General features: G+C 37.4%; 58 protein-coding genes (1 of these 58 running past the window's edge). 14 read left to right on the plus strand and 44 right to left on the minus strand.

What is annotated here, in order from left to right; genetic code table 11:
* Nucleotides 1–109: helix-turn-helix transcriptional regulator (locus tag IGI49_RS18655; RefSeq protein WP_429966094.1), on the minus strand; the 109-nt coding region annotated here is incomplete at its 3' end.
* A 369-nt stretch (nucleotides 110–478) separates the two neighbouring features.
* On the opposite strand from IGI49_RS18655, the gene IGI49_RS18660 reads away from it, so the two are divergent.
* The 5 genes from IGI49_RS18660 (at nucleotide 479) to IGI49_RS18680 (ending at nucleotide 5,015) form a co-directional block, all read left to right on the plus strand.
* Entirely contained in the window at nucleotides 479–1,120 is a 642-nt protein-coding gene (locus tag IGI49_RS18660; RefSeq protein WP_429966066.1) for a TetR/AcrR family transcriptional regulator, read from the plus strand.
* A gap of 116 nt (nucleotides 1,121–1,236) precedes the next feature.
* A complete protein-coding gene (locus IGI49_RS18665) occupies nucleotides 1,237–2,082 on the plus strand; it encodes an ABC transporter ATP-binding protein (protein ID WP_429966065.1) in 846 nt (281 codons plus the stop codon).
* A 1-nt stretch (nucleotide 2,083) separates the two neighbouring features.
* A complete protein-coding gene (locus IGI49_RS18670) occupies nucleotides 2,084–2,854 on the plus strand; it encodes an ABC transporter permease (protein ID WP_429966064.1) in 771 nt (256 codons plus the stop codon).
* Between the two features lie 520 nt (nucleotides 2,855–3,374).
* The gene (locus tag IGI49_RS18675) at nucleotides 3,375–3,980 is read left to right on the plus strand and encodes a rhomboid family intramembrane serine protease (protein ID WP_429966063.1); all 606 of its coding nucleotides are present in this window, start codon (nucleotides 3,375–3,377) and stop codon (nucleotides 3,978–3,980) included.
* 330 nt (nucleotides 3,981–4,310) lie between these two features.
* Nucleotides 4,311–5,015, plus strand: coding sequence for an alpha/beta fold hydrolase (locus IGI49_RS18680; RefSeq protein ID WP_429966062.1), 705 nt, complete (start codon nucleotides 4,311–4,313; stop codon nucleotides 5,013–5,015).
* An 851-nt stretch (nucleotides 5,016–5,866) separates the two neighbouring features.
* Here the strand turns inward: IGI49_RS18680 and rbsK are convergent.
* From rbsK to IGI49_RS18715, 7 genes are read right to left on the minus strand one after another with little or no spacing between them, the layout of a single operon-like run.
* Nucleotides 5,867–6,799, minus strand: a complete 933-nt coding sequence (rbsK, locus tag IGI49_RS18685) for a ribokinase (protein WP_429966061.1) — start codon at nucleotides 6,797–6,799, stop codon at nucleotides 5,867–5,869.
* Between the two features lie 55 nt (nucleotides 6,800–6,854).
* Nucleotides 6,855–7,802, minus strand: coding sequence for a nucleoside hydrolase (locus tag IGI49_RS18690; protein ID WP_429966060.1), 948 nt, complete (start codon nucleotides 7,800–7,802; stop codon nucleotides 6,855–6,857).
* Nucleotides 7,803–7,823: 21 nt separating this feature from the next.
* Nucleotides 7,824–9,272, minus strand: a complete 1,449-nt coding sequence (locus tag IGI49_RS18695; RefSeq protein ID WP_429966059.1) for an MFS transporter — start codon at nucleotides 9,270–9,272, stop codon at nucleotides 7,824–7,826.
* Between the two features lie 47 nt (nucleotides 9,273–9,319).
* Nucleotides 9,320–10,141 (minus strand): energy-coupling factor ABC transporter ATP-binding protein, encoded by an 822-nt coding sequence (locus IGI49_RS18700; RefSeq protein ID WP_429966058.1) that lies wholly within the window; start codon nucleotides 10,139–10,141, stop codon nucleotides 9,320–9,322.
* Nucleotides 10,131–10,979: an energy-coupling factor ABC transporter ATP-binding protein gene (locus IGI49_RS18705; protein ID WP_429966057.1), complete on the minus strand. Its 849-nt coding sequence runs from the start codon at nucleotides 10,977–10,979 to the stop codon at nucleotides 10,131–10,133. Before IGI49_RS18705 ends, IGI49_RS18700 begins: the two co-directional genes overlap by 11 nt.
* Nucleotides 10,980–10,983: 4 nt before the next feature.
* Nucleotides 10,984–11,751, minus strand: a complete 768-nt coding sequence (locus tag IGI49_RS18710; protein WP_429966093.1) for an energy-coupling factor transporter transmembrane component T — start codon at nucleotides 11,749–11,751, stop codon at nucleotides 10,984–10,986.
* Nucleotides 11,752–11,763: 12 nt separating this feature from the next.
* Nucleotides 11,764–12,396, minus strand: coding sequence for an ECF transporter S component (locus IGI49_RS18715; RefSeq protein ID WP_429966056.1), 633 nt, complete (start codon nucleotides 12,394–12,396; stop codon nucleotides 11,764–11,766).
* A gap of 215 nt (nucleotides 12,397–12,611) precedes the next feature.
* On the opposite strand from IGI49_RS18715, the gene IGI49_RS18720 reads away from it, so the two are divergent.
* Both IGI49_RS18720 and IGI49_RS18725 read left to right on the plus strand, forming a co-directional pair.
* A complete protein-coding gene (locus IGI49_RS18720; RefSeq protein WP_429966055.1) occupies nucleotides 12,612–14,510 on the plus strand; it encodes a PfkB family carbohydrate kinase in 1,899 nt (632 codons plus the stop codon).
* 816 nt (nucleotides 14,511–15,326) lie between these two features.
* Entirely contained in the window at nucleotides 15,327–16,133 is an 807-nt protein-coding gene (locus tag IGI49_RS18725) for a CPBP family intramembrane glutamic endopeptidase (RefSeq protein WP_429966054.1), read from the plus strand.
* 119 nt (nucleotides 16,134–16,252) lie between these two features.
* Here IGI49_RS18725 and IGI49_RS18730 read toward each other — a convergent pair whose 3' ends face one another.
* The 8 genes from IGI49_RS18730 to IGI49_RS18765 form a co-directional block, all read right to left on the minus strand.
* Nucleotides 16,253–16,999: an ABC transporter ATP-binding protein gene (locus IGI49_RS18730; protein WP_429966053.1), complete on the minus strand. Its 747-nt coding sequence runs from the start codon at nucleotides 16,997–16,999 to the stop codon at nucleotides 16,253–16,255.
* A gap of 3 nt (nucleotides 17,000–17,002) precedes the next feature.
* A complete protein-coding gene (locus IGI49_RS18735) occupies nucleotides 17,003–19,330 on the minus strand; it encodes an ABC transporter permease (RefSeq protein WP_429966052.1) in 2,328 nt (775 codons plus the stop codon).
* A gap of 7 nt (nucleotides 19,331–19,337) precedes the next feature.
* Nucleotides 19,338–20,156, minus strand: a complete 819-nt coding sequence (locus IGI49_RS18740) for a sensor histidine kinase (RefSeq protein ID WP_429966051.1) — start codon at nucleotides 20,154–20,156, stop codon at nucleotides 19,338–19,340.
* 111 nt (nucleotides 20,157–20,267) lie between these two features.
* On the minus strand, nucleotides 20,268–21,005 hold the full coding sequence (locus IGI49_RS18745) for a hypothetical protein (RefSeq protein WP_429966050.1): 738 nt from the start codon (nucleotides 21,003–21,005) through the stop codon (nucleotides 20,268–20,270).
* A 1-nt stretch (nucleotide 21,006) separates the two neighbouring features.
* The gene (locus tag IGI49_RS18750) at nucleotides 21,007–21,909 is read right to left on the minus strand and encodes an ABC transporter ATP-binding protein (protein WP_429966049.1); all 903 of its coding nucleotides are present in this window, start codon (nucleotides 21,907–21,909) and stop codon (nucleotides 21,007–21,009) included.
* A gap of 91 nt (nucleotides 21,910–22,000) precedes the next feature.
* Entirely contained in the window at nucleotides 22,001–22,666 is a 666-nt protein-coding gene (locus IGI49_RS18755) for a response regulator transcription factor (RefSeq protein WP_429966048.1), read from the minus strand.
* A 119-nt stretch (nucleotides 22,667–22,785) separates the two neighbouring features.
* Nucleotides 22,786–23,256, minus strand: coding sequence for a DNA alkylation repair protein (locus IGI49_RS18760; RefSeq protein ID WP_429966047.1), 471 nt, complete (start codon nucleotides 23,254–23,256; stop codon nucleotides 22,786–22,788).
* 9 nt (nucleotides 23,257–23,265) lie between these two features.
* Entirely contained in the window at nucleotides 23,266–23,598 is a 333-nt protein-coding gene (locus IGI49_RS18765; protein WP_429966046.1) for a hypothetical protein, read from the minus strand.
* Between the two features lie 281 nt (nucleotides 23,599–23,879).
* On the opposite strand from IGI49_RS18765, the gene IGI49_RS18770 reads away from it, so the two are divergent.
* Entirely contained in the window at nucleotides 23,880–24,470 is a 591-nt protein-coding gene (locus tag IGI49_RS18770; RefSeq protein WP_429966045.1) for a TetR/AcrR family transcriptional regulator, read from the plus strand.
* A 26-nt stretch (nucleotides 24,471–24,496) separates the two neighbouring features.
* Nucleotides 24,497–24,721 (plus strand): hypothetical protein, encoded by a 225-nt coding sequence (locus IGI49_RS18775; RefSeq protein ID WP_429966044.1) that lies wholly within the window; start codon nucleotides 24,497–24,499, stop codon nucleotides 24,719–24,721.
* Nucleotides 24,722–25,088: 367 nt separating this feature from the next.
* Here the strand turns inward: IGI49_RS18775 and IGI49_RS18780 are convergent, their stop codons facing one another.
* Genes IGI49_RS18780 through IGI49_RS18795 form a run of 4 tightly spaced genes read right to left on the minus strand, consistent with a single transcriptional unit; the run spans nucleotide 25,089 to nucleotide 28,416 of the window.
* Nucleotides 25,089–26,246 (minus strand): ABC transporter permease subunit, encoded by a 1,158-nt coding sequence (locus tag IGI49_RS18780; RefSeq protein WP_429966043.1) that lies wholly within the window; start codon nucleotides 26,244–26,246, stop codon nucleotides 25,089–25,091.
* 4 nt (nucleotides 26,247–26,250) lie between these two features.
* Nucleotides 26,251–27,117, minus strand: coding sequence for an ATP-binding cassette domain-containing protein (locus IGI49_RS18785; RefSeq protein ID WP_429966042.1), 867 nt, complete (start codon nucleotides 27,115–27,117; stop codon nucleotides 26,251–26,253).
* Nucleotides 27,114–27,869, minus strand: a complete 756-nt coding sequence (locus tag IGI49_RS18790; protein ID WP_429966041.1) for a hypothetical protein — start codon at nucleotides 27,867–27,869, stop codon at nucleotides 27,114–27,116. Before IGI49_RS18790 ends, IGI49_RS18785 begins: the two co-directional genes overlap by 4 nt.
* Nucleotides 27,862–28,416 (minus strand): RNA polymerase sigma factor, encoded by a 555-nt coding sequence (locus IGI49_RS18795; RefSeq protein WP_429966040.1) that lies wholly within the window; start codon nucleotides 28,414–28,416, stop codon nucleotides 27,862–27,864. The genes IGI49_RS18790 and IGI49_RS18795 overlap by 8 nt, the downstream gene beginning before the upstream one ends.
* Before the next feature lie 250 nt (nucleotides 28,417–28,666).
* Between IGI49_RS18795 and IGI49_RS18800 the strand changes: the two genes are divergently transcribed.
* Nucleotides 28,667–29,029, plus strand: a complete 363-nt coding sequence (locus IGI49_RS18800; RefSeq protein WP_429966039.1) for a hypothetical protein — start codon at nucleotides 28,667–28,669, stop codon at nucleotides 29,027–29,029.
* A gap of 258 nt (nucleotides 29,030–29,287) precedes the next feature.
* Nucleotides 29,288–29,557 (plus strand): hypothetical protein, encoded by a 270-nt coding sequence (locus IGI49_RS18805; RefSeq protein ID WP_429966038.1) that lies wholly within the window; start codon nucleotides 29,288–29,290, stop codon nucleotides 29,555–29,557.
* A gap of 51 nt (nucleotides 29,558–29,608) precedes the next feature.
* On the opposite strand, the gene IGI49_RS18810 is transcribed toward IGI49_RS18805, so the two are convergent.
* The 3 genes from IGI49_RS18810 to IGI49_RS18820 form a co-directional block, all read right to left on the minus strand.
* Nucleotides 29,609–29,785, minus strand: coding sequence for a hypothetical protein (locus tag IGI49_RS18810; RefSeq protein ID WP_429966037.1), 177 nt, complete (start codon nucleotides 29,783–29,785; stop codon nucleotides 29,609–29,611).
* Between the two features lie 61 nt (nucleotides 29,786–29,846).
* The gene (gene lanM / locus IGI49_RS18815) at nucleotides 29,847–32,681 is read right to left on the minus strand and encodes a type 2 lanthipeptide synthetase LanM (protein WP_429966036.1); all 2,835 of its coding nucleotides are present in this window, start codon (nucleotides 32,679–32,681) and stop codon (nucleotides 29,847–29,849) included.
* Nucleotides 32,682–32,972: 291 nt separating this feature from the next.
* Complete coding sequence (locus IGI49_RS18820) at nucleotides 32,973–33,314, minus strand: hypothetical protein (protein ID WP_429966035.1); 342 nt, start codon at nucleotides 33,312–33,314, stop codon at nucleotides 32,973–32,975.
* Nucleotides 33,315–33,567: 253 nt separating this feature from the next.
* Between IGI49_RS18820 and IGI49_RS18825 the strand changes: the two genes are divergently transcribed.
* On the plus strand, nucleotides 33,568–34,131 hold the full coding sequence (locus IGI49_RS18825) for a helix-turn-helix transcriptional regulator (protein WP_429966034.1): 564 nt from the start codon (nucleotides 33,568–33,570) through the stop codon (nucleotides 34,129–34,131).
* 46 nt (nucleotides 34,132–34,177) lie between these two features.
* On the opposite strand, the gene IGI49_RS18830 is transcribed toward IGI49_RS18825, so the two are convergent.
* The 5 genes from IGI49_RS18830 to IGI49_RS18850 form a co-directional block, all read right to left on the minus strand.
* Nucleotides 34,178–34,510, minus strand: coding sequence for a hypothetical protein (locus tag IGI49_RS18830; RefSeq protein WP_429966033.1), 333 nt, complete (start codon nucleotides 34,508–34,510; stop codon nucleotides 34,178–34,180).
* 12 nt (nucleotides 34,511–34,522) lie between these two features.
* A complete protein-coding gene (locus IGI49_RS18835; RefSeq protein WP_429966032.1) occupies nucleotides 34,523–34,921 on the minus strand; it encodes a helix-turn-helix domain-containing protein in 399 nt (132 codons plus the stop codon).
* A 134-nt stretch (nucleotides 34,922–35,055) separates the two neighbouring features.
* On the minus strand, nucleotides 35,056–35,403 hold the full coding sequence (locus IGI49_RS18840) for a hypothetical protein (protein WP_429966031.1): 348 nt from the start codon (nucleotides 35,401–35,403) through the stop codon (nucleotides 35,056–35,058).
* A gap of 849 nt (nucleotides 35,404–36,252) precedes the next feature.
* Nucleotides 36,253–36,843 (minus strand): hypothetical protein, encoded by a 591-nt coding sequence (locus tag IGI49_RS18845; RefSeq protein ID WP_429966030.1) that lies wholly within the window; start codon nucleotides 36,841–36,843, stop codon nucleotides 36,253–36,255.
* Between the two features lie 290 nt (nucleotides 36,844–37,133).
* Nucleotides 37,134–38,087 carry a hypothetical protein gene (locus IGI49_RS18850; protein WP_429966029.1) on the minus strand — a complete coding sequence of 318 codons (954 nt, stop codon included), beginning with the start codon at nucleotides 38,085–38,087 and terminating at the stop codon, nucleotides 37,134–37,136.
* A 187-nt stretch (nucleotides 38,088–38,274) separates the two neighbouring features.
* Here IGI49_RS18850 and IGI49_RS18855 point away from each other — a divergent pair, with 187 nt between their 5' ends.
* Nucleotides 38,275–40,980: a transglycosylase domain-containing protein gene (locus IGI49_RS18855; RefSeq protein WP_429966028.1), complete on the plus strand. Its 2,706-nt coding sequence runs from the start codon at nucleotides 38,275–38,277 to the stop codon at nucleotides 40,978–40,980.
* Between the two features lie 8 nt (nucleotides 40,981–40,988).
* On the opposite strand, the gene IGI49_RS18860 is transcribed toward IGI49_RS18855, so the two are convergent.
* The 9 genes from IGI49_RS18860 to IGI49_RS18900 all read right to left on the minus strand — a co-directional run bounded on the left by IGI49_RS18860 (nucleotide 40,989) and on the right by IGI49_RS18900 (nucleotide 50,140).
* On the minus strand, nucleotides 40,989–42,437 hold the full coding sequence (locus IGI49_RS18860; RefSeq protein ID WP_429966027.1) for a helix-turn-helix domain-containing protein: 1,449 nt from the start codon (nucleotides 42,435–42,437) through the stop codon (nucleotides 40,989–40,991).
* Nucleotides 42,421–43,011: a hypothetical protein gene (locus IGI49_RS18865; protein ID WP_429966026.1), complete on the minus strand. Its 591-nt coding sequence runs from the start codon at nucleotides 43,009–43,011 to the stop codon at nucleotides 42,421–42,423. The genes IGI49_RS18860 and IGI49_RS18865 overlap by 17 nt, the downstream gene beginning before the upstream one ends.
* Nucleotides 43,008–43,769: a class A sortase gene (locus tag IGI49_RS18870; RefSeq protein WP_429966025.1), complete on the minus strand. Its 762-nt coding sequence runs from the start codon at nucleotides 43,767–43,769 to the stop codon at nucleotides 43,008–43,010. The genes IGI49_RS18865 and IGI49_RS18870 overlap by 4 nt, the downstream gene beginning before the upstream one ends.
* Nucleotides 43,756–44,829, minus strand: coding sequence for a DUF916 and DUF3324 domain-containing protein (locus IGI49_RS18875; RefSeq protein ID WP_429966024.1), 1,074 nt, complete (start codon nucleotides 44,827–44,829; stop codon nucleotides 43,756–43,758). The genes IGI49_RS18870 and IGI49_RS18875 overlap by 14 nt, the downstream gene beginning before the upstream one ends.
* A 68-nt stretch (nucleotides 44,830–44,897) precedes the next feature.
* The gene (locus tag IGI49_RS18880) at nucleotides 44,898–45,632 is read right to left on the minus strand and encodes a WxL domain-containing protein (protein ID WP_429966023.1); all 735 of its coding nucleotides are present in this window, start codon (nucleotides 45,630–45,632) and stop codon (nucleotides 44,898–44,900) included.
* Nucleotides 45,633–45,644: 12 nt separating this feature from the next.
* A complete protein-coding gene (locus tag IGI49_RS18885) occupies nucleotides 45,645–46,436 on the minus strand; it encodes a WxL domain-containing protein (protein WP_429966022.1) in 792 nt (263 codons plus the stop codon).
* Nucleotides 46,437–46,446: 10 nt separating this feature from the next.
* The gene (locus tag IGI49_RS18890) at nucleotides 46,447–47,163 is read right to left on the minus strand and encodes a WxL domain-containing protein (protein ID WP_429969608.1); all 717 of its coding nucleotides are present in this window, start codon (nucleotides 47,161–47,163) and stop codon (nucleotides 46,447–46,449) included.
* Entirely contained in the window at nucleotides 47,132–47,506 is a 375-nt protein-coding gene (locus IGI49_RS18895) for an LPXTG cell wall anchor domain-containing protein (protein WP_429966020.1), read from the minus strand. The genes IGI49_RS18890 and IGI49_RS18895 overlap by 32 nt, the downstream gene beginning before the upstream one ends.
* 9 nt (nucleotides 47,507–47,515) lie before the next feature.
* Nucleotides 47,516–50,140, minus strand: coding sequence for a pectate lyase-like adhesive domain-containing protein (locus IGI49_RS18900; protein ID WP_429966019.1), 2,625 nt, complete (start codon nucleotides 50,138–50,140; stop codon nucleotides 47,516–47,518).
* Between the two features lie 388 nt (nucleotides 50,141–50,528).
* Between IGI49_RS18900 and IGI49_RS18905 the strand changes: the two genes are divergently transcribed.
* Nucleotides 50,529–51,983 (plus strand): helix-turn-helix domain-containing protein, encoded by a 1,455-nt coding sequence (locus IGI49_RS18905; RefSeq protein WP_429966018.1) that lies wholly within the window; start codon nucleotides 50,529–50,531, stop codon nucleotides 51,981–51,983.
* 36 nt (nucleotides 51,984–52,019) lie between these two features.
* On the opposite strand, the gene IGI49_RS18910 is transcribed toward IGI49_RS18905, so the two are convergent.
* From IGI49_RS18910 to IGI49_RS18940, 7 genes are all read right to left on the minus strand, one after another.
* Nucleotides 52,020–52,427: a GNAT family N-acetyltransferase gene (locus IGI49_RS18910; protein WP_429966017.1), complete on the minus strand. Its 408-nt coding sequence runs from the start codon at nucleotides 52,425–52,427 to the stop codon at nucleotides 52,020–52,022.
* A gap of 288 nt (nucleotides 52,428–52,715) precedes the next feature.
* Nucleotides 52,716–53,666 (minus strand): hypothetical protein, encoded by a 951-nt coding sequence (locus IGI49_RS18915; protein WP_429966016.1) that lies wholly within the window; start codon nucleotides 53,664–53,666, stop codon nucleotides 52,716–52,718.
* A gap of 321 nt (nucleotides 53,667–53,987) precedes the next feature.
* A complete protein-coding gene (locus tag IGI49_RS18920; RefSeq protein WP_429966091.1) occupies nucleotides 53,988–54,071 on the minus strand; it encodes a DUF6713 family protein in 84 nt (27 codons plus the stop codon).
* A gap of 296 nt (nucleotides 54,072–54,367) precedes the next feature.
* Entirely contained in the window at nucleotides 54,368–55,534 is a 1,167-nt protein-coding gene (locus IGI49_RS18925) for an aminotransferase class I/II-fold pyridoxal phosphate-dependent enzyme (protein ID WP_429966015.1), read from the minus strand.
* Nucleotides 55,531–56,025 carry an Lrp/AsnC family transcriptional regulator gene (locus IGI49_RS18930; RefSeq protein ID WP_429966014.1) on the minus strand — a complete coding sequence of 165 codons (495 nt, stop codon included), beginning with the start codon at nucleotides 56,023–56,025 and terminating at the stop codon, nucleotides 55,531–55,533. Before IGI49_RS18930 ends, IGI49_RS18925 begins: the two co-directional genes overlap by 4 nt.
* A gap of 100 nt (nucleotides 56,026–56,125) precedes the next feature.
* Nucleotides 56,126–57,340, minus strand: a complete 1,215-nt coding sequence (locus IGI49_RS18935) for an ABC transporter permease (protein WP_429966013.1) — start codon at nucleotides 57,338–57,340, stop codon at nucleotides 56,126–56,128.
* Nucleotides 57,337–57,671: the final stretch of an ABC transporter ATP-binding protein gene (locus tag IGI49_RS18940; RefSeq protein ID WP_429966012.1), read on the minus strand. It continues 352 nt past the right edge of the window; only the last 335 of its 687 coding nucleotides appear in the window; the start codon falls outside the window, past its right edge; its stop codon occupies nucleotides 57,337–57,339. The genes IGI49_RS18935 and IGI49_RS18940 overlap by 4 nt, the downstream gene beginning before the upstream one ends.

Below are 57,671 nucleotides of genomic sequence, written 5' to 3' on the forward strand. Positions count from 1 at the left end.
GCTCCCAATTAGATATTGCTTGACGGGAAACATACAGCTGCTCAGCAACCTCCCCTTGTGTTAGGTTCAGCTCCTTGCGTCGCTCCTTAAGTTTTTTCCCAATAGTCATTTTATGTTCCTCCTTGTTTCCACCCTAGCAAAATGTTGTGAAGATGCCTATCAAGTATCTCTTGCATCCTTGATATAAAGGGATTTATTGCTTATTCATTTTATAATATCAAATTTTCTCCTTCAGTGCTTAATCTTCTTACAGGAAACATTTGGCTAGTAAATTGAGTCAGAGTTTCTTTGACAATCAATCAGTCAGAGGAATCTATACTGGAACTTTCAATCCTCAGTCTATTCGATGAACCTTGAATGAACCTTGTTTGTTTAGCGAACGAGGTGACATTCTTTCGGTATGAATGTCATTGACAAATGAAAATCTAAATCATATAATACATTCATACCGTATGAATGTTTAATGAAGGAGAAAACTATGGCCAGAAACAAACATCCTGAAGTCACTGTTGATCGAATATTGGAAGTATCTAAACGACTCTTTCTTGAAAAAGGATACGACAATACCACCATTCAAGATATTGTCAATGAACTAGATGGCTTAACAAAAGGAGCAGTTTATTATCATTTTAAGTCAAAAGCAGAAATAATGAATGCCCTTGAAGACAAAATGTTTTTCGACAATGATCCGTTTGAAGCAATAAAAAAACATACAGAATTAACTGCGCTTGAAAAGATTCGATTAGTTATTAAGCAAAATAAATCTGATGAAGACCAAATGGAATTAATGAAACAATCGATTCCCCTTCTGGAAAATCCACATGTACTAGCAAAAAGCTTAGACACTAACCGCCGGATTCTATTTCCCCGTTGGCTAGAATTGATTGAAGAAGGGCAAAAAGATGGATCGATTCAGGTAGAAAACGCTCAACCACTTGCAGAGTTTTTGGTTTTACTTGATTTTTGGTTCATACCTTCTCTTTTTCCGGGAGGAAATGAGGAATTTTACCAACGATATCTTTTCATTACTGAACTATTGGATAAAATGGGCCTGCCCATTAGAGACAAAGAAATGGAAGGTTATGTCATGAACTCCCCTCTCTTTTCTGATCAAGTGTAAATAAAATTGTCTTTTACAGGGCAATTTTTATTTTAGCTATATACATTCATTCGGTATGAATGTAAAACTTGTTGACCTATTTCATTGGTCTATAAAATTCTAAGGAGGAATTTATCGTGTCGAATTCAACCCCTGCTATTATCGTGTCATCGCTAAAGAAAAGCTATCGGGACAAGACTGTGCTAGAAGATGTCACCTTCTCTGTCCCCAGCGGAACAATCTATGCTCTACTTGGTTCAAATGGCGCAGGAAAAACTACAGTGGTCAAAATTTTGTCTACTCTTTTGAAACCAGATAATGGAAACGCTACTATTAATGGTTTTGATGTAATAGATCAAGCAGATGAGGTTCGAGAATGTATCAGCTTAACTGGCCAATTCGTTGCGGTAGATGAGGTTTTAAGCGGTCGAGAAAATTTGAACCTGATCGGTCAACTAAAAAGACTACCTAATGTCAAGCGCAAAACAGATGAGTGGCTTTCACTTTTCAACTTGACTGATGCTGCTGATCGTAAAGTGTCTACCTATTCAGGAGGAATGCGACGAAGATTGGATATCGCGATGAGTCTGTTAGGCAATCCTGACGTACTCTTTCTCGACGAACCGACAACCGGACTTGATCCGCAAAATCGGATCGCTATGTGGGAATTGGTAAAACAACTTTCGTTGAAAGGAACTACAGTGTTTTTAACGACGCAATATTTAGAAGAAGCTGAATATCTTGCGGACAACGTTGCGATTCTTCATAAGGGACAGATTCTGGTTGAAGGCACTCCGCAATATCTTAAACAGATTATGCCTGCTCGAGGTGCTAAGCTAAACTTCGATAATGAAAAACAAGCAGCCAAAGCGGTTGAAATTTTGAATGAAAATAATATTGAAGTTACCAACCTGGAACAAAGTCTACCTTCATTAGAAGATGTGTTTTTGACCTTAATTGATGAGAAAATGGAGGATAATTAGAATGAATAAATCAAAGAGGAGTACCCTGTTCGATTCGTGGATTATGTTTAAACGTTGCTTATTTATTTCCTTGAGAAATCCTGAAGCTATTTTGGTAGCCATCATTGTACCTTTTATCTTAATGCTGCTGTTTGGAACAATCTTCGGCAGTATTTCCGATATTGAAAATTTCAACTACATTGATTTCATTGTTCCCGGAATTATCCTGCAGAGCATCGGCCAGGCATCGCAATATGCAGCTATGAATGTTGCTTCAGATATGAAAACCGGAATCATCGACCGTTTTCGTACAATGTCGATTTCAAAATCAGCGGTGCTGATCGGTCATACTGCAGCTGGAGTGATTAGAAATACCATTTCGACGATTATCATTTTTGTTACTGCTTTGCTTTTAGGCTTTAGACCAAAAGGCAGCTTTGGAGATTGGTGTATCGTTATTGGACTTCTTATTATTGTTAATACTACTGTCTCCCTGCTCGGTGTGCTTTGCGGCCTGCTCTCGAAAACAGTTGAAGGAGCCAGCAGTTTAATGCTTCCCCTCTTTATTTTGCCATTCATAAGTTCGGGATTTGCCCCTGTAGAAACATTGAACAGCAGTATTCGCTGGTTTGCCAAAACGCAGCCGATGACGCCGATTATCAACAGCATTCGGTCGTTAACGTTGGACTTGCCATTGGATAACAACTTAACGATAGCCTTGGCCTGGTGTATCGGCATTATTCTTGTGACTTATTTCAGTTCTTTACATGTTTACAACCGCAAAATTTCTTAGGGGTTTGCTCCAAAAAAAGATCGAATGACCAGATGTTACTTGACCATGTGTGATTCTAAACATTTGCAAACACACCATTATTCATAGACTGTGTTAACGGCAAACAAAAATGTAGGCAAACGGCAAGTTAAACTTGTTGGTTTTCCTACCTTTTTGTTTGCCATTTTTATCCTGTTTAAAACGAAGACTCGGATATATCTTGTATGGATTCCTACATCTTAGGCCTTATTGAATAGTAAAAAATTGAATGCTATCATTATTTTGTATGAACTATATTAGATTTAAAGTAGACATTGTCTCATCGTTTTTTTCTAAAGCACTCTTTTTGAGGGGAATTGGTTTTATAAATAAGAAAAGTTTCGATTTCTACATGATGACTACCATCATTTACCTTACGTAACTATTCAATAAAATTAGGTAAGAATAGGATCATGCGAATGATGGATGTAACGAATCATCTAGTTGTTCAAAGTTTGGAAAACAGCTTAACTACCCGGATTAACTAATGAAGGAGGAACATATGAAAAAAAGAAAGATAAATAATATAATCAGCTTCAACTCACCAATTATTTTGGGGCTTGCACTCTCATCTTTTATCGTATTAATTCTAAATGTAGCAACTAACGGAGAAATCAATAAATTATTTGCCATTTACTATACATCCTGGGCAGATCCAATGATGTATGTACGATTATTCACGCACACACTTGCACATCAGGATCTGAGTCATTACTCAGCAAATTTTCTGTTGTTATTAGCCGTGGGACCCTTAGTAGAAGAGAAGTATGGCAGTAAAAATGTGTTAATCATGATACTGACTGCATCCGCAATTATTGGCTTAATTAATATCATTTTCTTTCCACATACAATGCTTTTGGGTGCTAGCGGTATCGTGTTTATGTTCATCCTACTAGCTTCCTTCGCTAACGTGAGTGATGGAAGGATTCCACTTACTGTTATTTTAGTAGGAATGCTTTATATCGGAAATGAAGTCATAAGCAGTATGATAACTAGTGATAATATTTCGAGAATGGCACATATAATTGGTGGTTTATTGGGCGCATTATTTGGCGTTCTATTTCATATGGATAGGCTCCAAAATAAGAAAGAGAAGTCTGGTTATTAATTTTCTTGATCTATGCTCTCTTGGAATTTAGGTTAGCAGCATTTCGTTCTTCTCCCCCTTCGTTGTTCAAATTTCTGCGCTTAATAAACAGGTGTTTAATGAAGAGGAGCATCTAAGGTTCTGGCAGTAAAAGCAACCTGAAAAAGAGTCTTTACCACTACTATCGATTACATTTTAGATCTTTAGCCTGTAGGAATGACGGTCTAAGTTCGTTATACTGTCATAGAGAAATCAAAACAATTTAAGGAGATTCATACAATGGACCTATGGCGGCTCACCTTGAAAATAATTATGTGGCTTCTTATTGTCTATTTCAGCTGCAATTTCATCATGCAAACAATCAGTTACTCTTTTTACAAAAATGCTGAAAAACTGAAAAAAGTTGATCTAGATCCAATAAAACTGAACTTCAATGAACAGTTATCAGGATACGGTTGCAATCTTGATGCTAAGTCTGACAAACTAATCTTTTACTTTGGTGGTTCAAACGATATTGCTTATAATTCAATCGCAAAATACGGGGATAACTTTGATTGCCCGATTTTTTCCGTTGATTATTACGGAACGCAAAATAGCGAGGGCAAAATGAAACTTGACACGATGCAGAAGTCAGCTACGGATGCCTATGATTGGCTAGTTGAACATTATCCTAATAAGAAAGTAGTCGTTATAGGGCACAGTTATGGATCAGGTATGGCAGCCTACCTTGCTAGTCAAAAAAAGTGTGCAGCTCTTGTATTGATGGCTGCATACAGGGATGTATCTGATCTGTACAATAAAATTATTCCTATTTTTTGGGGACCTGCAAAAGTATTTATTTCAGATAACATGAAAGTCGATCAGTACGCGAAAAATGTTGTTTGCCCGACATATATTATTGGATCAACCTCTGACAAAACCCTTTCTGCGAATTTACAAAAAAACGTTGCTGTTCATTTCAAACAATCAGAGCTGAGAATTTTCGATAATGTTCACCATAAAAATTATTTTACTCAAGAAGTTGTTCACTATATTCAAACTAAAGTAATTGACTAAAACCAGCGGATTATTCTGCAGCAAAAAGTGGTTTATTCCGTTGTATTCTCAGCAACTTTTTGCTAAACATCTATACGACTACCAACTACTAGTGAATCCCCCACTGGAACATCAATCTTTTTAAACAAAAAACAAGCTCTATTCAAAAGCCTCATTTCTGAAATAAGGTCTTTGAATTGAGCTTGTTTATATTGACCTTAAACAGCGAATTTTAGTGTAAAATCCTAAAGCTACTCCAAAAAAAATACAGGTTCATTCAAGGTTTAACAAGTATATTAAACACATAAAATAAGGAGAAGAGGTTTTACTATGTTCAAAAGATATTTAAGTTACAAACATACTCGCCTGAAAAAGTGAGAATAAAAAGAAGCTTTTTAAATATGAACCGATAGCAACTTTTGGAAAACTTCTGAGGAGTACAATCGATGGAAAAAATCCTGAGCTGGACGAGACACGACTACACTGATCCAGTCTATGAGGTTTTTCAATAATATTAAGCGAGGAGTAGTGTTATGGGAAAAAATTTTTCCTGACATATCCGAAATTTCCGGATATTTCGGTTACTTATTGATGTGGTGCCCTGTAACATTGTAAGACGAAGGTATTATCCTAAAGATAGCATTTGGAGATTTCAAGTAAGTAAGCCCCGATAAATTTCAGATGGAAAAATCGTTTCTCACACTTTTTTATTCATTGTTTTCTCAACTCCCTTCACAACTGCTATCCATTTAACCAAATAGAAACGTAAACAATAAAGAGAGACTTCGCAAGTGTCATACAAAGTCTCTCTTTATTTTGATGTAAGGGGTTGTTTAATTCTTTATTCAATTGCTTGGCTCACTTCTTACCATCTATACTTTAATTTTTTGCTCTTTTTCGCCTAACTCTGACTCATAAGGAATAGAAGGTTGTGCTCCATAGCGTTGAACAGTCAACGATGCTGCTTTATTGGCATACTTAATTGCTTCTTCAATATTTTCAAAATCCATCGATAATTTTGTGGTGAACGCTCCGATAAACGTGTCGCCTGCAGCAGTTGTATCAACTACACTTACCTTGCTGGCCGGAACAAAACCTTGTTTTCCATCCAAAACAGAATAGAACGCCCCTTTGCTGCCCAATGTTACTATTAAAACCTTCACATCCAAAGAATGAATGATTTTAGCAGCGTTAATTAGGTCTTCTTTAGTATCGATTTTGTCCCCTATTATTGTTTCCAGTTCAATTTCGTTCGGAATTAAAATATCCGTCATTCTGATAATAGAATCAGGCATCTCTTTTAATGCAGGTGCTGGGTTGAGAATCGTTAATGCAGCTGATTTCTTAGCTATCTCAAAACTCTGTTCAATACTTGAAAGATTAGTTTCTAATTGAGCAATAACATAGTCACTCGAAGAAATTAATTCACTACTGTCCAATATATGTTCGCTTGAAATTTGCTGGTTTGCTCCACCATAAATCACAATACTATTTTCACCATTATCATCGACGGTTACATAGGCGCTTCCCGTTTTGATATTAGTTAAATGATCAATAGCTGAAGTATTAATCTCATCTTGTTCAAGTAACTCAACTAACGTTTTTCCCCCATCATCATTTCCAACGGCGCCGATAAAATTTACTTGTCCACCATTTCTAGCCGCAGCAATAGCTTGATTGGCTCCCTTCCCTCCACCATTAGTGAATACTTCTTTTGAGTGAATTGTCTCACCTGGTTTTGGAAATTGTTCTGTTCGAATCGTTGTATCTAAATTAATGCTTCCTACTACTGTAATCTTATTCATCTCTGCACTTCTCTCCAATTGACTTTGCTTACCTTTTAACTTTTTCATAAACAGTTTATGAAAAGTATTTTATCGTATCCATTGTTAATTTTCTGAACTTATCTAGATCAAGATTAAAGGCAACATTGACATTTTTCTCTTTTTTAAAGACATCATCATAATCAACAACGGTGCTGCCAAGTGCCAAGGTATCGCTTGTTTCAACTTGTACATTCATCGGGTAAACAGTAAACATATCTGGATCAATTACATAAGCAACAGCACAAGGATCATGCATATGAATACCTTCAACATGCTTTTCATCTGCCCAGTAAGGACGTGTTGTAGTTAGGTTGAAAAAATCCAAAAGGTCAGCCATGGTAGTTGCTACTTGGTTCCCAATACCGCGTATTTCTTTTATGTCCTCTTCAAATAATTGAGCTTTCAAGGTTACATCTAACCCGAACATCGCTACTGGCACACCGGATTGAACAACAATATCTGCCGCCTCGGGATCAACATAAATATTAAATTCAGCATGAGGTGTCATATTTCCACCAAAGCAGGCTCCTCCCATAAAGGAGATTAGTTCGATTTTTTCTTTTAGCTCAGGATGAGACAATAAGAAAATTGCAATATTCGTTAATGGTCCTGTTGCTATTAACGTGATCTTTTCTTCAGACTCTTTCAAAATTTTGGCAATTAACTCATTGGCAGAGATATCTAGATCTTGTATATTAGACTCCGGTAATTCAGCACCATCAATCCCTGACTCGCCATGAACATCATCCGCGATGATCAACTCTCGACGCAATGGTTTTTTAGCTCCGCTAGCAACTGGAATATGTTCACTCTTTGCCAAGGTTAACAGTCTTTTGGCGTTAACGTATGTTTTTTCTGGAAGTTGATTTCCAGCAGATGTTGTTACTGCTAATAACTCAATTTTTTCTGAAGCGATAGCCATCAATAATGCTAATGCATCGTCGTGACCTGGATCGCAATCTAAAATTACTTTTTTTACCATTGTTTATCCTCCAATACTAATCTATTTGCTTTGCTGCATTTTTTCACCATGAGAGTAAATCATTTTTCTTGTTACAATAAAGATCGCAAGTGCTATTAATACAATGACACCACCAATTAAGAAAATATTCGCATATGTTGAAGCAGCACCTTCGGCAGAACCAACAACGCTGCTCCCAGATAGGACGCCTGACGACATCATGCCGCCAAATACAGCAACACCCACAGAACCAGTGATAGCTTGTACTAAATCATTTACACCTAGTACACGACCAGATTCTTCTGGTGCAACAGTTAGTGTCGCCGTGTCTACAATCGGTGAATAAAAGAATGATGTACCAAAGTAATAAATACAAGGCGCTAATGCTAATGCCCAGACTTTTCCGTGAGGAATAGCGAATGCAATGGCTAATAAACCCAGACCCATGAAGGATAAAGCCATGATAATTGCCGCTGAACGTCCGATTTTTTTAACGACAGGACCACAAACAAATCCTAAAACAGCAGCTAATAAGATAGAACCAACTAATAGTAACGATACTTCCGCAGAATCAATTCCAAAAACGTTCAAGCCAATCGCATTTACTCCTGCATTCAAGGTGTAACTAAAGAAGTACCCAATGAAGATAACTGCCATTGTTGCAATCAATGCCGGGTTTTTCAAAAACTCAGGTGTAATAAATGGATTTTTAGCTTTATTAATATACACGAAAAACAATACTAATGTTACTACTGAAGAAATTGCCCAAAAAGCATTCATATCTGTGAAAAACATCGTCATTGCTCCAGCAAATGCACCAATTAAAATAAATCCAAGCCAGTCAATATTTGCCCCTTCAGCCCGTTCATCAGGTAAGTTTTTAGCTAACGAAGGAATAAATAAGATTGAAATGATTGGAACTGCGAATAACCAGCGCCAGTCAATTTTTGTGATATAACCAGCTGCAACAACCCCTAAGGCAGCTGAAAAACGAAAAACAGCTACAAAAATACCGTAATAGATAACGCGGTTTTCTTTAGCAATATATTTTGATACTAGCACCAAGAAAACTGATCCTGCGACTTGTCCTCCGGCAGATTGTAAGACGCGAGCAATAACTACCGCCCAAATACTGCTTGGTCCAAATCCAAAACCAATGATAGAACCTATAACAAAAATAATTACTCCCAACAAGGTCATTTTTTTCAATGAAACAAAGTCACCTAGCGCGCCATAGACTACACAGACAATTCCTAAGACAATCCCTGGAATTGAGGTAATAAGTGGTGCTAAGTTTGTCGCTCCTAATTGTTGTCCAATATTGACAAAGATCATACCAAAGGCTTGTTGTTCCAGAATACCAAAAGTGAATATTAACAAAATTAAGGGTATCGCTTTTTTTGCCATACGATTCATTGTTTCAAATTCTTGGCTTCCTTCTTCAGGTATCGGAACACCAACTATTTTTTCTCGCTCATTTGTTGCTGCCATTCTTTATCCCCACTTTCGTGATTTATCTATATAAAAGGTGATCTCACCTATATATACGTATTTCCTGTTTTCTTGTTTTTAAAGTGCTGATGAAAATCCTGTAGAGTAAAAACTGGCTTTTCTAATCCTAGTGCCTGCCCCACCCGCGTAATTGGCGGTGGACTTACTGAACTAGCCTGCAAAATTTCTCGACTTGAGAAAATCACATCTTTGGTTGCTCTTTTCACTATTCTTCCTTTTGCCATCACGAGTATTTGATCAAAGTTTTTTACAACAAACTTCATGTCATGGGTGATTGTTATACATAGTTGATGGTTTTCTTTCAGCGCGGTAATGATCCTTGCCAATCGTTTATTTCCTTCAAGATCCTGACCGCAAGTTGGCTCATCCAAAATAATCATTTCTGGGTTCATCATCAAAATCGAACCAATTGTACAAAACTTTTTTTCTGTCGCATTCAAATCAAAGGGATGAATCAATAGCTTGTCAGCTAATCCGACTAAATCAGCTACCTTTTTTAATCGTTCGTTGATTTCTTTTTGAGGTACTCCTTGCTGTTTTGGACCGAATTCAAACTCTTTTTTTACACTTTCTAAAAAAAGCTGATTGTCTGGATTCTGAAAAACGTACCCAATTTTTCGAGACCAAAAAGCTGTTGTATGGTTCTTAATACTCTCTCCGTTGATTAAAACATCTCCAGTGGTTGGCCGTAACAACCCATTCAAATGTTTAACGAACGTGGTCTTTCCAGCACCATTTTGACCAATGATCGCAATCGGCTCAGTCCCTTCAAATACAGTATTAATTTCGCTTAAGGCATTATCACCTGAAGGATACTGATGGGTAAGATTGATAATTTCAATTTTCATTTGCTAACACATCCTCTAGTTTTTTTATCGCTTGCTCTTCAGTTAAGATAACTGAACTAGAGTCGTAATCTTTAGTTAGTTCATAATAATCTGGGGCAGCAATGCCATATTCAGCTATATTTGGATTGCTGAAAACAGCTGCTGGAGAATCATTCAAAATTAAGTTACCGTTGTGTAGCACGAGTACTCTATCTGCTAGTTCTGCAACCTTTTCCATGTCATGATCTACCATTATAATCGTCATACCGTTTTGATTAAGCCTTTTAACCGTTTTCATTATTTGCTGACTACCGGCTGGATCTAATTGAGTTGTACATTCATCTAAAACTAAGACTTTTGGTTCTAGAATTATTGCCGAAGCGAGAGCAACTCTTTGAACTTGTCCCCCCGAAAGCTCTAACGGATTCTTATCTAACAAATCCTTTATTTGCACAATATCTGCCACTTTATTGATCTTTTCGATCATTATTTCTTTCGGCACTCCCCTATTTCCTAGTCCAAAAGCTAATTCCTCACTGACAGTATCAGCAGTATATGACAACTGATTAAAGGGATTTTGAAAAACTAAGCCCACTGTTTGTGATAATTCCCCCACACTGCATTCAATTGTTTTTTTTCCATCAATTTGAATCACTCCATCTGTATGCCCAACAAAATAGTTCGGAATTAAACCTGCTAATGCATTGCACAGTGTTGATTTTCCAGCTCCATTAGCACCTACTATTGCAACAATCTCACCTTTCTGAACTTCGAAAGTTATATCTTTAAGAGCTACCTCTAATGCTTCATTGTAGCGGTAAGAAAAGCTAGTGGATTCAATAATAGTATCAGTAACCATCTCGTCACCCCCTCATTTCAAAAAATCGTTTTAAAATACAAAAGACGATAAATGATCCTGAAAATATCTTTAAAAGCGGATCAGCATTGCTATGCTTAATTTCAATAAAACTCGTAGGCTTCACTCCATTAATACTGAACCCTCTTGTTTCCAGAGTCATTCCTCTTTCTTGCGCATCGGTTAATGATGAAAGTACGACAGGTCCAATAAGTGGAAAGAAAGCCTTCGCTCGTTGAACGAAATTACCTGTTACTTCAACACCTCGAGATTCTTGCGCTTCCTGAATTATTTTCACTTTTCTTTGCATTTGTGGGACAACGTTCAGACTCGCCAAAATCAAGTAGCCAATTTTCATATTGAGACCGGATTGTGTAAGAGCAGCCACAGTTTCTGAATTTTTTGTTGTCTGCATAAATATATAGAAAGTACATAGAAAAACTAACAATGTGGAGGAAATTTTTAATGCATACAACGTCCCTTCCAAACCAACTTGAGCAAATCCTAAATCAGCAATGATTATGGAATTTTTTGGACTATACAACCCTTGAATAAAAAGGAGCATGAATGTAACAGGTACTCCGAACCCAAGGAGGACTAAACTAATTTTTTTCCCCATACCTATAAAACCACCAAAAATTGAAGTCACTATTAAAATTCCATAACCCAGAAAAGGACTAGGATAAATCATACAACCCACTCCGAGACAAAGTACAAGGATTAACTTCGTTACGGGATTCAGTTCTTTCACAAAACAAATGATTTTATTACTCATTTTCACTGATTATCACCCTCGATTCTTCGCCCTCTCATTTATCAATGAAGCGTTATCCAATGGCGCGTATTGGCTAGAGAATCTTTTCGGTATCTTTTTTACTAACCAATAAACAATCAAAAAGACTAATCCTTTATCTACTAAATTCTCTATTAATGATGTAGAAAAAACAGAAAGAACAATTTCTTTAGTTGCAGCAATTAAGGCTGCCGTTGCAAGAGAACTGGCATTGACCCCAGTAGCACCACCATACACAAAAATCGTAATTAGTGACGAAGCAAAAGAATTAGTAAGCGTGCAGGCCAACCATGTACATGTTGCCCCTGCAATATTTTTAAAGAAGCCAGCCATTACTAAATACCCTGTAACCACGCCGCATAAAACACTAACAAGTGCATACGGAAAAAAAATTGGGTTTGTCACAATTGCTAAAAATAAGTTGGTAATCAATCCACAAAGTGCAGCCACCCAAGGTCCGGCTAAGCATGCAACCAATACAGTTCCAATCATATCTAGAAATAGTGGCAGTTTTAATGCCGAACATAAGGTGCCACCTACCAAATTGATTCCAACAGCAATCGGGATCAGTACAAGTGCTTTTGTTGAAAAATTTTTATGGAGAAATGCTTGAAAATATTTTTTCATTCTAGTTCCTCTTCACAAAAAGTGATAAAATCAAACCCAGGAAAACATTTTCGGAAAACGTTTTCCTTGATTAAAATTTATCATCGCTTACAGTTTTTGTCAATACTTTTTTTTGCTGTTGTTAAAAAAATTTATCTTTTTTGACGAAACATGCTTGACCCCTCTAGAATGAGTTGAGTATGATAAGATAGAAAACGAGGGAAAAGGAGAAGTTTATGAATATAAGAGATATCGCAAAATTAGCTGGTGTTTCTGTTTCAACGGTTTCAAAAATTGTAAATAAAAAAGACGCTAGCATCAGCAACGAAACTCGAGAGAGGGTTTTGAAGATTGTTCATGAATACAATTACACTCCCTATTCAGCAACTATTAATTCTGCAACGACCACCGGTTCAATAGGAATATTAATTAACTCTTCCAATTACGTTGATCAAACGCTTAACGGTGTGATTGATTTTGCTCAACAAAAGGGCTACAGTCCTATAGTGTTTAATAGCCTTGATGATCAGAAACAAGAACTGAAAAATATTACTGCTCTATGTACAAAGCAAGTCGACGGAATTATTTGGGATCCAATAGCTGAAAGCAGTTTAAAGAATCTAAAACATATTAAATCTTTAGGTATTCCACTGATATTGATTGGACAATCAGGAGAAGAAACTTCCCTTTCAATCCCTTATGAAGAGCTGTCTTATTTTTTAGCAAAACAATTAATCGAGAAAAACCATAAAAAAATTGCTTGCATTATCGGAGAAGATAAATCGAAAGAGGCCTTTATTTCTGGATATAAGCAAGCCCTTTTTGATCACAATTTAAAATTTGATGAATCAATGATTATCCATAGCTTGGACAATTCAATCAATGACGATATTATTGAAAAACAAATATCTGGATTTATCTCTGGTGATTTTTTTAAGTCTATTGAGCTATACAATCTAACCATGCAAAGCAGTTTGGAATGCCCGAAAGATTACTCATTACTTTCCCTTCGTGATGTTACCGACGAAAAGTACAAACACTATCAAGATAGACTATCTACGGCCCCAATTAATAAAAATACATTTGGTAAATATGTATGTCAATCACTGATTGATATCATTACGAAGGATCAAGAGCCAAAGCTGTATCATCAGGAAATAGTGTTGGAAAATGTGCAATCAATAGGTTTTCCTGCTGAAAATCAATACCCGACAATTCTCGTGGTAGGTAGTGTAAATATGGATACTTATCTTTATTCATCTAACCTTCCTCACAATGGTTCGACAAACTTTTTATCAAATTTAAGTAAACGTCCTGGAGGTAAAGGTCTCAATCAAGCTATTGGAACAGCAAAGCTTGGACACCAAGTTCGTCTAATTGGATGTGTTGGTGCTGATAGCGACTCTAACACTATGTTTCAAGAACTTAATAAAAACGGGATTAACACTGAAGGAGTCTCGCGCTCTGAAGATATAGAAACAGGACAAGCTTATATTTTTGTTGAGTCCAGTGGCGACTCTATGATTTCTATTTTACCTGGGGCTAATACGGAGTTATCTCCTACGACAATCAAAGATAATTATCACTTATTCTCTAATGTGGGATTCTGTCTTGTTCAAACAGAAGTTCCAATCGAAACGGTCGAGGCAACTTGTTTAATTGCGAAAGAAAAGGGTGTAAAAACAATCTTAAAACCAGCTGCGTCAAAAAAAATACCGGATTCACTTCTACGCAAAACGGATTATTTCGTTCCCAATGAGGACGAGTTATCCGCATTATGTCCAGATTTTAATACAATTGAAGAAAAAGCAGAACACTTAATTTCCAAGGGTGTAAATAATGTGATTGTTACTCTAGGCAAACAAGGCGTTTTTCTAAAGAACAAAGAAAAAGAAAAATATTTTCCAGCTGCTGATTTTTCAGCCGTTGATAGTACCGGTGCTAGTGATGCTTTTATTAGTGCTCTATCGGCTTATCTATTAAGAGATTATTGTTTAGAAAAAGCGATTCGAATTGCAACCTACGCAGCAGGTTTCTTGGTATCACGTGATGGCATAACTAATGCGTTAGTAGATCGTACGACATTAGAAAGCTTTATTGCGAAAAACGATCCTAATTTGCTCTTAAAAAATTAGACCATCTAATGGACTCTTTTCGAGAGATTAAGTTCGACCTTTATTTAGATAACCGTTCTCTAATTTTTTTCCTAAAGCTCATAATTTTTGTATTGAAAAAGTGAAAAGAGACCTTCAATTAGGGTCTCTTTTTATTGCTCCCGAAATCGTCTCTTTTGGTAATAATCCAAAAGTGAAATATCTTTATACGAAGCAGCAATGTCTGATGATATGTATATTCGTATGACAATAAAAGTAAAAACACTTTTATATTGTACGTTCAATTAATTCCGGATTATTGTTAAATCGTTAATCACATTTACTATAACAAACTACCTTATTTCATTATCAAATCAAATATCTGTCTTTTGAATAATATAGATAATTTTTTGGGTTTATTCTATCCTTCATAAGGAACAGTCAAGCCATTTCTACTTAGAAAACAAGCTCAACTCAAGCTCTCGATTCTGAAACGAAGCTTTTGAGTTGAGCTTGTTTATATTGAACTTCTTAGTACAAAAAACTAAGTCTGTTTACAAAATTACAGGTTCATTCAAGGTTGAGTAATTATATTAAATACATAAGATATAGAAATGAGGTTTTGCTATGTATAATAAATATCCGAGTTACAAAACTTGCTAAAAATAGCAAACTCGCTTGAAATAGCGAGCGTGGGAAGAAGCTTTTCAAATGCGAAGCAACAATAATCATTGGAAATCTTCTAAGTAGTACAAAAAAAGGAGCTAAATCAATTGAAAAAACCTAAGCTGGATGAGATGTGACTTCATTCTTCCAGTCTAAGAGTCTTTTCAATGAAATTGAGTGAGGAGCATGGTTATGGAAAAAAGCAAAAAGGCAATTACCTTATTTTTAGTTATTACGTTTGCTACTAGTTCTATTTTTTATGGTCTAATCATCTTAGGAGAAAAAATGTTTCCTGATTTATACGAAATTTCCGGATACTTCGGATACTTATTGATGTGGTGCCCTGGAATAGCAGCGATCATAGTAAGACGAAGGTATTATTCTAAAGATAAAATCTTGGGATTTCAAGTAAGCAAGCCCAGATATATCTTGGCTGGAATCCTTTTACCCGTGTTATATTGGGGACTATCTTATGGCATTTATTTGCTATTCTCCAAATCCTACAAAGTAAGTGACGAAGTTATTACTTACTTAGTAAAATCACCGATGACTTTTTTCGTCTATTTGTTGATTTTCTTAATCACAGCCATGGGTGAAGAAATTGGGTGGCGAGGTTTTCTCGTGCCAAAGTTGAATGACCTGTTTGGAATGAGGAAGACCGCTCTTATAAGCGGCTTGATTTGGGCTTTATGGCATTATCCGATTCTATTTTCTGGTTATGTTTCCCAAATCCCCCTTTGGTATCAACTGATTACTTATACACTATTAGTATTCGCACTATCTTTTATTATGGCTTTTCTCCGACTACGTTCAAACAGTGTTTGGCCTGCAATATTACTACACACCAGTCACAACTTTTTATGTCAATTAATTCTTGATCCATCAATAATTGGAAAAACGAGACCCTTTTTAGTTGGAGAAACAGGGATAATTTCTATCCTGTTCCTTATCCTTTTGGCAGTTGTCATGACTAAAAAGTATGCTGCTGTAAAAAACTAAATTTTTGATTCAGTAAATCGGCACCTCTCATTTCGATAAGAGGTGCATTTTTTGTGCGTAAAAGCTCACAGTCAAATTCATTGTGCTGTGAGCTTACTACTAACTATTCTCTTGGTTTATCAAACACCATTCGCCTTCATCGCTGACAGGACTTGCTCTACTCGTCCCTCTTCCAAACTTGAATCAATATTCAGCTCTATCATAATCTTGCCATCTTTCATAAATAATACACGTTCTGCTTTGGCGGCGACTTTGGCATCATGGGTAACCAGTAAAATAGCCATACCTTCTTGATTGATAGTTGTTAGCAGGCTCATGATTTCTTCCGCTGCTTTTGAATTTAAAGCCCCTGTTGGTTCGTCAGCAAATAAAATATCTGGTTGACTCATCAATGCCCGGCAAATCCCCACTCGTTGCAATTGACCACCAGAGACTTTAGTCGTTTCTCGCTCTGCCAGTTCGCTGATTCCAGTTTTTTGCATTAAGGATTTGGCTCTGGACAGATTATCGGCTTTGTTCTTTTGAGTGTTTTGCAAAACCGGTAAGAGAATATTGTCTAATAGATTCAGATTCTTCAGCATCGTAGGCTGCTGAAAAACAAAACCAAATTTTTCTCTACGTAAATCCGCCAAACGACGCTCCTTCATGCCTGTCAGCTGGATGCCCTCACATTCGATTGAACCTTGATCAATGGTATCCGTTCCGCTTAGTGCAAAAAGCAAGGTTGTTTTCCCACAACCAGAGGGACCCATAATGGCGACAAAATCCCCCTGCTTAATTTCTATATCCACTTTGTCGAGAATGGTCACCTTAGGGTCATCGCCAAATGATTTTTCAATTTTTGTGCCAGTCAGTATATTTTCCATCGGTTACTCCTTTATATATTCAGGTATAGTGATTTTACCAATGTCTCTCGTGCCAATTAATGTAGCAATAAAGATAGATGCTGCCATAATTAACGGTGCGAGAAAATAGGCAAAGAATGGATTGATTTCAAAGTGAATCGAGGAAAGACCAAAGGAAGAAATCAAAGCCACGCTAACATATTCTCCCAGTGTATTCGCTACTAGTGTTCCGGTTAGCACCCCTAAAATCAAAATTACGCCAGAACGTGCAAAATACTGCTTGCGAATACTCGTATTCTCAAAGCCGATTGATTTTAAGATAGCTGTTGAAAAGCGATCTTTTGCAATCAGTAATTTCATGAACAGAATCGTCACTAAAAAGATCAGGAAGACCGTAATCAGGATGGCAATCAAAGAAGCCGTTTGAATTCCTGCGATGGTTCCGCCTAATGTTTGTTGAATATGTTCATCAATGTCTGCGACAGAGGCATATTCGTATCGTTGTTTAAATTCTTCTGTCTTATCATCAATCATTTCTGCTTTTTTAAAGGTTATTGGGATAGAGCTTCCAATCACATGAGCCTTTTCTTGGGGCGGATCAAAGATTGCCTTGGTGGTTTTTCCGCCGTTTGTCACATCCGAATAAATACCGCTGACAGTCAAGGTTCGTTTTTTGCCAGCTACTAATAGCTCCAGTGTGTCTCCTACCTTTTTCTCTAAATCATCTGCTACCATATTTGATAAGGCTATTTGTACCTTTGATTTAGGGGCTGTCCCTTTTCCATAAGCCACTGGAAACTGTGTACGGTTTCCGAGCTCAACTTTTAGACGTTGGGTTGTTTGATCAGGCATGGCGACATCAAACATATAACTAGTTAACACCGCATAGTTTTCAACGGTTTGATCCTTCGCTAAATCACTAGCTATTTGATTTGTCTTCTCAGGAATATTATCTGTCTGCTGAAGATAAATCAGTGAATCGCATCGGCCAATCCCCATATAAGTCATAAAGCTTTTTGATGAGATAGTCGTATGAAGATTTCTAGGTAATATCATTAGAAAAGCAGAAATAATCACGACTATCAGCATCGTCAGATACAATTTTTTCCTCACCAAAACATCTTTGATTCCTAAAAAGACATTGGTGGAAAAAAGATGATTTTTACTTAAGGTGAAATGGCTGCTTCTTCCGGTCTTCTCTTTAGGAGCACCAAACCGAATCGCCTGTGCCGCTGATATTTTACGAAATCGTCTCATTAATCCGTTAGTATAAAGTAAGATATTGCTGACAATTAGGATTGCCCCAAATAAACTGAACATTACACTTAGCATGCCATTATTGCTTTCTCCAAAATATAACCGAATGTTTTCCATCAAAGGTTGCTGAAGCACTAGAGCACTGACAAATCCTAGAATTCCAGCGAATAAAGAAAGCACACCATATTTTGCCAAGTAAATTTTACGAATCATGGAAACGCGGATTCCTATGGCTTTTAAGACACCAATTTCTTGATAATCTTCCTCTATTTTTGCTAATAATGTAAAGCGAATACACAGAAAGGTAACTAATATAACCAGGAGGCTGATAATAACTAGCACACCTATCATCATTCCATCAGTAATAGCATTAGCCAATTTGAAATTTTGGTAGCTGACCGAAGGCGGTCCATTGGATTCTAAACCTGCTGCTGCATACGCATTTTCTAAATCAGATATCTTTGAAGGATCCTTTAATCGAAAAAGAATTAATGTTTCTAATCTGCCGAACTTTTCCAGCTGCTGGTAGTCGGCAGGATGAAGTAAAAACCGTTTTGAAGAGATCAGTGCTGCATTCATTTGTGAATCACGCAAAAATCCAGCAACCTTGAAAGATATTCCATGAATGGATAATTGATCCCCTAGCTTCGCCTGTCCTTCTTTTAGATAGTATAATGGAACATAAACTTCTCCCTTTTTTGGTTGAATAATCTGGCCTTCTATATCCAACAAATAATCAAAATCTTTACTTTGGATAGTTACTCCATTATCTTGGATACTATCCTTCAAAGTATGCTCACCGATCGTAATTTCTGATCCTTCAAGATTTAGAAAAGGACTCGTTTGAACCGCCTGAACATTGGCTTGCGCTTTAGCAAACTGTTGCAGTCTTGCTTGGTTAACTTCTCCTGAATGCATCTGCATTAAATGAGGTGTTTTGGCTTGTTCCATACTATGGTCAATGGCACTTGCTAAGTTGACAGCGAGTCCTGCCGCTAAAGAAGTTAATAAAACTGCTAAACAAATGAACATGGTAATCGTTGCGGTAATTAGTCTGTTTTTTTTGATGTCATTCAAGACCAATTGTTTGTACATACGCACCCTACTTTCTCGGAAAATAAATTTCAAGTACAAAGGAATTGTTTTCGAGAAATGCCTGTGCTTTGCCACCTTGCTTTTCGGCCAGTAACCGAACAATATATAGGCCTAAACCAGATTGTCCGTTTTTCCGGCTGGTGTCAGCAGTATAGGTTCGTTCAAATACTCTATCCATATCAATCAAGTGGGGTTGATCGGTATCATTTTTTACTTGGAGAATCAGAAATCCTGAATTCTTTTGAATAGACAGCTGAACATAAGATTCGGCATACCGCAAAATATTCTGCAGGAGATTGATGAAAATTCGTTCGATTGTTTTTTTATCTCCTTTGATCAGCTCCATTAGATTCGTTTCATCAATCTGAATTTCCAATTGACGCCTCTCCAGCTCCTGATGAAAAGTCAGTAAAGTGGGGATTAAAATTTCTTCTAATGAAAGGACTTCTAGTTGAACTGGCTGATCCGATGATTCTAAACAAGAAAGCTCATAAAATAGATCAACTGTATTAGTTAGATCGTCAATCTTCTGCTGGATGATCGTTAGATAAGCGCTTCGTTCAGTTTCACTGAGATTCTCATCCCGCAGCAGATCAGAAAAGCCCTTAATTGAGGTCAAGGGGGTTCGTAAATCATGAGAAATATTAGTGATTTCCTGTTTCAGCTTCCTAGACTGCTGCTGCTCATGCTGTTGTTCTTGCTTAAACTGTGTGATTAAATTATTTACCTGCTTCGCAAAAAGATTAAGTTCCTGGTTACGAGAATTTGTTCGAAGATGTTCATTGGTGCCGAGCTCGGCAATAATTTCTTCCAACTGCTTAGTCATTTTTCTAACATCCCAGCGGTAAAGCTGGATCAGCAGAACGCTACTGACGAAAAGAACCAAAAATATGCCACATAGAATCCAACTCACCAACATCTTCAACCCTCTCTATCACTAAAAACCTTTTCGGTTAAACAAGCTCAACCCGATAATTAAACATAAAACGACTACGATACCGCCCGCTATCCAGTTTTCCGGCATTGGCGAGACCCTTCCCTCAAAAAATTGATTAACGACCTCAGCCAATAGATTGGAAGGAAAATAGTAAGATAACTGCTCATTTTTGACAAACAAGCGAAGAATTCCATACAGCAGCTCTCCTGCTAAAGTATAACTAAAAAATAAAACTAGAATCCTAAAAATCTGACTAATCTGAAGCATTGTTAGTACATGTCCAAAGACAAACATGCTAATAAACAGTGGTAAAAAATTACTGATAGAAATGAAGTAATCCTTTAAAATTCCTGGATCAGCAGTGAATAAAGTTTCTCCTAAAAACACTGTCAGTATTACACCCGCTGCAAATACAACCAATAAAACACCTAGCGTGATCAATAATTTAGCTAGAAAAATCGTCTGTTTAGAAATCCCAAAAGCAAGCGTCTGTTTTAATACCCCATCATTTTTTCCCATTAATAAAGAATTGAAAAGTACTACCATAAAGAAATTGATCACGACAGTTATTAACAAATTGCTAAAATAGAATAGCCAAGTGGTTTCAAAAAAACTATCAGACATATTCTTATAAACAACCGTAATCCCACAGCTAATCAGTAAATAACCTACACTGGATATATAAAATGCGGTTCTACGAAATAGACGATACTTCTCACTGGCCAAATAATTAATCATGTCAGCTTTCCCCAATTCGTTGTAAGAAATAGTCTTCCAGCTTCAAATCCTCTATCCTTAATTCACTGATGGAAACACCGTTACTTACTAAGAGTTGATTGATCTCTGCACTGTTTTCTAAGTGATTTTGAATACTAATCCAACCACTGGATAAACAACGATACTGGATATTCGGAAAATTACGCTCCAATAATTGGGCAGCTTGGTCGCTTCGATTCACCTTCAGCTTCAACTGCTTTTGACATTTTTCCTGTAATTCTGCCTGACTAATCGTTTCAATGAGTTTTCCTTCATGAATAAAAACGTAGCGAGTGGCAATTAGCTGCAATTCCTTTAAAATGTGACTAGCGATTAGGATAGTCACTTGCTTTTGCTGGTTCAGCTCCAGCAACAGTTGACGGATTTGATTAATACCTTCTGGATCCAAGCCATTTGTCGGTTCGTCTAAAACAAGACAATCAGGACTAGCCAGCAAGCATAGCGCTAAACCCAGCCGTTGCTTCATTCCCATTGAATATTCCCGAACCTTTTTTCTTGCCTGATTGGTAAGTCCAACCTGTTCCAGAACCTCAGTAATCTTGGACTTTTCAACTACCCCACGTTGAATCCGAAAATACTCTAAATTCTGCTGTGCTGTGAAATCTGAAAAAAAGGGCGGCTCCTCAATTAGAAAACCAATCCGACTACGAGACTCTGCCGGTTCAGAGCTGCCAAAAAGTTGGATTTCGCCGCTCGTCGGCTGGAGCTGTCCGGAGAGCATTTTAAAGAAGGTTGATTTTCCTGCACCGTTTTTACCAATTAAGGCGCAAATTTCCCCTTTAGCAAGGGTAAAATCCAGTGATTCAACGGCGGCTTCTGTTTTATAGTGCTTCGTTAATCCATTTACAGTGATGACAACAGCCATGGCTTCAACTCCTTCATTCCTTTGTTAGCTTTACTTTAGTTTATTTCCCGTGAATAAGCTTTAAGCAACTCATAAAGAAATCATAAAGAAGCTATACCAGCACAAACCCAATTCCCCAAATAGTTTTAATATATTCCTCTGTTGTTTCTTTTGCGATCTTTTTTCTTAAGTTAGACACATGAACACTAATTGTATTGTCATCCCCGACGTAAGTGCCTCGCCAAATTTTTTCGTAAATCTCTCTTTTCGCTAAAGCCCGCTCTGGATAATCGAGAAATAAACAAAGGATGTCAAACTCAGCATTTGTTAGCTGCAATTCCTTCTCGCAAATCGTTGCGGCATGTCTTGAGGAGTCTACTCGAATTTCTCGCCAGCTTTTTCCTTGCTCGTTGCTGTGAATCATCCGCCTCAGCTGTACGTCGATCCTAACAGCAACCTCATCTTCACTGAAAGGCTTGGTTATGTAATCATCCGCTCCGTTTTTCAGCAGCTGAACTTTATCCTCAATGGCTTTTTTGGCAGATAAGACAATAATTGGAACAGAACTAGTTGCTCTGATCTTTTGTAAAACATCTTCCCCTGTCATCCCTGGCAGCATTAAGTCCAATAAAATCAAATCAAAAGACTGTTGCTGCAATTGAAGTAATCCTTCCGTTCCAGAATACGCAGCAGTTGCCTGGCAATTTTTTTTATGCAATATTACCTGCAGCAAGTGATTAATTTCAGCATCGTCTTCAATAATTAGTACTTTTTTCATACGTCTTTATCTCCATTTTTGTTTTATTATAAAAATAATAGCATATTCATCAGCCCACTTGTCGTATTTTTCAAGATAATAAAAAAAGACCTATTATGGTGAAATAATAGATCCCTTCCTCAATTCTTAGATTTATTGATTGTTCTTAAAGCTTTTTTTATGATGTACTGCGTCTCCTTTGTTTCACTTTCCTCCTGCCAGCATTGACATACCTGCCTTACAAACTCTGGCTGAGTTTTACTGGCATCGTTCAGCCAGTTTGCCACGCTGTCTCGTACGTATTTAGATGGATCTGACTTGAGGGGTTCAAGAATCACTAAGCCCTGCTGCGGATTTTCTTTTAAAACCTCAATGTGTTTACACCATACACCACGAGGACGAGTAACTTCGCTGGCAAACCGTCGCAGACTGTCATTCTCAGACAGACTCCATTCTGATAAACTATGAATACTTTCGTCTAAGTTGGCAATAATTCTAGGTCTAACCGCTGTCCAAGCCTCTTCCCTGACATTAAAATGAACGTCAGCAGCAAAGGGACGAATCTTTTCCAGCATCTGCTTAAGAGTTAAATCTGTATTTTTCCCAATCATAAACGTTCCTCAGCTGCGAACCAGATCAGATGAGTAGTGAGAAATAATTTTGAAAAATTCTTTGTCGTCATAAAGTATGGTTTGTTGAAGCAATCCTGCGCCAATCGTTTCACTTATCAGGTTACTAGTTTGTTTCTCCAAAGAGTCAACCATTTCTAAAATAGGCTGTAAATACTTTTCCCGATCATGCTTGACCAAGACCTGTTCTAACAACAGTCGGCGATCTATGGCAAACCATTCAACCACATTTGCACTTTCTAGTTCACCTTGATTTAATCGTTTAAGTGTACTTTTTGGTATTTCTTTCGTCGTACGAGCACCTTTTCGCTTAATAGGTTCCATGAGCCCCTCCTTACTATCTTTTTTGTAAATTCTTCATTAGGATTAATTAGTTTGATTTTAGCGTATATGCTTCTGCTCGTACGGTTCTTTTCAGAATAATGCTCAGTTTTTAGAATGAAACTAACATTTTAGAGAGTTTAATTTAATGGTTATATTAGGCAACAAAAACCTAGTTAAAAATGGCAATGGGAGATTGACAGTTAAGATAAATGTGATAAAATTAATTTATGAATATTTTATACGAATATTCATAAAGAATGTTTCAACAAAGGAGGATTCAAGTGCCTTTAAAACCGGTATTGTCTTATGAGGACAAAGAGCGGCTCAAGTACGATCTGCAAGTTCTTTGTGAAAAACTTTGGATTTCGCAAGGTTACAGAAAAACAAGCATTAAAGAACTTTGTACAAAAACTAAGATTGCAATTGGCACTTTTTATTCTCTATTTACCACCAAAGAGGAACTTTTTTACGAAACTTCGCTGACTATACAAAATCGTTTGAAGGAGCAATTTATGCAAACGGTCATGAAGCAGCCGAATAAACGTGGCTTTGCGGAAGCTTTGAAAGAGCTATTTCGCGAATTCGATCGCAAACCTTTTCTATATGATGTGAACACACCTGACTTCCGAGCATTTGTCACTAAATTGTCAGAGGAAGAAATGCATGCATTGAAATTTGACAGTCTGGAATTTTTTGAATCAGCGCTGCAAGCAGCAAATTTGAAACCTAAAATCGAGCGTGCAAAATCTTATGCTGTGTTTAGTTCATTACTTTCGACGATTACCACAAAACAAACGATTGCAGCCATCTACAATTATTTCGATGTATTTAATTTTATGGCGGATACCTTAGTAAATGAATTATTTGACTAAATTGATGAATACAGGAGGAATATGAAATGATCAATGAAACAGCAAATTATTTCGAGAAAGCAGCTAAACAACTGGGACTGACCATTCAATTGCCACGACCTAGCAAAAAAATGAAAACTTCTTCTGCAATTACCAATGGATTATTAGGAATTGGTTTGATTACATCAGGCGTTGTCTTCAAAAAAGCTCCTTTAACTGTTCTAGGCGTCCTAGGAGCAGCCGGTGCCGTGATGCTGGCAATCGAAGAGTAGATGAGCAATCATCTACTTTTTTTCTGAAGAATTATGTAGTTGTTAAAATTATTCCAGTATTCACCGTGCAAACTTTATAGCCAAATTCAACTCTGCAACAAGTCATGCCTTCACCATACCTATGACTTTTGAAACGGTGGATAAGTCTTCCAACTGTTCATAACCTTGTCATTAAGAATCTCCTTAATTTTTATGTAGAACATCTCTATTTAATATATTGCCCCCTTTGCTTTCGTTTCAGAGGGCTTTTTTCAAGTATTCGTTAGTTTCAATAGTACACCACAGCTTTAGTTTCTTGGTTATTTATAACAAACTCTCCATACAAAAAGCGAATTTCCCTAATGGAAATTCGCTTAATTTTTATCAATTAGGAGATTCGATAACGTTTCATTCGCCAGTAAACCAACCAGTCAAATACCCCTTTTGCTAGAAGGAAAATAATCAGCACCCCAATCAAGTTCATTAGTACTGTGCCAAATAGAAAGCCTTCCTTCAGCTGAATCAATTGGAGTATTTTTAATGATCCATAGTTATTAATCGGAAATAATTGTAAGATCTTCGCTGGGACCCCTTCTTTAAAAACTCTTAGTAAAAGCTCCGGTGCAAAAAATGCACCTAAAGAAATAGCTAAGGAACTAAACGGTGATTTGGTCATACTTGAAACATAGCAGGTCATTGCCACAATAGCTGAAACACTGACAATCTGAACACCTCTAGTCAAAAAGAACACTTGCAGAAGATTAATAAACCAAGGAAAATCATACAATCGCCACATTAAGTTAGCTTGAACACTAACATTCCAACCGCTGAACCCAAAAATAATTTGGAAAAGAATAATCGTCACGAGCTGAGCAAATAGAAAAATTCCTAAGCTTAAAAGCATTGCCGCAGCCAGTTTACTTACTGTTGATTTGGAACGACCGTATTTAGTTGACAGCAGCAGCCCTATATTCCCTCCTGATACCTCATTAGAGAAAATTGTCGAGCACAGGAAGATAATCAAAAGTGACGTTAGTATAAATATTCGATCTAAGGCATCCATTAGAATGGACCAGCTTGGAAAATTACCCGTTTGAAGATAGCCATTTTCTGGCTGATTGAATCCGACTTGATCCAAAGTTTTGATACGGGACTGTTTGATCGGAAAAACTTTTCCTTCTTGTGCAGCATCGTAAATCTGAGTGAATAAGTCCCCTGAATTTTTAGTAAAAGTAGTAATCGTGTAGTAAGAATACATATCGAAAAAATCTGAATTTGGATTTTTTGCTCGTTCTTCACTGTAATCAACCAGCGTATCGTGGATTTTTTGACTGGTTAGATCCCCCTCGTACTTAGCGGTGATAGCACTATTTTTTTGAACAGCTGCGCTGCGTGAGATGTCCCCTTCAAGCCTACTATGCATCCGTGAATTCACTAAATAAATCTGAAAAATCCCGCCTAAGACAATCAAAAATACCACGAATGCTCCCAAAATTGCCTTATTCAGCAATACCTTTTGAATTTCATATTTAATTAATTGTAGCATCGAATCAAACCTCCTCTCTGAAATAATATAAATACAGATCTTCTAAAGTTGGTAAAACCTGTCTTGCCTGCTTGTTTGGAGACGTTTCACTTACAATTCGTAGTATGGTACCACGATCCGTGTTTTTTTGATTGCTGATGGTGTAGGTCATCTCGTAACCCATTACTTCACTTTCTCTTACTTCAACTTCCCAGACAAAATGTTCAATTTCTTGAATCAAGCGCTGCGCCGTACCGCGATTTTTTAACTTCCCTTTTTTCAAAACCAACAATTCATCCGCGATGTATTCCACATCAGAAACGATGTGAGTGGATAAAATCACAATTTTTTCTTGGGAAAACGAAGAAATTAAATTCCGAAAACGTACTCGTTCCTTGGGATCCAAACCGCTGGTAGGCTCATCTAAGATTAAAACCTCAGGATCATTCAGCAACGCTTGAGCGATTCCCAAGCGTTGCTTCATCCCTCCGGAAAACTTCTTAATTCGTTTGTTTTTTACTTCTTCCAACCCAACCTTGTCCAACAATTCGTTACTTTTGTGTTTAGCAACTGTAGGATTAAGACCCTTCAAAGCAGCAATATACAGCATGAATTTCATAGCTGTAAATTCGGGATAATAACTAAAATCCTGCGGCAAAAAACCTAAAATAGTGCGAAATTCTTGGCTGTTAGCATCCGTATTTTTTCGATTGTACATGACTTCTCCCTCATCGGCATTAATCAATCCACAAATAATACGGAATAAAGTTGTCTTTCCTGAGCCGTTGGAGCCGAGTAGTCCATACACACCAGGAGTCAAACTGAAGGAAACATTGTCCAGAACGACGGTTCCTTCATATTTTTTAGTAATATTCATTAATTCCAGCTTCATGTCATTTCCCTTCCAATTCTTCTTGTACTTTTTAAAATAATCATGGTTACTATCAGACTAGTCGCTAAAAAGCTGATGATCCAGATAGATATATTCGCCTCATACAAATCAAATTTACTTAAAACTCCCCAAATCACTACAACACTTGCACCAGAAACCAACCACAGTAAGATTCGGAAGCTTTGGGTATTCCAAGTCGTTAAAACTGACAATACTACGATAGTGCAGCAGTTCATCGGTACCAGCAAATACAACGCGCATTTCCAAAAAGCTAGCATCAAAAAGTCTTGTCCAATCAGAGAAATCCCAATAATAAAGACCAACTCAAACAAACCAAAAAGCAAAAATTTAGCTAACAGCTGCTGATCCAGATTGTATTTTAGGGTCTGCTCCAGCTCCCATGTACCATAGGAGAAGCTTTTCAGCAACTCATCTGTAAATAGCAATAAGGAGAACGATACCAATACCGTTAAACCAGCCATCAAAATACTCAAATTATGAGAGTCACTATACCCTTCATGTTGGATAACAACTAAAAAGCTTACAATTCCTATGAATAGTGCAATTTGCCTGATCCAGATTGTTGCTGGAATAAAGCGCAAAGTAATTTCCAACAAACTGAAAAATGACTGACGAGTATAATGCTGCTGTTCCATCAGTTGTTTGCCTTCAGTAATCACTTGTTGTTTGGCTTCATCGTTAGTCGCAATTTTTTGCTGAAGCACAATTCTCTTTAGTTTTTCTTCATTCAAAGTAAAAAGCCTCCTTATCTAGCAGTTTGCTTAACTTTTTAATCCCTTGGTTAATCCTAGATTGAGCAGTAGGAACACTGACTTCTGTCATCTTGGCAATTTCCTTTACCTTTAAGTCATAATAAAATTTCAAAATAATCGCTTCTCTTTGAATATCCGGCAGCTGGTTTAAGGCTTGCTGGATTTCATCCGTCTTTTCTTCCTCACTAACTAGCTGAAAGGAGCTTTTTTGCCGCTGATCTGGAAGGTAGTCTGCTAATTCTGTCGTGTTGAATTTTTTCTTACTATAATAGTTATTGCAGGTATTCACTGCGATCGTAAATAGATAATTGAAAAATTTCCCAGTGAACTGATACCTATCGATGTTTTTTATCAGCTTAAGGAAAATATCCTGTGTTAAATCCTCTGCCAGTTTAATCTGTCCGAAACATCTTCTAAAGCAATAGGAATAAATTGTCTGATAATAACGCTCTACCAAAAACTCCCACGCCTCTGGATCGCCCTTTTTAATTTTAAGAACCAACAAATAATCCTTGATAAGTATCACCCCTCTCCTTTAATTCCTCACTATATAGTAACAAACCCGCTGCCAAAATCCTTCTTTTTTTCTGGTTCGAAAACCTTTCCTCCTTCCCTACTCTCTACTAATGAACCAATGACCTTCAAAAATCATTTAAACGAGGGGAACTTTTTTTGTCAATTAGGTAAAAAAATGAACCATTTAGGAAATCTTGCTCCTTTTTTGACTTAAGGAGGCTAAACTTTAACCAGAAACTATATTTAAGGAGGAAACAAAAATGAACGCTTTTATCTCTACTATTGTCAATTTGACCATCCTAATCGCCTTAGTTTATTGGAACCATAAAGTAGAAACAACTGGATCCAAGGAAGAGAAATGGGGTCACGATAAATCTATTGTGGGAACCGCAAAACTACTTATCTTTTTTGCCCTTGTGGGGTTAGGATTTGATATTTTAAAAATTCTTTGCCATTTTTTGGGGCTTATCACAGAAGCTCCTGCCCTAGCTCCCAACTTGACTGTGAGCTTGATTGCTGTTGCCGTAATCTACTTCTTTCTATCTGTTTATTATAAAAAAACTGAGTCTGAACAGAAAAAACTACGAAAATCGATATATTTTTGGGAGAATAAGCCATCGTAATAACTAGTAAGCTAATCAATTTTTTACTAAAATAGCAGTTCCTAGTTATGTAAGATTTGAATGATAAAACTCTCATCATGATATCCTTTAAATGTAGGTTAGAATGTGCTAATATTTGCTGTAATTTCAAAGGAAGAAAAGAGGCAAAAGCGTATGATGGACTGGATTCTACTGTTTGTAACCAGCGTTTTCTGGTGAGTTGTTTTCCCATTTAGCTTTGACATCGCCAAGTCAAATAATCGTTATCGGTGTCATTCAGTGCTAGGATTCCGTTCAACGTTAGCTGTCAGCAGCTGGAAACGTTGGAAATTAGCTCAAACTCGTGCAAAAAAATTTAGCTGGCTGGCTGGGATAATTCAGTTTGTCATTGCGGTTCCTATTCTTGCCTCCAATCGGATCAGCGAAGAAACTGGAGCAATCATGATTGCCGGTTTGCTGTTCCTACTATTAGCAGCGCAGTTTATTTATGTACAACGGTGCTTGAAGAAAGCTTGCTACTCCAATCAGAACACGTTAAATAAAGCGTAACGAAAAATTCGTTACGCTTTTTATCAGTTATTTATTAGCTCTAATTTATTATTATTTGCAACGATACGCTTTACTGGTCAGTAAGTCCCATATAAATAATCTCTCTTTTTTGAATAGTAATCCTTCATAATTTTCGTTTTCAATCGCTTCTTCAATAGTAATCCCTACCGAATTGTCCATTTCGTCAAAAATCTGGTTGTAAATCTCTTTAAATCCTACTTCTCTCATGTCTTTCTTCCTCCTTCAAATTGTTATACTTTTTATTAATGGGACTATCCCCTTAATAACATTATTTTATTGACAAAACATCGACAAGACTAGATTTTTCTTTCAGAGATAATCTTAAGATTTGATAACCAATTCCAGATAATCCGGTAAAAAAATCTATTGGAATAAATTGACTATTTGATTTTAAATAAATCGGTTTATATATTTTGTCTACGTAATTATTAGCACCAAAACTACCGTGACATATGCAGCTTTCCTTGCTATTAGTTTTGACTGTAACAGTTTTGGGTATTTTTTTTTCAAGCTTATCAAAAACAATGTTGAATCCCGCTTCTCCTCTACACCAAGAATTACTAATCTTTGGCTCTGTAAGAATGTGATTATTAAACTTTTCCTTATACCATACTATTTTTTCTTGTATTGTTGAATCTTCGTGCATTTTACTCGATTCTATCAGTGAGTAGAGTACACCACCATAGCCATGAGAGAAACTGCCGTCCTTCATTTCCTTACACGAAATGCCAGTTGATAGATCAATAATTTTTTGTTTCAATTCTTTCGAAGGCTTCATTTCGTAAATTCTTATTAGTAAAACAATTAAACTAGCACTTCCACCTAGCCACTCATTCACTTGAGATTTCTTAGAGTCTAACTGTAACGTTCTCAATGCTTCCTCAACTAAAAGTTCATAGGAGTTTTCTCCAGTTAATTTCCATAAAATAAAATAACTAAATAATTTTCCTCCCTCGCCAAAATATGCACTCTGGAAATTTCCATCATTAATATTTTCTTGAATTTCTATCTCCAGTATATTTGATATGTCTGAATATTTTTTCTTTGGGTAGTACTCATTAAGAATTTTCAGAAAAACGTATATACCTAATATTCCGTTATATAAATTGTATGTTGGATATACAATTGTAGCTTTTTTGAAACTAACAGGAACAATGGTATACCAATCACAATATTCCATTCCTTCTGTTATCATAATTTGATCCACAATAATATCACCAATATTCACCGCTTTTCTTAAACTATGTGAATATAACTTTTCGTTATTATTGGGAATTTTTACTTCACACTCTCTAATAGAAAGTGTTCCAAGGCTTTCCTTAAGCAATAAAAAAGAATAATCAATTTGTTTTTGAGTCAGTTGATTAATATGTCCGATTGTGGCTTCTAAAGCATTTTTAGAAAAGATATTCTTTAATTCTTTTCCATTATAATAAATGCTTTTCAAGGTGGTAGTTGTATAAAATCTAGGAATATCATGAATCTGTAAAGCATCAAACTCATAAGGAATAACTTTTCCTAATATACTATCTTTTCCCCAAAGATTCATCAATACTCTTTCTTTTTCAATATAGTCTACCGAACAACTAGGATGGCGGATAAAAGAAAGATATTCATAATATTCTTCTGTATTTCGAAATAAAACACGGATCTCAACATCTTTAAAAATCTTTTCGATCTGGCAAATGACATTATGTTTATTCTTCATGAGCAATGCGTTCATCTTAAAGAAATATTTTTCAATATATTGTGAATAATCTCTTGGATTTACCATCATAAAGTTAAGCAAAGGTATATTTTCACTTTCAATGGACGAAGAATCTTCGTTTGATTTTTTGGAATTCTGTCCGAGCCCACCTGTAAGAGCATTTAGTACAACTTTTTCTTCACTTGACTTAGAAAAAGGTATTAGACTCGTAGAAAGAATACTGTGAGTTTCTAATCTACCTTTTCTGGAATCTATGTCTTTTTTTTCGATTTTATTAGGCTGTATTATCGTTTCTGTGTCTATAATCACTGGATACTTTCCAAATGCTATTAAATTGTCCATGTGTAAGTCTGTAGAACGTAACCAAAAAGTGATTGCTAATATGGTGCCATATGATTTATAAAAATAGACAATATCTTCTTCTGATTTGTTATTTTCATGAATAATCTCTTCCTCAATAGTAAACGAATCACCTACTAGTCTTTTTATCTTATAAAAAGTGATTTCATCTTGTATTTCTTCGATGAATGAGAGAAATTGATTAAATCGGTTCGAAATTTCAAGGCTTTTAAATTTGAAATATAAATTTGTTTCATTGCATCTGAACTTAAGCACAGATTTCCCTATGTCGTGACTATCACCTTGAGAAACTTTTATACTATTAATACTTATGGGTAGCTGTAAATCAAATTTTTTTATCAATTTCCCTAAAGAATTCGAAACAGCCTTATAGAAAGCCGTGAAATTATCACATACATACTTAAGTCTATTTGCGAGAGATCGTGACAAAGCTGGATATGAGGCAAAGAAAGAAAATACATCATTATTAGTGAAAGCAAAATTTTCGAGGTACAATATCATATGTTCTTTTTCATTTGAAATATTTAGCTTATATTTTTTTGTCATATATTGAAAATCATACACTATAGTATTCTCGGAAATATCAAATAGCTCATCACATAAAGAATCACATAAACTATTAATTACCTCCTTTTCGATTTTTAGATTTTCTATATTGGATTGTTCAATGACATTTAAACAATGAACTTTAAATGCATTTATGTGGAACCTCAATACATCTCTCAACTCATAATTTTGAATAGGCATATCCTTTTTAAATAGACTGGTGTGATAATTAAACCAAGTACTTTCCAAAAGTTCTTTTTTTAAGCAGACAGACCTATCAAAATCCAACTTCGATATACAGCTATTGAATTCGCAATTATTCATTCCTAAAAACCTTAATATTTTATCATGATGTTTTTCACTCAGAAGACTTGCTTTTGATATCCATTTATCATATTCATCTAAATTATTTTCATAGACAAAATGAGTAAGTAAATTTTTTCTTTCTAAAATAGACATTCCTAAAGTGTACGTCAAAAATTTTTCCATTGTTTCCTCTCCAAAATGAACATAATATAGTAATAACTTATTAGTATAGTTGTAACGCCTTCAATATTTCCCTCTCATCACCAATAAAAACAGTAGTGCTCGTCATAGAGAATGGTTGTGATGTTTTTAAAATCCGTTAATTAATTTGCTTAGTTTCATAAAAAACTAAAAGGGTGAGACTATTTAAAAGAAAAAATTCCATCACTCGACTAAAAGACATGAACATATATTGAATCTCCGTTCCCTTTTTAACCCGATTCTATTCTAAATCTAATCAAATTACAATCTATTTTATCGTATATCATGGTCTTTTTTTGCTCTGTCATCGACTTTTTGACGATGATCAAGGATTTCTGATTGTATGGTGCCCAATTCCTTTATCGTTTCGGTAAGATCATTTTGCAGCTTTTCTTGCCGCATTTTAAATTTTTTTTCCTCCAAAGCCAATTCCTTTTTGAGGTTTCTTTGCAGATATCGATAATACATAAATCCTCCAACTAAGAAAATGAAAAAGAGGATGACTACTGGTCGGTACCGACTCACAAACTCAGGAGCAAGCATATTAGAAAAAAACAAACAAAAGAAGAGAGCTCCGATTCCTTTGGATATAATGTAAATTTTTTTGTCACTCATCATAGTTCCCTCCTCCCTGACTATTCTACCCAACAGCCAAAAGATAAATGCCTTTTTTCCTAAATGGTCCTTTCTATTGCTTGTTTGGAAGAGATGATTGACGTTTGGTTTGATAGAACGCTAAACTAGAGTGAAAACCCGTCAAATCAAACTGTCAAAAACCTTTGACAATTAAAATGGCACAATTATAAAGACCTTTGATCGCGGAAATTTTCTCGATCTTTTAAGCTAAGGATACAAAGGAGCGAAAAAAATGAATCTTAGTAAGCAAATCAAAAAATATCGGGAACGCGAACAGTTTTCTCAAGAAATGCTGGCGGAGAAATTATATGTCTCCCGACAAACCATCTCTAATTGGGAAAATGAACGTAGCTATCCTGATATCCATAATTTACTGCTAATGAGTGTTCTTTTTGACGTAACTTTAGATGAATTAGTCAAAGGAGACGTGGAAATGATGCGAAAAGAATTGGATAAACAGCAATGGAACAAATGGACTGCTTTAATGATTCTCGGCATGCTAGGAACAATCCTATCAATCGGTCCTAGTATTCGCTATTTAGGAAAACCCGGATTGGTAATCCCTGTGCTTTTTGCAGTGTTTATGATGCATGCAGCCCTCAAGGTTGAGAAACTGAAAAAAAATCTTCAGCTAAAAACCTACTCACAAATTGTCGCTTTTTATGATGGCAAAACGTTAAGTGAAAAAGATGTGAAGAAAAATGCCCGCAAGGATTTCTGGATCAAAGTCGCTTTGGTTATCGGCTTCGGAATTGTCGGTAGTGTGTTAGCCGCGATTAGTTTGCTATTTGCCTAAAAAGGAAGCCATCAGCCCGAAAACATCGAGCGGATGGCTTCTTGCTTTAAACCATTTTTGGCATCATGGCAAAGATGAAAAAGATAACCGCGAGAAACATCATCACAAAAATTGCCAAAATTTTTCGTTTCAATTGATCCATAGCAGCTTGCTCCTGTGGTGTCAAATGAACGTCATAGTTCCTTCGCTTAAACAAGTACAGCAGCAGTCCACCACCCGATTGCCCGCCCAAGCTAACCAGTGCCCAAAATTTGGGTCTTTCCAATCCACGTGCTTTCGCATCGATTAGAACCAACGAATAAAGATAGTAGCAAAGGAACGTGCTCCCTATTAGAATCATGCCGCAGCAAAACAGAACCAAAATATCTCTAGTGTTCATGATAAAGCCTCCTTAGATTTTCTTGATAATTAAGTAGAAGATGCTAAAGGTATTTGCCATTAACAAGAGAAAAAGCAAGATCCAAATAATTTTGTTTAGCGGACTTGCTAACATCAAACCGACCATTAATAGTACGTTTACTAGTAATAATAAAATGAACGTTTTGATAAAGCGGTTTTGTTGCGTATTCTTTTGTAATTGATGCACCATTTTATTGTCTCCCTTCAGTAATTCGTCCAAAGACAGCTGGTAGATATCTGACAAACGAATGATTCTTTCAATGTCTGGATAGCTGCGACCATTTTCCCAATTAGAAATCGTTTGCCGGGTCACGCCCAATGCTTCGGCAACCTCGTCCTGTGTCATATGCAGAATATTCCTTCTTTCTCTTAGCTTTTCTCCAACTTCCATCTGCTTATCCTCATTTTCTCTTCTTTTGTCTTTAGTTTAAATCAAAAACCGTTTGAATTGATGTAAAAATGCTTTTACATCCTTATTTAATCGCAAAAAAACATGATCAAACTCTCGTTCAATCATGCATCAATTTATTCACTTGGGATAAAATAGCCATGCCATTTTTTACTCTCTACATCATCTACATGAGAACCGATCAACTGTAGATTTGTGCCCTTTTTAAATTGTTTCGTATCTCTAGCTTCTAGATCTTCTTTGAACAGCTGATCATAAGTTTCGTAATCATGTCGTTCAATAGCTGCATTACTGTATTCTTGCATGAGCTCCGCAAGATATTGACGTTCATTTTCTCCACTGGTAGGTATGGTTACTTCTACTGAAGAAGTAGTGTTTTTTGGTGCTGGTGCCGCATCTTCTACTCGACAACCAGTGAGTAGTAATAAAATAGACAATAAGCAAACCGCTAATCCCTTTTTCATAGTCAATCCTCTTTTTTCATTTTCTCCCTTTTATAGTATCACATAGTTTTTTTGATTGGTATGGATTTTTTAAGGATTTTTGATTCTTCAAAAAAATCATCTAAGCAAAAAGAACTTTTAAAAGTCTTTCTCTGTTATAAACTTGATTAAACAAACAATCTGTTAAGTTTACATAATCCAAATCTATCTGAGTTAGATGTTCACTTAAAAGTGATGTGTCTTCGATACTTATGGTCTCAAAATCTGGTGCCACGCGATGAACCTGAGAAAGCATTATTAATCAGCTGTCGTCCCAGCCGAGGAAAATCGAGTGTCGCTTGTTTTTTTCTAAGAAGCCTATCGTTCTTCTAGTAAGTCGAGCATGCCAAAGTGCTTCAGTCGTTTTGACTTGAGCATGCCAATCTCTATTGATTTTTCGGACACATCTTAATTGATCGTCTCGATTTTTGGCAACACACAGTTTTCAGCAAAAAAGGTGTCTTTTGGTAAATAAATATGGAAAAGTGGTCGATAATACCTTTTTGGTGTAGGCAACCAATTTTTTTGCTGTACAGCAAAGTTAGTTTTTTTGTGGATAGACGGTTAACTGATTTCCTTGGTAAACCAATCCTTTCGTTCGGTCACTGATAGAATACCTATCAAGTTCATTGGCTACTAAATAATACTCTGGGAAAGTGTACATTTTAGGTTAATTCCACAGTTTTCAGCAGCTAGGAACGGTTTCTCGTCCTCCTCTTCAATATCAATGCAGGGATTATTTTCATTAAATAGCTCCAAACATTCTAAAGTTGTATGTTATCTCTCGAAGGTTTTTGAAAACGGAAAATCTTTTAAATACAAAGAGCATAACTACTCTATTATCTCTTTATTTGTATGAAAAAGGATTTCTTTAACAGCTACATTTCTTTTGCACAAGTATAAAAGATACGACAAACTGGAAAATCCATATAGAGACCACGTAAACCAATTTTGTGCCCCTTTCTCAAAGTCTTGCAGTCTATAAATAGAAAATAAGTCTTCAAGTAATTCTTCATAAAGAGTAGAACCCAATTGCACTTTAGTTGCTGTCAAAATTAGTTGGATAGCTAATTGAATAATAAAGATGATACACCAACCGATCAAGTAATGTGTACCACCTCTTACTGCCACCTGATTTTTATAGATATTCTTTTTTTGACCATTTTCTTCAAAGTAAACATACACTGGGATTAAATGTTGCCTTATCTTTGCATGTTTTGCTTGATAATACCCCACTAGGGAACCCGTCAAAAAACAGAAGAGTAAAACAACTAAATTATTTCGCGAATAATGAAAGTGAAACGCTACCTGCAATAAAGAAAAGAGTGGTAAAAAATAATACGTTACCTTGTTAACGGATCCGTAAGAGAATTGCTCTTTTATAAAATAAAGCAACATGAGGATTACTAAAAATGAAATCAAAAAATTGCTCCCTTCTTAGCTAGTAAGTCTTTTAAAGTATCGAATATCCCTATTCGCCTCTGATACAAAAATAATTTACTTTAACTCTCTGAGTTAGTCAAGAAAAGTCTATGTTTGGCAGTGTCTATTTTTGTGTCTTCGCTGACAAATAGATCAGTAAAGAAATCAATTAGTTAACCAATTGATTACCATAATCCTGTTTTACACATTTCGAAAAGTCTTTTAAACGTCTGCTTGTTTATCCTAAATAAAAAACTGAACAAGTTTTTTACCTTGCTCAGCTTTTGTACTTATTGTTTAGTGACTGAATTGATTTTTTGCTGCAAACGATCATATTCAACTTTGTAAGTATCAGCAGCCTTTTGAGAAGTTGGTACTTGGAAATAGTAGTCTGTAATTCCATCAGTTGGACTATTAGAATGTTGGAAACTATTTAAGTAGGCTTGTCGCAAGTCTCCCCTAGTTGCTACATAAAGGTCAAAGAAGCCTGTTTTATCTTTAATAGGTACTTCTTTTTCCAACGCAGCGAATTCTGTTTGATCCGGACTCAAATCTGATTTACGCATTTGTTGATACAATCGCTCATCTGATCCACTAGCAATTACATCTGACCAAGTAGTCTCGAAATCCGCAGAACGATCGAGGTAAGTATCATCTGACGTAATCAATAAAGCAGTAGTATCTGTACTATCACTTACTGACATGCTCAATAATTCTTCAGTATTAAACGTGATATCGGCTAGATAATCTTTTCGCGTCCCATCGGCTGAGGTAAAGGTCCATTGCTGGCGTTGGTTAGTCACGATATCTTCGTCCTGCAAAGTCTGACCAAAACCAATTAATTCAACTTGAACAAATGCCGCTTCTTCTGAGCTAATCATAGGATATACTTTACGATAAAGCTCATAAACTACCTTTGTATCAGCTACATTTCCGAAAACAGTCAAAAAGATGTGTTCTAAATCCTGCGAACTAGCTAAACTGTCTGGCTGCTGCAGTCCTTCATTTAAGGCATTAATCTTATCCATTTGTGCATTTAACAGCTCTTGATCATTGACATCCTTTAAGGCCAATGCTGGAAGCTTAGGCAGTTCAGCCTGCTGCTGCTCCTTTTCGTCACTGGCGAACACACTAAAGGGAATAGTAAACTGAGGAAAATTCCCCGTTAATATAATAGCAAAGGTTGCGACAAATAAACCGGCTAGAATGCCCCAAAAGATTAACCATTTTTTTGTGGTCTTCATTTTTCACCTCGTTTTGTTTTCCTTTCCCATTGTGGCGACATTTGCCCTTTTCGTCAAGCCCCCTCAGCAGATTATTGTGGAATTTTACTTAATTTTTCTAAATTTTTGATAGTAAAGTGACAATTTCCATGGTCATTCCTGCTGTTATCTATTAAACTAGAAGAAAATGATTTCTTGAGGGAGCTACATGGCAGAACGAAGAAAAGATCGACGCAAAAATGAAAAAAAACAGAAGTTGGTGTTGCCACTTCTGTCAGGTGAAAAAAAGCGTCAGAAACCAAAAAAAGAGGCAACTAAACGAAACAAAAATTTTAAGTCCAATAGACCTTCAGGCGGACTTTCGAGAGTAACTAAGGTGTCGATTGCAGCTTTGACTTTAATGGTAATTGCCGTTGTTGCTGGAAGTATTTTCTTCTTAAGGCAATATGGACAAGTAATTACAGCTGCAGTAGATGCTGGGCAGCAACAAGCGAAAGCTATTCAAGAAAGTGACTTTAAGCAATTTCGACCAACTACTATTTTAGATGTAAATGGCGGTGTAATTAAAGAGCTGAAAACCCAAGAACGGGATTACCTTAGTTACAAAGACATGGACCCGTTAGTTTCGGAAGCCTTAATTTCTATTGAGGATAAACGTTTCTATGAACATCACGGGGTTGATACTCAAGGATTACTGACGGTCGCCTTGAATGCTGCATTAGGCCGCGGTGTCCGGGGAGCCTCTACTATTACTCAGCAGCTGGTTAAAAATATTTATTTAACACCGGAAGTATCGATTTCTCGTAAAGTGGAAGAAATGGTTATGGCTCAATCTTTGGAGCAGAAGTTTTCTAAGGAGCAGATTCTTGAGTACTACTTGAATAATGTTTATTTCGGTCACGGTGCTTATGGGATTAACGCTGCTTCTCGTGTCTACTTTAACAAGTCCATTAACGACACAAGTTTACTAGAAAAAGCCGTTTTAGTCGGGATTACTAACAATCCGGGGTTGCATGATCCAGTAAGCAATAAGGACAATGCGATGAAACGAGGTAAGACTATTCTCGGTGAGATGTTGAGCCAAGGATATATTACTAATGATGACTATAATAAGGCGATAAAAGATGATTTTAATGCCAGCATTCATTCTGATGCCTTGAACAATGATCTAGGTGATAATGAAGTTGCCTTAGCAGTCGATTCAGCAACGAAAATTTTGATGGAGCAGCAAGATTTCCGCTTTCAATATCAATTTGACAGCAAAGAAGAAGAAGACCGCTACAACCAAGAATACCTTGATGCCTACAATAAAGTGTATCAACGAATTTTATCTGGTGGTTATGAAATTCAAACCAAAATTGATCCAACTATTCATCAGCAGCTGCAGGAAATCCTAACAGGAGTGATGCAAAGCTGGCCGGATATGGATTCTGAAAAGAATATTTATGTGAAACAAGCGGCCATGACGGTGATTGATAACAGTACTGGTAGTATAGTAGCAAGTATTGGTGGTCGCGGTGAAGAAGGGAATACCTACAATCGGGCCTTCCTTTCTTATCGTCAGCCCGGTTCAGCGATTAAGCCGTTGGTTTCTTTTGCTCCAGCTTATGAACGAGGACTTTTAGAAACTAGTACCGTATCAGATGATCGCCCAAACAATAATTATCCGAATAATATTTATATGGGCTCGCGAGGAAATCTAACCTTGCGTAATGCCTTGGCTATGTCGTCCAATGTGGTAGCCTACAAGTTAGCAATGGATAATCAAACTGAGCTGCAGGAACCAGTCTATCAACCATTAGCACAAATGCAATTTACCGGACTGGATGTCGCTGATGACAATCCAATTATTGCAGTCGGTGGTATGACCTATGGTGCGACCACCCAAGAAATGGCTAGTGGTATTTCAACACTGGTGAATCAAGGGAATTATCGAATGCCTACTAATATTCAAAGTATTAAACGCAAAGATAATGACCAGGAAGTCTTCAACTTGAATGATGCACCACAAAGAAAAGTATACAGCGAAGATGCCGCTTATCTAACGATCGATACCATGAAGGCGGTCCATCAGGAAGAAAATGGTACAGCTACCGATACGAATCTAGCTCATAATCAATACTGGGCAATTAAAACCGGTACAACAGATGAAGCGAAAGATTTATGGACAGTTGGGGCAACGCCGCACTACACCGTTGCTGTTTGGGCCGGTGATGATACACCGCAGCCTCAGGATAACGCCTCAGTTGGTAAAGCGACTCGGCAGATTTTCCAAGAAGCGATGGATTTGTTGAACAACGGTAAAGAAGATGTCGACTTCCAAATGCCTGCTTCAGTTACTAACCAAAATGGACAATTGGTTACCCGTTCCAGTCAGGCAAAACAAGTGCTAGCTACTCGTCAAAATGCTTTGCAGGCTACTACTCAAAACATTGATGCACTTGCTAAAACAAAGGCCAATGAACTGATTGCAGAAAAGCTGAACAGTCCTATGGTATCTGAAGCCTCCAGCTTCAGTACACAGCTATTAGCCGATCGTATTCAAACGTTGAGTAAATTTGAATTGATTGTAACTGACACGCAAGACAACTGGAAAACCTTTGACCAGTATGCGCAACAGGTTTGGGCCTTGATCCAAAATGTAGAACCCGCTGGTGGAACATTATCCAGCCAGTACACTAGCGTTTATCGCAGTAAAGAAGCTCAGTACGCTCAGGAAAAAGCTGCATTAACCTCGGATGTTGATCGTGTTGAAGGTGATATTACAACAACTGAAGAGCAAGGCAAAGAATTAGATAAGCAAATTGAAGATCTGAAAAAAGAATTGAATATTCGGGATACTACCCGACCTTCCAGCAGTTCAACTCCTTCTGGCAGCTCCAGTAGTTCCAGCGAATCACAAGAAAGGGATTAGCCAAATGGCTAATCCCTCTTTTCATCTGCAGATAAATATTTTTTTGAACGCTGCTGGACAATCTTTTGTCCCAAATTTGCCCAATCCAATGGTCGTGGCGGAGATAGCCAAACCACGTAATCACACGCACTAGATTCTCCTAACGCTCGATTGTCTGTCAGCAAAATATCGGCTTCTTCCATACGATTCGTAGTAACCGCCCCTGCAGATTGAAAGAAAATCAAGTTTCCCTCAATAAATTGGTTGTACAGTTCTCCGTAATAAAAATCAGTATAAATCTTCACTGTATGCAAAAGCGTCTCTTTGGGGAAAATTGTCACAATCAACAATAGATAATTAAAGAACACAAATTTCTTTTTGTCATACAAATCTGAGTTTTCCACCGATTTCAAGTACTGTCGGCAAAACGCTAATATTTCTGGATAGTTTTGCTGAAAATAGCTGATGTCGATCGCTGATTGTAAAGATTCATACCCCAAACTCAATTCTTTAAGCTGCAAATGCAAGAAATCCAAACGCAGGTTAAAGTCAGCCATCTTCTCATGATCAGTTGCCACAGCTGGAAAATCCTGAATCAAAGCCGTAATTAATTGCTGGCTATAGTCTTTCGCCTTCTCATCCCAAACACTCACTTGTTCAATTAGACTAGCCGAGCGAGTTAAATAATAATTGACAAGAGCTTGTTTCTCTACTGTCGCAAAAGAAACTGGCAACCGTAAAAAGAAATAGGGGAAGCACAACTGATCTTGTATTTCCTCATTTAACAAGGGCAGACTAGTTTCATCTAAATAATGTTCTTGTCGTATACGAATATCCGTTACATAATTGTAATGAATTAAATCATTCCGTTGATACCTAGTAAAGGATTCTAGTGGTACAACAGCAATTTGCTGATTGACCAAATAAGTATCTATATCAGTGTATAAGGACAACTCATCCTTAAAAATGCGGCTGAATAATTCTGTTATAAACAATCGCAGGTTTTGTTCATTCTCACCGACCAGCTGAAATTTGCGAGTGATTTGAAGACCGTTTTCTTTTAGGAAACGGTTCAAACGCTTGTATTCTTTGTAAGCTATTGGATAGCTGATTAGTTCCTTAACCGAAAAGTCATTGACCGAGTTATATTTTTGAAGATAGGCACTGCATAACAAATGAAAGTTCAGTGAATCCTTTACATAGTTTTCTAGTAAAGACCCCGAGCTAGCTTCCCCACTAATTTTTAAATGAATAAATGGATCCTCATCGATAATCAGAATCGCCTGATCCAACTGATATCTTTTCAAATCATAAATTAGAGCTTCGACAACCCCTTTTAGCACGTAACCGGAAACCTCTAAATGATCCATCATTTCTTGTTTACTGACAGAAAAAAATGGACTACGTTCTAATAACCCAATAATTTGATACTTCCGCCATTCCTCTTTTGCCAAAAATTGTTCAAGCAAAGTAATCACTCAGCTTTTTCTCGCCGGCTGGCACTGATTCTCCATAAAGTGCCACTCCTGACAACAAGTAGGCGCTTAGGGCAACTTGACTAAACTCGTTGTCTTCATTCGCCTCACCACCAGAAACTGGCTCAGGCATACTCAGAGGTGAGTTACTGAAAAAGTCATCGTCCAACATAAGAGATGTTTGCGGATGGCGAATAAAATTCCAGATTTTGTTGGATTGCTGCTTTTTTTCCGCTTTTTTCTGCTGTTTTTTTTCTTTTGGCGCATTATTTTCTACGTTTTCGTCAGAATTATTTGTTGATTCACCGCTTTGTGCCTCACTGGTCGTCTTAGTCGATGATTCTATGTCTGAAGACTCACTAGTCTCTGTTGCTTCTGATGAATCAGTTGATTCATAAACAATTTCAGCTGTTGATTCCTGCACTTCCTGTGAGCTATCATTAGGAATAGGTGTAATGGTTTCATTAGGATTCATCGGATCATAGATACTAGTTGCTGCTAAAGCATAATTGGAATATAGAAAAATACAAGCCCCCATCCATAATGAAACTGAATGAATAATTACTCGTTTTTTCAATGGCTTTCCTCCTCTCGTGATAACCTCAAAATGATCAGGGTTCCCAGGACAACTAAACTAAAGAAGAGACCCACTCCCCTCCACACATTCCGCTCATTTCTATGAACTGTTGCTTTTTCAAGCTTTTTCTCAATCTTAAGTGTCTCTTTAGTTGCCTGTGAGCGTTCTTTTAAGCTTGCTGTAACAACAAATCGCTGATCAGTTTGAGTCGGCTTATCACAAGTTATCAACGTTAATTGCGGTTCATGGGTTTCATCTAACACACTAAGATTGGTTTCTTTGATTATCTTAGTAGCTGTTACTTGGTAATGATAGACTTCCTCCGCAAAATAGAGGTATATATCATCCTTTTCTTTTAAAGAAAGCAGTTGCCCAAATAATAATTGCTGATTTCCTAAGTGATGTCCTAGTAGTACCATGTTATCATTGGCTGGAGTCCTTTCGGGAAATAGCATGCCCCCTCCAGCCAATAACGATTCCTGGGTAATAACTGGATAAATCGGGACTGCGAAATCAGCAGAAGGAATCAGCAGCTTGGCACTAACTGGCTGATCGGTTCCTTGGAAAGCCAGTATTTCCGAAAAGCTTGGCGGTTGAACAGCTTCGGCTTGATTTAACGGCTGGTCAACTACCTTAGTTTGAACGTCGGAAACTTTAGTTAATTTGTAACTCAATATACTTTGCTTTATCATCGGAAAGCCAAGCAGAAATAGCGCTGCCCAATAAATAATAATCAGGAAATACTTACTTTTTATCATGTCTCTTTTTGTACCAGATAATTGCGATGATTAACAACAGTAATAGTATACCAATTAAGATGTATAGCCAAGTGAAATCCTTCTTAACAGTCACATCTTTATCATTTAGTTTTCTGGCTTGGTCAGCTTTGATTTCAAATTCTTTTTCCAACTGCCAGTTATAGCGATAGTTTTCTTTTTCGCCACTGCTGGCTGTGTACGTGAATTCTCCTGCCTCATCCTTCTGTCCATAAGCATCAATTTTTAATACATATTTACCAGGGCTCAATCGTTCACCATTTAAAGGCAGGCCTAAATTAAAGTTTGAATTTGGGGCCATTTGCATACCAGTTTGCGTATTTTCGTAGATTACCTCGTTTTTTCCTTGCTTAGCAACTGTCATATGCGTTGTTAACTGATTCAAATAAACAGGCATTGGATTTTGAAGATTTCCGTAAATCAAGGTCCGTGCATTGACTTGCTCTGCTCCAGCCTTCAATAATTTCAAATCCGGTGTGCCATTTTCTTTCTCTTGACGCATCAATAAGGCAACTACATAAGAATACTCATTCTTAATCGCCAAGCCAGAAGAATCATCACTCGATGCTGTGGTTTCTTTTGCGTTTTTCTCTTGGAATGTAATTCCACCAGCTATAATCCCGTCAAATGCTTCGTTTGGCATATGTATGTTTAGTTTGTATTCTGTTTCAGAATGAGGGGCTAAGGTTATCTCCTTTGGTGCTTCTACATAATCCTTTAAATCAAATTTCAAGGACGAATCAGGGGCAATCTCATTAGCACTATATTCCACTACACCGTTGCTGTTAGTGGTGGCACTATTAATTTGAGCTTCGACAACAACCTCTTGGTCAGTATCGTTGCGCAAATTGACCGTTAACTCTTGTTTTTGATCTGGTGACAGCTGTAAATCGAAATACGTTTTGGATTTGTCGATTTGATTATCAGGAATTTGTGGCGTAACGGCAAAATTAAATTCAGCTGCCTCACCTGTAATACTCATCATTGTTCCTATTCCAGCTAGTAAAAAAATAGACAAAGCGATTTTTTTTAAAGTTTTCATTATTGCTTCCTTTCATTCAAAGGAAGGGATGCAATACTCACATCCCTTCTTAACTATTATTGGATTTTCTATTCTACAGGTATGTCTGCTAAAGTCCAAGTAAAAGTAGTCTTATACTGTTTAGCATACTTAGTCGTAGAGCCTGGTACAGATAATTCAATACTTTCAGCTCCAGTTGCTGCGTCTGTTCCCCATGCTAATAAATAGGTTCCCGCACCTTGACCGTTTGCCGCAGACATCACATTTGTCGAAGCATTTTCGGGAGACAATTTAATTGTTGCTTGTCCACTAGGTTTTTCAGAAGTAGAATTGGTTGCTACATTCCCATTTTTAAAGGTAACTGCAGCACCTGTTAGTTCTTGGTTTTCTGTGGTTTTAAATTGACCATTTTGTTTCACCTGTAAAACCCATCCGGATTCTAACCCACGATTATCGGTAACCTGAACGAAGTTTGGACCTGTCTTTTCGGCATCTGCTTTATCTAGGTATTTTTGAGCTTTTGCTTTATAAACCTCATCGGTAGAAGTAATTTTTTGGGTACCAAAATCTAGGCTTGAAGCATAGTCAATTGATAACGGACCATTTGTTCCTGGTTTAGGGCCAGTAGGATCAGTTGGATCGACTGGTTTAATAGGATCAACCGGGTTTGTAGGATCGACTGGTTTAGTCGGATCTGTGTTTGCTTCAAAAGTCACAGCTCCATTGGAAGTGTATTCCCCACCATCTGCTGCTAAAGTAGTTGCTGGTAAAGCTAAACCGGCTAAAGCTAGCGCCGCAATTGTTAAGTATTGAATTTTTTTCATAATCTCGCTCCTCTATGCGTTTTCTGGGATATCAGATAGATTCCAAGTTAAAGTTGTTTTGTAATTTACCGCATCTTTAGGTGTACTTCCTGGTACAAATAAGGATACGTCTTTAGTTACGTTTGCTTGAACATCGTTCCCTTCGGCATCCTTTTCAGTAACAGCTTCAACTGTACCCCAACGATTTGCCCAAGTACCTGCTCCAGCATTTTTTACTGCTGATAGAACAACTGATTCTGTACCGTTTGGATTTAAAGTAACTGGTTTTTCAGCCACTGGTGCCACTGCGGTAGAATTGCTGGCAACAGTTGGTTTGTCTAAAGTGATCACTGCTCCAGTTAAAGTATCATTCAAGGTGGTAGTTGCCGCTTTGAATTGACCATTTTGTTTCACTTTTAATACCCAACCGCCATTATTCCCACGATTATCAGAAATTTGAACATAGTTCGGAGATGCTGGTGTATCCCCTTCATATGCTTGTGCGCGAGCAAAATAGGTTTGGTCCTTGTTGGAAATTTTGTTTAAACCAAAATCTAATGATGATGCATAGTCGATAGACAATGGACCATCTGTTCCTGGGTTTGGACCATCTGGATCAGTCGGATCGACTGGTTTCACCGGCTTATCTGGATCTGGGTCAACCGGATTTACTGGCGGTGTTGGATCGGTATTGGGAATAAACTTAACTGCTCCGTTAGATGTATATTCACTGCTTTCCGCTGCATAAGTAGTAGCTGCACCACCAAGAGCAGTCAATGCTAAAACGGTCGCTGCAGCTGTTGTAATCATTTGTTTCTTTTTCATAATTATCCTCCTATTCATTTCCAGGCACATTTTTGATTGCCCAGGTTAAAGAAGTACGGTATTCTTTTGCATATTTAACCGAACTTCCTGGTACTTTTAGTTGAATCGCCTGATCACCTTGAGCTTGGCCAAAGCGATAAATCCAAGTTCCGATTCCTTGATTTTCGTTTGCTGTAACAACATTTTTCTCCTCACCGATAGACTGGAAAACAATTTCCTTCTCGGCTTGTGGTGCATAGGTCTGATCAACATTGGAAACGACCTGGCCTTTTAGAAAAGTCAATTCGGCGTTCTTTAGTTCTTGGTTGCTGGTAGTGTGAAATTGTTTATCCTGCTTCACACTTAACACCCATCCGCTGCCCGTTCCGCTAAGATCAGATACTTGAACAAAATTCGGTCCATCTTTTTCTGTGCCGTCTGCTGTTTGATAATTCAAATCTTGTGCATAATAGGTTTGGTCTGTAGTCGTTATACTTTGCTTACCAAATTGAAAACTTGATACATAATCAATTGAGCGACTTCCACCAGTTCCAGGCGCTGGACCTGAAGGATCTACAGGATCTTTTGGAATAATCGGCTTAGTTGGGTCAGGTGCCACAGGATCCAATGGTCGAACAACTGTGCTGCTATCTACCTGGTAGGCAAGTGTTGTTTGGGATTCTTCTGCTAATGCCGGACTGTTTGCTAGAAATAGACTACCAACGAGGAGAATGACCGCTTTTTTCAGTTAAATCCCCTCCTCGCTTTAGTTTAAACCCGACGAATGCTATTAAGGCAATTCCTGCAATTGTAGTGACGAGAGAAGAACGATCACCCGTCCGTGGTAAAATATGACCTTTTCCTTCGTACGATGGAAGAACACTTTGAATTCCACTTTCAACATCCCCAACTGAACCGTTAGAACTGGTATCTGTTTTAGGTAAGTCATCCTTTGTGGGTACCTTATCCTCTGGGTACTCATAGACGCCATAAAATCCCGTTTTTCCATTGGAATCATAATTTACTTCACCGTAAGCAGGTATACTAGTCAAGAAGAAGAGTGCAATACAGGTAAAAATTATTTTTTTCATTGTCATCACCTAATTTCCCGGAACATCTTCTAATTTCCAAGATAATTTACCGGAGTATGTGCCTACACGCTGCTTCTCGGGAGGTACGACTAATTTGAATCCTCCATCTGATTGCCAATCTGCAGAAATGTCTCGAATACCATCTTCAGCAAATTCACCTGTTTCGATCACTTGATTGCCGGCATTGATTGGTAATTCACCCAGTTGAGACGTATAGTACAACGAGTCGACTAAGGAAATTGACCCCAACTTGATTTCTTCCGATTGATTAACGGTTATTCGCCAAGGCTTATGAGCATCACTCCGAGAATCAGAAATTTCCAACTTACCACTGACTTGTGGATGATAGGTTTCTGTTTTATTCGAAATGCCATTTAATCCAAAATTGAATTGCTCTGGTACTGCTCTTAAGGATAGATAACCAACTAATGTAACAGTCGAAGCGGCTTTGAATGTGGCATCTCGATATTTCATATCAGTTGCTGGTTGAATATTCCCAATTGAATTGTTTGTGCTTGGGGGATTATCAATCCCGTCAGCTGAACCACTTTGATCCTGCAAAAAGATTTGAAGAACATCATTTTGTTTCAATTTCAAACTCGAAATATCCAGGGTCCAAGTGCCGTCTGCTTTTACTATGCTAGAAAGATTATTCGTCTTTTGACCATTGACTGTCAAAGTAACAATACTGTCAGGTTCTCCTGTACCAGAAATTTCAGGCGTGATGCTTTCAATCTTCGTATCATCATTTATCTTCGCTGGTTCCGGTGGTGTAACATCAATCACCGTTGTAGCGATCGGCGATTCAGTGATCCAAGGCCCTCTTTCAGCAATACCGGATACTTCTTTCCCTGCTTTTTGAAAGGTTTCAGCTTGATAAGAAATATAGCCGTTCTGGTCGGTAGTCAAATTGGAAATAGATTTACCATACGAATCTGTCAAGTTAACAGTTGCCTGCTTACTTGAAGCATAGACCGGAATGTAGTTGATTTCCCCAGCACTGTTTGAACCATTATTATCAGGAACCATGCCGATGATTACTCGTGCCTGTAATGTTTTGTCGGCATCTGTAATTGGTGTCCATTCGATGGTTGGATTCTGATTCATCCCTGAAATCCGACGATAGTTCCCTTGCTTAAATCCAGCAAGTCCGGTGTCAGTACTAGTGACTACCTGAGCAGTCCCGTTTCCCTTCACTTCAAAACTGTCAACTTTTGCATGAGTTTCATCTGATGGACCTAATGGCTGTGTGCTTAGCTTCCATAAATCAACATCTGAGTCGATTATCTTAAAGGAATTATCGCCATAGTTGCCCATCGCCACCTGAACCGCTTGTCTGCCATCGTATAGATTACGCAGATCGTATTGTGCAGGCGAATCTAAAATCATACGAGTGTTTTGCCAACGAACAGATGCTGAGCCAATCCCATTGGATGACATATTTATCAAAGGTTGACTACTTCGACCGATTACATAAAAATAAGCTCCAGGATTCACTTCTAAATACGTGTTATTGTTAGAAAAAGCGACTACTGATCCTGAGTTCTGCTTGCTGGTCAAGTTCACAACAGCTCCTGGTTTGATAACCATTCCTGAGCCGTCTTCATCAAAACGCACGGCATTCCCTGGCATGTTCACGTTGAACACACTATTTTCTCCAACTGTTAGACGTTGATAATATCGATACACTGCCGGATAAGTGGTTCCGCCGGTTTGACTTTGAGTAATATTGACTCGGCAATTTTTACCGATTGTATATTCTTTAGAAGCCCCAGTTGAAGTGCTGCTCGCTATTACGTTGTACCAGAACACAGAAAAATCATAGAAATTCACGTTTCCAGTGTAAACCGTGTTGTCCTCCATAATGAAACTTCCTAAATAGAAATTTTCTGCTCGGGTATTCACATTCATATTTCCATAAACAGTCACTTCACCATAGGATGCTCGTGCCAATCTTTGAACGCCAGGCTCAGTCGTCACATTTCCAAACCGATACCGCCATTTTCCACCATCTGAATAATTTAACCTTGTTCCTACAATATCCTCTGAATAACCTCCAGCGTATTGCTGGTTCAATACAATATCGTGCATATGAAAAGAACCTGTAGTGCTGCTTGGAGTTCCTAGCCATATAGAAGAATCTCTGAAATCTACTCGATGTCCTTGACCATCGATTTCAAGATTATTGCGTCGTACATAAGTAGAAAGACGACCATCGCTGAGTGACGTACTAGTAAAATCAGCAGTTAATATGATCTTAGTTACTGTTTCATTTCTAATACTATTCACAAAGGTTGTCCAATCGCCGACAGCCACTTCACCAGCTGCGAAGGTTTGTATGGCAGCTCGGTCAGTTGCTTCTTCCTTGCTTTCATCATTGTCACTTATAGTCTCTTCCTCTGTAGAGGATTCAACAGTCTCATTGTCAATTTCCGAATTCTCTGGTTCTGTGGTAGAAGTAGAACTTTCGGCTGCTTCACTAGTAGATATAGTCGATAAAGGATCTTTACTAAGTGAAGAAATCGTCTTATCTGTTGAAGAAGAGGTATTAGTACCCTTTATCGCTGCAAACGCACTTGTATTTGGTATCATCAGCCAAACCAGCAAAAGAATCAGCCACGTTTTTCGTCTCATGCTCTCCCCCCTTTCATTAATAGGCTAACAAAATAACGGATCTCTTTTTATAACTTTTTTTCGTAAAAAAGAGAGTTTCGTTATAACTATGTAGTTAAAGTTTGATTTTGTGCACATCACCTCATAAATAATAATCTTAAACTAATGAAGCACTTATTATTCTAATCATACTTTTGTGCAAAAAAAGGTCAATTTCACAGCTGCTAACACTCTGAAATTGACCTTTTCATCATTTTCTATATTTTATACAACTCTTTATGCGATAAAATCAGCGATTTCATTTCTTTCAATTTCTCTAAGTTTTTACCAAGACATATTAAATCGACGCATTTAAATTGAAATATTCTTAAAATATAATTATTATTAAAGTTCAGCAAGAAAAAATGAGGTGATTTATATTTTTGGTTTGGATAAAAATACGTTACTGAAAAGAAAAATTATTGATGTATTAGATCAACAAAGCCAGCCTCTTACATATAAAGAATTAGTAGAAATTGTTCAAACTTCCAGCGTGGGTACTTTACAGATAATTTGCAAAGAATTAGCAGAATTGATGGAAAAACTGTATCCAGATCAATCCTGCTCCATAGTTATTCAAAAAGAGAAACATGGTACGACTCTTAATTTGATGCGTTCATCGGATAATCTGCAACTATTTTATGATCACCTTTATATGTCAGATTTGGCTTATGAAATTCTTCAAACACTTTTAATGAAACGAAAAACGTCGACGATCATGTTTTGTATGAATCAAGGACTAAGTGAATCCAGTCTAAAACGGAAGGTTAAGGATATTAATCTCGAAATTTGTGATTTTGGTATACGGATTACTTGTGCTAAGCAATTAAGCTTAAAAGGACCTGAGACAAAAATACGAGCATTTCACTATATTTTTTTACGTAGTATGCATCGGCAGTTTTTTACTGTGCCAAGAATACAAAATTTAGCGACAGATTACCAATTGGCTTTAGATATTGCGGACTACTTAGATGTGTCAGATGATTTACCTCTGGTTGAGCGTTTCGCCTATTGGGTATTTATTACTCAGTTAGCCCTTTCAAAAGGAAAAAAACTGCAGTTTTCTCAAGCAGATTTGAATATAATGAATACGTTAGATTTTCCTGAACAGCCTGCTTTTTTAGCCCATTGGTCGACTGAAGATTGGAATTTTTTACTAGCTGCTGTCTACTGTTCTCTGTCGAAAAATTTCCAATTGCCATTGAAAAGTGAACAGTTGGTAACTACCGATTCATTGCAAAACTGGGTTCAATTATTTCAGAAACACTTTCGTTTACTCTCTACAAAAGAAGAAGAATTCATTTACAAGAAACTGAATCAATTAACTATGACTATGCATTTTTTTCCATTAAGTGGTTCATTTCTAACAAACCTCCAAGCTTTTGTTGGCTTAGAAGATTTAACTGAAATGTATCCACTTTACTTAAAACGTTTTGAGAATTTTTGGTCAGAATGGTCGAGGCAATTGTCCAATCCGGAATTAGATATGTTTCGCATGTTCAGCTTATCCATCTGTATCTCTATTATGCCGATGGATAAACTATTACCAGAAATTGCCATTTACATTTATTCTGAAACTAGTGATTCATTTAAACAGTATTTGGAAATCAAACTCAATTTTTATTACAGCAATCGTTACGCTCTCAATTTTGTAGAATTCCCTGAAGAAGCGGATTTACTAATCGGTACGGTTCCATTTTATGAGAATCAGTGTTCTCCCCAGCAAAAACAGTTGATCGTTCGAGCGCGAGTTTCGCAAAAGGATTTGGATAATATAGAAAAGTGTTTGTGTGAATTATGCGAAAACCAATTGCAGGCTAACTAAAAAAGCCGTTCTCTCGTCTGAAAGAACGACTCATATTTATCCAAAAACTTTTTCTAACATAATTTCGTAAGGCTCTCCTAAAGGCGTGAACCCGCCAATCGGAACATAGCCTAGCTTATGATAAAAATGCTGGGCAAACTCCGTCGATACCGTAGAGGTCATGACTCGTTTATAATCAAACTCACGCATTTTCGACTCCCAAAATTCAATAGCTTGACGACCATGGCCTTGTCCACGATACTCTTCAAAAAAGTAAAGCATTGTCATAAATGGGATGCTGTCCCAAAAATAATTGTAGCGCAGCCAACCAATTTTTTGACGTTTTTCTTCTATTATATAGACACGATTTAGGTGAATACTGTTCAACAATTCCTGCTTCTCAATATGCGGATCATTTTCATCCAAGAATTGAACGTCTTCTGACGTGGCTAACCGAATTTGCATACTTTTATCCCCCTGACCTTTTTTACTTTATTATAGCAAAAAGCGTTGTCCAGTTTTTAAACTAGACAACGTTTTTTGACTACTTATTAAACTTCTTACTGCTCCTAACATTCCTTTTCACAAGGAAGGTAATTTTAATAATATCAGTGGGGCATCTTGAACGAATCTCCGCATTTAAACGCCGATGCTATTGGTTGGCACTCAATTAAAATCTGAAAAACCGAATCAACGATGATACTCTCGAAAAAAAGCCGCTCCTCTTATTTGAGAAACGGCTGCTCTGATAATTTAATTAGCTGCACTTGAGCTTGGCTGAGTGGTCGAACTGGAACTTGATCCACTGGTTGAAGAGCTGGATTCGGTTGTAGATTCTTCTGCCGCTTTAGAACGACTGATACTGTCCGCTCGTGATTGACTAATCCGAGCATATGAGTCATAGGTTTTCTGCTTCTCGGCCACTTCTTTTTGAATCTTTTGCAGTTCCTTGTTTTTATCTTCTAAAACCTTAGCTTGACGCTGGCGATAGCTGGCTGCTGCTGAAGCAATCGCGCTTTCATCCTGCTGCATTTTAGCAGCAAACTGGTCATTAGAGTCGCTAAGTTTGGTACGTATCGGTTCCAATTTAGTTAAGAGATCTTTTTTATAATCCCCTTCTGGCAATAAAGCCACTGCTTGCACAGTTCCTAAATAATCCGATAAAGATATGCTTTTACTGCTAGTTAAAGTTGTCACCGAATCATCCGCTGCTTTGTATTTTTCTGCTTGCTCTTTGGCAATCGACAAGATCATTTGAATATCCTGTCCCCAGCTGATATCTTTCGCATCACTTTCCTGCAGCTTCGACTCTAAATCAGGAATCTTGTTCTCACTATCTGGCGATTTCAGTACTGGATGAGCCAGTAGCTCCATCCCATTTAATACATTCGATTCAAATAATTGATTCATTTGCTGCTGAATCGAAAAGTTTTCCTTTGCCTGCTTGATAGCCTCGACCGTTTTCGCCTCACCGGCACCATTGACTTCATTCGCCAATTGATCAAACTGATCTTCATTCAACTCTTTGGCAAAGTAGCCGGACTCCTGATCACTGTAAAGATTCTTCAATTTCTGATTGAAGGCTTCTTTTCGTTCGTTTTGTGTCTCTACTACTCTGTCCTGATAAATCCGATAACCCGCAAATGAAACTGAGCCGATAACCAGTATCCCTAGAAATAGCCAACCGATCATTTTCTTGGTCAAGCTGTTTCCTCCTTGTCCCTCAAAAGTTAGTCATTTTAAAAAATTAAATCTTACCTTAGGTTAAACATAATTAAATGAATAAGTGCACTGCATCCTGCTGAATTGATTGTTGCTTTGGATAGCCGATTTGTCAGCTTATTCTTCGGATGTCTTCGAAATGGATAATTGTATGCAAAATCAGAAACATATCCACTAAATAGAATCCCATCTTCCCTGACCCGTTTATTACTAAAAACAGAGCAATCACATACAACAGAATATGCAAAATCAGAAAAAATCGATAGGCTGTTTCATCAGACAAATCCTTAATCCAATAAACATTTACCATTCTTTATTTCTAATAGCGTCCATCTCATGAATAAATAACAACGCTAATGCTATAGAGAATAGAATTGTCAATCCCATCACAAAGCACCCTCCAAGCAATCTTAGGATCACAGATCAATGGTTTTTATCATTCGACTCCGGAAGTTTTCGTCAGAATATCTTTAAACGAAGATTCTACTTTTTTCACACAATGAAAACTCATTGCAAAGCTATTCAGCTTTTAAGAGCTGCTTAAAGTAAAAATTCCAATTGTCCACATTATAACATCTAATTTTGACAGATTATCCAACAATCGTCAAATCTATATGGAAGTTTTAGAAATTTACAGAAAAAACCTGATCTTCTCACTCAGTTGTGAAAAAATCAGGCTTCTATTATTTCGTCTTCAATTTTGTCACAAAGTTTTCCAGACGTTTAATCGCTTCTTTCAACTCATCAATTGAATAAGCATAAGACAGACGTAAAAATCCTTCGCCACTCGCACCAAAGGCCGATCCAGGAACAACCGCCAGCTTCTCTTCATCTAATAGACGCAAAGCAAATTCTTCGCTGCTGATACCAAATTGATCAACCTGCGGGAATAAATAGAAAGCACCCTTTGCCCGATAGCATGGCAAACCGATTCTGGTCAGCTCATAATGCAGAAAGTTGCGACGTTCCTCATAAGAAATACGCATTGTTTCCACAATATCATGCCAATCCTTCAAACCTTCCAATGCCGCATATTGGCTAGCCGTTGGAGCTGCCATAATGATGTATTGGTGCACTTTTAGCATTTGCTGGATAAACATTTCTGGTCCAGCTACGAACCCTAAGCGCCATCCAGTCATGGCAAAACCTTTGGAAAATCCATTAACTACAATCGTCCGTTCTCGCATATCTGGCAATGAAGCAATGCTGACGAATTCTTCGTCATACAATAATTCCGCATAGATTTCATCTGAAAGGACTAACAAATCATGCTTTTTCACTACATCAGCAATCTTAATCAAGGATTCACGATCCATCACTGCTCCAGTTGGGTTATTAGGGTATGACAAAATCAGAATTTTACTCTTTTCTGTAATGACCGCCTCCAACTGCTCTGGAGTTAGCTTAAATTCATTTTCAGCTTGTAAATCAATCGTTATTGCCTTCCCATGAACCATCTGGGTGATTGGCTCATAACAAACAAAGCAAGGTTGAGGAATTATTACTTCGTCGCCCGGATCAATAAAAACCCGCAACGCCAAATCAATTGCTTCACTTCCGCCAACTGTCACGATAATCTCCGAATCTGGTCGGTATTTTACCCCTACCCGTTCAGCCAAATACTCACTAATTCTTTCCCGTAAAGACATTAAACCTGCATTGGCTGTATAAAAAGTCCGTCCTTCCCGTAACGAACGAATCCCTTCTTCCGTCATATGACGAGGCGTATCAAAATCGGGCTCTCCAACCCCTAAAGAAATCGCATCCGGCTGTTCAGACACAATATCGAAAAATTTCCGAATGCCTGAAGGCTGGATATCCTCCATTTGTTTAGCTAAGAAATTTCTCATGGTGACACCATAATCCGGTGATCGATACTATCATCCTCCAGATCAATTCCCCATTGTTTGAACTTATCCAACAAGAAGTGGGTTCTAGTCCCGGTAACTTCTGGGATCGGTGCTAAATTACTTGATATAAACTTGGAGATTTCTTTGATATTGCGCCCTTGAACCAAAACAATAAAATCAAATCCACCGCTAATAAAGTACAAGGATTCTACTTCAGGAAATTTTCTGATGGTATCGCCAACTTTTTTATAGCCGTCCTCGCCTTGTGGCAAAGTGCTGATCTCAACCAACGCTTCGATCCAATCATCTTCAACTTTGTCCCAGTCAACCAATGCACGGTAGCCGGCAATTACTTTGGTCTCTTCTAATCGATTGATTTCCGCTGCTATAATGCTTTCTTCTTCTCCTAGCATAATGGCATACTCTTGTGTTGTTAATCGACAGTCTTTTTCGATCAATTTTAACAATTGATGCTGTTTGGCTTTTTCCATAGCAAACCCTCACAGTCCTTCATTATTTTTTTATTATCATTCTATTATTCACAAAAAAAGTCCAACTGTCAATTTAACTTTGACAGTTGAACTTTTTGATTTAGCGTAATATATCAATTAGGTCTTTTCGAGCGGCCTCAGAAGCCGGCATCACCGAGAATACTAGCCCAATACCACTGGAAACACCAACCGCTAGAATAACGGTAAACAGATCGATCGTTACCTCCAGTCCCATAGTTGAGCCCAGAGCATACGCTAAGATCATTCCAACGATGTAACCGATAATCCCACCGACTAGGGTTAAGGTCATACCTTCTAGCAAGAACTGCGTCCGAATAGCACCACGAGTTGCCCCAAGTGCCCGACGAATCCCGATTTCCTTAGTTCGTTCTGAAACCGAGATATACATCATATTCATAACTCCGACTCCAGCAATGAAGAGTGAAATACCCGCAACTGAACTAATGAAGACGGTGATAGTACTCATCATATTGCTGATTTCATCCGTCATCATAGCCATGTTAGAAACCGAATACTTGCCTAAATCCCGCATCATTCCTTTTTCTTCCAAAGTCTTAATGGCTTTGTCCGCAACTTTATTCATTTGCGCACCTGATGATAAAACCAAGGTAATCGAGCTGGTATCTTCAGAATTACCAAAAACCTGTTTGTAGGTCTCTAACGGAATTTCGATAGCGGCTGCGCCATTTGAAAACATAGTGTCGCCTTCCACTCGTGGGTAAACTCCGACAATAGTCATTACAGCCCCCTTGTCCATCGTAATCCCACGACCTATAGCCTGTTCACTTCCGCCGTAAAGCTCTTCTGCTAATCCTTCATCAATGGTTACAATTTTTTCGATGGTCTCATTGTCGTAGGCTGTTAGTCCACGGCCAACGACCGCTTCGGTACCCTCCGTATCTTTTATACCTAGACGATAATCTTTGGTTTTTCCGCGAACTGATAAAGTTTGCGAAAAATAATACATATCAGAGGTGTAATCCGGTAGAGGATACTCAATTGATTCCACTCCAGGAATTTCTTCCAAAGCAGTAAAATCTGTTTTAGGAATTAAATCCATATTCGAATTGTATAAGTTATAATCATCTGGTGTAAATTGCAAATTCACTTCCAAACGATCAGAATCACCAGCAGATAAAGCACTGATCATTTGCTTTTCATACGCCTTACCAATGGATAGGATCGCAATAACCGCCGCGATTCCAATGATAATCCCGAACATAGTCAAGAAGCTGCGTTTTTTGTTTTTAAAAATGGATCCTAAAGAGGAACGCCAGTTTACGTATAACTTCATTCGCTGACCACCGCCTTGTCTTCGATAATCGCACCATCACGAATCGAAACTAAACGGGTACAATAGGGAACAACTTCTGGATCATGGGTAACCATGAAAATTGTTGCCCCTTCATCACGATTTAGTTCTTGGAAGAGCTCCATAATTTCTTGTGAAGTATGAGTATCCAATGCTCCTGTCGGTTCGTCAGCAATTAAAAACTTTGGCTGATTAATCAATGCCCGAGCAATCGCTACCCGCTGCTGTTGACCACCAGACAACTGTTTGGGATGTTTCTCTGCTTTATCTGCCAGACCAACCTTTTCTAAGGCAGTCATTACTCTCTCTTTGG

The sequence above is a fragment of the Enterococcus sp. AZ071 genome (genome assembly GCF_050499065.1).
GTDB lineage: Bacteria > Bacillota > Bacilli > Lactobacillales > Enterococcaceae > Enterococcus_A > Enterococcus_A ferrettii.

Excerpts from the sequence above, each read along its gene's own strand:
- IGI49_RS18660 (WP_429966066.1), top strand. The coding sequence starts at position 479 with ATGGCCAGAAACAAACATCCTGAAGTCACTGTTGATCGAATATTGGAA.
- IGI49_RS18670 (WP_429966064.1), top strand. The coding sequence starts at position 2,084 with ATGAATAAATCAAAGAGGAGTACCCTGTTCGATTCGTGGATTATGTTT.
- IGI49_RS18675 (WP_429966063.1), top strand. The coding sequence starts at position 3,375 with ATGAAAAAAAGAAAGATAAATAATATAATCAGCTTCAACTCACCAATT.
- IGI49_RS18680 (WP_429966062.1), top strand. The coding sequence starts at position 4,311 with ATGCAAACAATCAGTTACTCTTTTTACAAAAATGCTGAAAAACTGAAA.
- rbsK (WP_429966061.1), bottom strand. The coding sequence starts at position 6,799 with ATGAATAAGATTACAGTAGTAGGAAGCATTAATTTAGATACAACGATT.
- IGI49_RS18690 (WP_429966060.1), bottom strand. The coding sequence starts at position 7,802 with ATGGTAAAAAAAGTAATTTTAGATTGCGATCCAGGTCACGACGATGCA.
- IGI49_RS18695 (WP_429966059.1), bottom strand. The coding sequence starts at position 9,272 with ATGGCAGCAACAAATGAGCGAGAAAAAATAGTTGGTGTTCCGATACCT.
- IGI49_RS18700 (WP_429966058.1), bottom strand. The coding sequence starts at position 10,141 with ATGAAAATTGAAATTATCAATCTTACCCATCAGTATCCTTCAGGTGAT.
- IGI49_RS18705 (WP_429966057.1), bottom strand. The coding sequence starts at position 10,979 with ATGGTTACTGATACTATTATTGAATCCACTAGCTTTTCTTACCGCTAC.
- IGI49_RS18710 (WP_429966093.1), bottom strand. The coding sequence starts at position 11,751 with ATGAGTAATAAAATCATTTGTTTTGTGAAAGAACTGAATCCCGTAACG.
- IGI49_RS18715 (WP_429966056.1), bottom strand. The coding sequence starts at position 12,396 with ATGAAAAAATATTTTCAAGCATTTCTCCATAAAAATTTTTCAACAAAA.
- IGI49_RS18720 (WP_429966055.1), top strand. The coding sequence starts at position 12,612 with ATGAATATAAGAGATATCGCAAAATTAGCTGGTGTTTCTGTTTCAACG.
- IGI49_RS18725 (WP_429966054.1), top strand. The coding sequence starts at position 15,327 with ATGGAAAAAAGCAAAAAGGCAATTACCTTATTTTTAGTTATTACGTTT.
- IGI49_RS18730 (WP_429966053.1), bottom strand. The coding sequence starts at position 16,999 with ATGGAAAATATACTGACTGGCACAAAAATTGAAAAATCATTTGGCGAT.
- IGI49_RS18735 (WP_429966052.1), bottom strand. The coding sequence starts at position 19,330 with ATGTACAAACAATTGGTCTTGAATGACATCAAAAAAAACAGACTAATT.
- IGI49_RS18740 (WP_429966051.1), bottom strand. The coding sequence starts at position 20,156 with ATGACTAAGCAGTTGGAAGAAATTATTGCCGAGCTCGGCACCAATGAA.
- IGI49_RS18745 (WP_429966050.1), bottom strand. The coding sequence starts at position 21,005 with ATGATTAATTATTTGGCCAGTGAGAAGTATCGTCTATTTCGTAGAACC.
- IGI49_RS18750 (WP_429966049.1), bottom strand. The coding sequence starts at position 21,909 with ATGGCTGTTGTCATCACTGTAAATGGATTAACGAAGCACTATAAAACA.
- IGI49_RS18755 (WP_429966048.1), bottom strand. The coding sequence starts at position 22,666 with ATGAAAAAAGTACTAATTATTGAAGACGATGCTGAAATTAATCACTTG.
- IGI49_RS18760 (WP_429966047.1), bottom strand. The coding sequence starts at position 23,256 with ATGATTGGGAAAAATACAGATTTAACTCTTAAGCAGATGCTGGAAAAG.
- IGI49_RS18765 (WP_429966046.1), bottom strand. The coding sequence starts at position 23,598 with ATGGAACCTATTAAGCGAAAAGGTGCTCGTACGACGAAAGAAATACCA.
- IGI49_RS18775 (WP_429966044.1), top strand. The coding sequence starts at position 24,497 with ATGATCAATGAAACAGCAAATTATTTCGAGAAAGCAGCTAAACAACTG.
- IGI49_RS18780 (WP_429966043.1), bottom strand. The coding sequence starts at position 26,246 with ATGCTACAATTAATTAAATATGAAATTCAAAAGGTATTGCTGAATAAG.
- IGI49_RS18785 (WP_429966042.1), bottom strand. The coding sequence starts at position 27,117 with ATGAAGCTGGAATTAATGAATATTACTAAAAAATATGAAGGAACCGTC.
- IGI49_RS18800 (WP_429966039.1), top strand. The coding sequence starts at position 28,667 with ATGAACGCTTTTATCTCTACTATTGTCAATTTGACCATCCTAATCGCC.
- IGI49_RS18810 (WP_429966037.1), bottom strand. The coding sequence starts at position 29,785 with ATGAGAGAAGTAGGATTTAAAGAGATTTACAACCAGATTTTTGACGAA.
- lanM (WP_429966036.1), bottom strand. The coding sequence starts at position 32,681 with ATGGAAAAATTTTTGACGTACACTTTAGGAATGTCTATTTTAGAAAGA.
- IGI49_RS18820 (WP_429966035.1), bottom strand. The coding sequence starts at position 33,314 with ATGAGTGACAAAAAAATTTACATTATATCCAAAGGAATCGGAGCTCTC.
- IGI49_RS18825 (WP_429966034.1), top strand. The coding sequence starts at position 33,568 with ATGAATCTTAGTAAGCAAATCAAAAAATATCGGGAACGCGAACAGTTT.
- IGI49_RS18830 (WP_429966033.1), bottom strand. The coding sequence starts at position 34,510 with ATGAACACTAGAGATATTTTGGTTCTGTTTTGCTGCGGCATGATTCTA.
- IGI49_RS18835 (WP_429966032.1), bottom strand. The coding sequence starts at position 34,921 with ATGGAAGTTGGAGAAAAGCTAAGAGAAAGAAGGAATATTCTGCATATG.
- IGI49_RS18840 (WP_429966031.1), bottom strand. The coding sequence starts at position 35,403 with ATGAAAAAGGGATTAGCGGTTTGCTTATTGTCTATTTTATTACTACTC.
- IGI49_RS18850 (WP_429966029.1), bottom strand. The coding sequence starts at position 38,087 with ATGAAGACCACAAAAAAATGGTTAATCTTTTGGGGCATTCTAGCCGGT.
- IGI49_RS18855 (WP_429966028.1), top strand. The coding sequence starts at position 38,275 with ATGGCAGAACGAAGAAAAGATCGACGCAAAAATGAAAAAAAACAGAAG.
- IGI49_RS18870 (WP_429966025.1), bottom strand. The coding sequence starts at position 43,769 with ATGATAAAAAGTAAGTATTTCCTGATTATTATTTATTGGGCAGCGCTA.
- IGI49_RS18875 (WP_429966024.1), bottom strand. The coding sequence starts at position 44,829 with ATGAAAACTTTAAAAAAAATCGCTTTGTCTATTTTTTTACTAGCTGGA.
- IGI49_RS18880 (WP_429966023.1), bottom strand. The coding sequence starts at position 45,632 with ATGAAAAAAATTCAATACTTAACAATTGCGGCGCTAGCTTTAGCCGGT.
- IGI49_RS18885 (WP_429966022.1), bottom strand. The coding sequence starts at position 46,436 with ATGAAAAAGAAACAAATGATTACAACAGCTGCAGCGACCGTTTTAGCA.
- IGI49_RS18895 (WP_429966020.1), bottom strand. The coding sequence starts at position 47,506 with ATGAAAAAAATAATTTTTACCTGTATTGCACTCTTCTTCTTGACTAGT.
- IGI49_RS18900 (WP_429966019.1), bottom strand. The coding sequence starts at position 50,140 with ATGAGACGAAAAACGTGGCTGATTCTTTTGCTGGTTTGGCTGATGATA.
- IGI49_RS18910 (WP_429966017.1), bottom strand. The coding sequence starts at position 52,427 with ATGCAAATTCGGTTAGCCACGTCAGAAGACGTTCAATTCTTGGATGAA.
- IGI49_RS18920 (WP_429966091.1), bottom strand. The coding sequence starts at position 54,071 with ATGGGATTGACAATTCTATTCTCTATAGCATTAGCGTTGTTATTTATT.
- IGI49_RS18925 (WP_429966015.1), bottom strand. The coding sequence starts at position 55,534 with ATGAGAAATTTCTTAGCTAAACAAATGGAGGATATCCAGCCTTCAGGC.
- IGI49_RS18930 (WP_429966014.1), bottom strand. The coding sequence starts at position 56,025 with ATGGAAAAAGCCAAACAGCATCAATTGTTAAAATTGATCGAAAAAGAC.
- IGI49_RS18935 (WP_429966013.1), bottom strand. The coding sequence starts at position 57,340 with ATGAAGTTATACGTAAACTGGCGTTCCTCTTTAGGATCCATTTTTAAA.